The organism is Pseudonocardia sp. ICBG1142, assembly GCF_020496255.1.
Taxonomy (GTDB): domain Bacteria; phylum Actinomycetota; class Actinomycetes; order Mycobacteriales; family Pseudonocardiaceae; genus Pseudonocardia.
Genome location: NZ_JAHLJC010000030.1, coordinates 1,633,061 through 1,689,378, shown reverse-complemented (window position 1 = coordinate 1,689,378; position 56,318 = coordinate 1,633,061). Strand labels below are relative to the sequence as shown.

Annotated in this window: 65 protein-coding genes and 3 pseudogenes (2 of these 68 running past the window's edge); 21 read left to right on the top strand and 47 right to left on the bottom strand. The window is 68.1% G+C overall.

Annotated elements, in window-relative coordinates:
• The 4 genes from KPL59_RS22420 to KPL59_RS22405 form a co-directional block, all read right to left on the bottom strand.
• A protein-coding gene (locus KPL59_RS22420) for a hydroxymethylglutaryl-CoA lyase (protein ID WP_226361870.1) crosses the window boundary here: on the bottom strand, nt 1–156 show its 5' portion. The gene continues 774 nt to the left of window position 1, outside the view; only the first 156 of its 930 coding nucleotides appear in the window; the start codon lies at nt 154–156; the stop codon falls past the left edge of the window.
• A complete protein-coding gene (locus KPL59_RS22415) occupies nt 153–1,370 on the bottom strand; it encodes a CaiB/BaiF CoA-transferase family protein (RefSeq protein ID WP_226352478.1) in 1,218 nt (405 codons plus the stop codon). The genes KPL59_RS22420 and KPL59_RS22415 overlap by 4 nt, the downstream gene beginning before the upstream one ends.
• Before the next feature lie 8 nt (nt 1,371–1,378).
• Entirely contained in the window at nt 1,379–2,923 is a 1,545-nt protein-coding gene (locus KPL59_RS22410) for a GntP family permease (RefSeq protein WP_226361869.1), read from the bottom strand.
• Between the two features lie 78 nt (nt 2,924–3,001).
• Nucleotides 3,002–3,625 carry a LysE family translocator gene (locus KPL59_RS22405; protein ID WP_226361868.1) on the bottom strand — a complete coding sequence of 208 codons (624 nt, stop codon included), beginning with the start codon at nt 3,623–3,625 and terminating at the stop codon, nt 3,002–3,004.
• A gap of 26 nt (nt 3,626–3,651) precedes the next feature.
• Here KPL59_RS22405 and KPL59_RS22400 point away from each other — a divergent pair, with 26 nt between their 5' ends.
• Nucleotides 3,652–4,614, top strand: coding sequence for a pseudouridine synthase (locus KPL59_RS22400; RefSeq protein WP_226361867.1), 963 nt, complete (start codon nt 3,652–3,654; stop codon nt 4,612–4,614).
• Here the strand turns inward: KPL59_RS22400 and KPL59_RS22395 are convergent, their stop codons facing one another.
• Together KPL59_RS22395 and KPL59_RS22390 are read right to left on the bottom strand one after the other, a co-directional pair.
• On the bottom strand, nt 4,615–6,429 hold the full coding sequence (locus tag KPL59_RS22395) for a hypothetical protein (RefSeq protein ID WP_226361866.1): 1,815 nt from the start codon (nt 6,427–6,429) through the stop codon (nt 4,615–4,617). It lies immediately after the preceding gene.
• A 230-nt stretch (nt 6,430–6,659) separates the two neighbouring features.
• Complete coding sequence (locus KPL59_RS22390; protein ID WP_020623429.1) at nt 6,660–7,280, bottom strand: L-threonylcarbamoyladenylate synthase; 621 nt, start codon at nt 7,278–7,280, stop codon at nt 6,660–6,662.
• 112 nt (nt 7,281–7,392) lie between these two features.
• Here KPL59_RS22390 and KPL59_RS22385 point away from each other — a divergent pair, with 112 nt between their 5' ends.
• A complete protein-coding gene (locus tag KPL59_RS22385) occupies nt 7,393–8,394 on the top strand; it encodes an acetamidase/formamidase family protein (RefSeq protein ID WP_226361865.1) in 1,002 nt (333 codons plus the stop codon).
• Between the two features lie 15 nt (nt 8,395–8,409).
• The gene (locus tag KPL59_RS22380; protein ID WP_075306927.1) at nt 8,410–9,174 is read left to right on the top strand and encodes an SDR family NAD(P)-dependent oxidoreductase; all 765 of its coding nucleotides are present in this window, start codon (nt 8,410–8,412) and stop codon (nt 9,172–9,174) included.
• A gap of 4 nt (nt 9,175–9,178) precedes the next feature.
• Here KPL59_RS22380 and KPL59_RS22375 read toward each other — a convergent pair whose 3' ends face one another.
• Complete coding sequence (locus KPL59_RS22375) at nt 9,179–9,541, bottom strand: hypothetical protein (protein ID WP_226361864.1); 363 nt, start codon at nt 9,539–9,541, stop codon at nt 9,179–9,181.
• A 180-nt stretch (nt 9,542–9,721) separates the two neighbouring features.
• Here KPL59_RS22375 and KPL59_RS22370 point away from each other — a divergent pair, with 180 nt between their 5' ends.
• Both KPL59_RS22370 and ppk2 read left to right on the top strand, forming a co-directional pair.
• The gene (locus tag KPL59_RS22370; RefSeq protein WP_226361863.1) at nt 9,722–11,464 is read left to right on the top strand and encodes a siderophore-interacting protein; all 1,743 of its coding nucleotides are present in this window, start codon (nt 9,722–9,724) and stop codon (nt 11,462–11,464) included.
• A gap of 61 nt (nt 11,465–11,525) precedes the next feature.
• The gene (gene ppk2 / locus KPL59_RS22365; RefSeq protein ID WP_020624198.1) at nt 11,526–12,494 is read left to right on the top strand and encodes a polyphosphate kinase 2; all 969 of its coding nucleotides are present in this window, start codon (nt 11,526–11,528) and stop codon (nt 12,492–12,494) included.
• A 15-nt stretch (nt 12,495–12,509) separates the two neighbouring features.
• Here the strand turns inward: ppk2 and KPL59_RS22360 are convergent, their stop codons facing one another.
• From KPL59_RS22360 to KPL59_RS22350, 3 genes are all read right to left on the bottom strand, one after another.
• On the bottom strand, nt 12,510–13,556 hold the full coding sequence (locus tag KPL59_RS22360; protein WP_226361862.1) for a class I SAM-dependent methyltransferase: 1,047 nt from the start codon (nt 13,554–13,556) through the stop codon (nt 12,510–12,512).
• A gap of 87 nt (nt 13,557–13,643) precedes the next feature.
• Nucleotides 13,644–13,886: a DUF397 domain-containing protein gene (locus KPL59_RS22355; RefSeq protein WP_226361861.1), complete on the bottom strand. Its 243-nt coding sequence runs from the start codon at nt 13,884–13,886 to the stop codon at nt 13,644–13,646.
• Between the two features lie 205 nt (nt 13,887–14,091).
• Nucleotides 14,092–14,985, bottom strand: a complete 894-nt coding sequence (locus KPL59_RS22350) for a helix-turn-helix transcriptional regulator (RefSeq protein ID WP_020624195.1) — start codon at nt 14,983–14,985, stop codon at nt 14,092–14,094.
• Nucleotides 14,986–15,223: 238 nt separating this feature from the next.
• Here KPL59_RS22350 and KPL59_RS22345 point away from each other — a divergent pair, with 238 nt between their 5' ends.
• From KPL59_RS22345 to KPL59_RS22330, 4 genes are all read left to right on the top strand, one after another.
• Entirely contained in the window at nt 15,224–16,048 is an 825-nt protein-coding gene (locus tag KPL59_RS22345; RefSeq protein ID WP_226352643.1) for an SAM-dependent methyltransferase, read from the top strand.
• A 57-nt stretch (nt 16,049–16,105) separates the two neighbouring features.
• Entirely contained in the window at nt 16,106–17,233 is a 1,128-nt protein-coding gene (locus KPL59_RS22340) for a serine hydrolase (RefSeq protein WP_226361860.1), read from the top strand.
• Between the two features lie 11 nt (nt 17,234–17,244).
• Nucleotides 17,245–17,673 carry a VOC family protein gene (locus KPL59_RS22335; protein ID WP_060712157.1) on the top strand — a complete coding sequence of 143 codons (429 nt, stop codon included), beginning with the start codon at nt 17,245–17,247 and terminating at the stop codon, nt 17,671–17,673.
• Nucleotides 17,674–17,758: 85 nt separating this feature from the next.
• Nucleotides 17,759–19,021 carry an FAD-dependent oxidoreductase gene (locus tag KPL59_RS22330; protein ID WP_226362129.1) on the top strand — a complete coding sequence of 421 codons (1,263 nt, stop codon included), beginning with the start codon at nt 17,759–17,761 and terminating at the stop codon, nt 19,019–19,021.
• Between the two features lie 40 nt (nt 19,022–19,061).
• Here KPL59_RS22330 and KPL59_RS22325 read toward each other — a convergent pair whose 3' ends face one another.
• Complete coding sequence (locus tag KPL59_RS22325) at nt 19,062–20,288, bottom strand: MFS transporter (protein WP_226361859.1); 1,227 nt, start codon at nt 20,286–20,288, stop codon at nt 19,062–19,064.
• On the opposite strand from KPL59_RS22325, the gene KPL59_RS22320 reads away from it, so the two are divergent.
• Nucleotides 20,260–21,762 (top strand): recombinase family protein, encoded by a 1,503-nt coding sequence (locus KPL59_RS22320; RefSeq protein ID WP_226361858.1) that lies wholly within the window; start codon nt 20,260–20,262, stop codon nt 21,760–21,762. The genes KPL59_RS22325 and KPL59_RS22320 overlap by 29 nt on opposite strands.
• 2 nt (nt 21,763–21,764) lie before the next feature.
• On the opposite strand, the gene KPL59_RS22315 is transcribed toward KPL59_RS22320, so the two are convergent.
• From KPL59_RS22315 to KPL59_RS22290, 6 genes and pseudogenes are all read right to left on the bottom strand, one after another.
• Nucleotides 21,765–22,181, bottom strand: a complete 417-nt coding sequence (locus KPL59_RS22315) for a hypothetical protein (RefSeq protein ID WP_226351346.1) — start codon at nt 22,179–22,181, stop codon at nt 21,765–21,767.
• 27 nt (nt 22,182–22,208) lie between these two features.
• A pseudogene (locus tag KPL59_RS22310) lies at nt 22,209–23,021 on the bottom strand (N-acetylmuramoyl-L-alanine amidase); the annotation flags it as partial.
• Between the two features lie 113 nt (nt 23,022–23,134).
• Nucleotides 23,135–23,338, bottom strand: coding sequence for a hypothetical protein (locus KPL59_RS22305; RefSeq protein WP_226360658.1), 204 nt, complete (start codon nt 23,336–23,338; stop codon nt 23,135–23,137).
• A gap of 356 nt (nt 23,339–23,694) precedes the next feature.
• Entirely contained in the window at nt 23,695–23,889 is a 195-nt protein-coding gene (locus KPL59_RS37785; protein WP_226351344.1) for an HNH endonuclease, read from the bottom strand.
• 1,001 nt (nt 23,890–24,890) lie between these two features.
• Nucleotides 24,891–26,621, bottom strand: coding sequence for a DNA polymerase (locus tag KPL59_RS22295; RefSeq protein ID WP_226360659.1), 1,731 nt, complete (start codon nt 26,619–26,621; stop codon nt 24,891–24,893).
• 191 nt (nt 26,622–26,812) lie between these two features.
• A complete protein-coding gene (locus KPL59_RS22290; protein ID WP_226360729.1) occupies nt 26,813–29,734 on the bottom strand; it encodes a phage/plasmid primase, P4 family in 2,922 nt (973 codons plus the stop codon).
• 323 nt (nt 29,735–30,057) lie between these two features.
• Here KPL59_RS22290 and KPL59_RS22285 point away from each other — a divergent pair, with 323 nt between their 5' ends.
• The 6 genes from KPL59_RS22285 (at nt 30,058) to KPL59_RS22260 (ending at nt 34,128) form a co-directional block, all read left to right on the top strand.
• Nucleotides 30,058–30,384 (top strand): hypothetical protein, encoded by a 327-nt coding sequence (locus KPL59_RS22285; RefSeq protein ID WP_226360730.1) that lies wholly within the window; start codon nt 30,058–30,060, stop codon nt 30,382–30,384.
• Nucleotides 30,385–30,479: 95 nt separating this feature from the next.
• The gene (locus KPL59_RS22280) at nt 30,480–31,262 is read left to right on the top strand and encodes a hypothetical protein (RefSeq protein ID WP_226351340.1); all 783 of its coding nucleotides are present in this window, start codon (nt 30,480–30,482) and stop codon (nt 31,260–31,262) included.
• A 110-nt stretch (nt 31,263–31,372) separates the two neighbouring features.
• Nucleotides 31,373–31,669: a hypothetical protein gene (locus KPL59_RS22275; RefSeq protein WP_226351339.1), complete on the top strand. Its 297-nt coding sequence runs from the start codon at nt 31,373–31,375 to the stop codon at nt 31,667–31,669.
• A 200-nt stretch (nt 31,670–31,869) separates the two neighbouring features.
• Entirely contained in the window at nt 31,870–32,148 is a 279-nt protein-coding gene (locus KPL59_RS22270; protein ID WP_226361857.1) for a hypothetical protein, read from the top strand.
• Nucleotides 32,148–33,233 (top strand): hypothetical protein, encoded by a 1,086-nt coding sequence (locus KPL59_RS22265; protein WP_226361856.1) that lies wholly within the window; start codon nt 32,148–32,150, stop codon nt 33,231–33,233. Before KPL59_RS22270 ends, KPL59_RS22265 begins: the two co-directional genes overlap by 1 nt.
• 310 nt (nt 33,234–33,543) lie before the next feature.
• A complete protein-coding gene (locus KPL59_RS22260) occupies nt 33,544–34,128 on the top strand; it encodes a hypothetical protein (protein ID WP_226361855.1) in 585 nt (194 codons plus the stop codon).
• On the opposite strand, the pseudogene KPL59_RS22255 reads toward KPL59_RS22260, so the two are convergent.
• Nucleotides 34,125–34,400, bottom strand: a pseudogene (locus KPL59_RS22255) (type II toxin-antitoxin system death-on-curing family toxin); the annotation flags it as partial. The gene KPL59_RS22260 and the pseudogene KPL59_RS22255 overlap by 4 nt on opposite strands.
• Before the next feature lie 502 nt (nt 34,401–34,902).
• Between KPL59_RS22255 and KPL59_RS37095 the strand changes: the two are divergent.
• The 4 genes from KPL59_RS37095 to KPL59_RS22235 all read left to right on the top strand — a co-directional run bounded on the left by KPL59_RS37095 (nt 34,903) and on the right by KPL59_RS22235 (nt 37,654).
• A complete protein-coding gene (locus KPL59_RS37095; RefSeq protein ID WP_226361854.1) occupies nt 34,903–35,535 on the top strand; it encodes a phage antirepressor KilAC domain-containing protein in 633 nt (210 codons plus the stop codon).
• Between the two features lie 80 nt (nt 35,536–35,615).
• A complete protein-coding gene (locus KPL59_RS22245; RefSeq protein WP_226361853.1) occupies nt 35,616–36,503 on the top strand; it encodes a BRO family protein in 888 nt (295 codons plus the stop codon).
• Nucleotides 36,500–37,132: a hypothetical protein gene (locus tag KPL59_RS22240; RefSeq protein ID WP_226361852.1), complete on the top strand. Its 633-nt coding sequence runs from the start codon at nt 36,500–36,502 to the stop codon at nt 37,130–37,132. The genes KPL59_RS22245 and KPL59_RS22240 overlap by 4 nt, the downstream gene beginning before the upstream one ends.
• A 177-nt stretch (nt 37,133–37,309) precedes the next feature.
• Nucleotides 37,310–37,654 carry a transglycosylase family protein gene (locus KPL59_RS22235; protein ID WP_226351328.1) on the top strand — a complete coding sequence of 115 codons (345 nt, stop codon included), beginning with the start codon at nt 37,310–37,312 and terminating at the stop codon, nt 37,652–37,654.
• 80 nt (nt 37,655–37,734) lie between these two features.
• Here the strand turns inward: KPL59_RS22235 and KPL59_RS22230 are convergent, their stop codons facing one another.
• The 27 genes and pseudogenes from KPL59_RS22230 to KPL59_RS22105 all read right to left on the bottom strand — a co-directional run bounded on the left by KPL59_RS22230 (nt 37,735) and on the right by KPL59_RS22105 (nt 54,826).
• Nucleotides 37,735–37,971, bottom strand: coding sequence for a hypothetical protein (locus KPL59_RS22230; RefSeq protein WP_226361851.1), 237 nt, complete (start codon nt 37,969–37,971; stop codon nt 37,735–37,737).
• A 109-nt stretch (nt 37,972–38,080) separates the two neighbouring features.
• Entirely contained in the window at nt 38,081–38,263 is a 183-nt protein-coding gene (locus KPL59_RS22225; protein WP_226351326.1) for a hypothetical protein, read from the bottom strand.
• The gene (locus KPL59_RS22220; RefSeq protein WP_226361850.1) at nt 38,260–38,769 is read right to left on the bottom strand and encodes a phage tail protein; all 510 of its coding nucleotides are present in this window, start codon (nt 38,767–38,769) and stop codon (nt 38,260–38,262) included. Before KPL59_RS22220 ends, KPL59_RS22225 begins: the two co-directional genes overlap by 4 nt.
• 24 nt (nt 38,770–38,793) lie before the next feature.
• Entirely contained in the window at nt 38,794–39,402 is a 609-nt protein-coding gene (locus tag KPL59_RS22215) for a hypothetical protein (RefSeq protein WP_226361849.1), read from the bottom strand.
• A 110-nt stretch (nt 39,403–39,512) separates the two neighbouring features.
• The gene (locus KPL59_RS22210) at nt 39,513–40,196 is read right to left on the bottom strand and encodes a hypothetical protein (RefSeq protein WP_226361848.1); all 684 of its coding nucleotides are present in this window, start codon (nt 40,194–40,196) and stop codon (nt 39,513–39,515) included.
• 58 nt (nt 40,197–40,254) lie between these two features.
• On the bottom strand, nt 40,255–40,983 hold the full coding sequence (locus KPL59_RS22205) for a hypothetical protein (RefSeq protein WP_226361847.1): 729 nt from the start codon (nt 40,981–40,983) through the stop codon (nt 40,255–40,257).
• Between the two features lie 194 nt (nt 40,984–41,177).
• A complete protein-coding gene (locus tag KPL59_RS22200; protein WP_374111652.1) occupies nt 41,178–41,771 on the bottom strand; it encodes a hypothetical protein in 594 nt (197 codons plus the stop codon).
• 298 nt (nt 41,772–42,069) lie between these two features.
• Entirely contained in the window at nt 42,070–42,564 is a 495-nt protein-coding gene (locus KPL59_RS22195) for a transglycosylase SLT domain-containing protein (protein WP_226358483.1), read from the bottom strand.
• 54 nt (nt 42,565–42,618) lie between these two features.
• Nucleotides 42,619–44,238, bottom strand: coding sequence for a hypothetical protein (locus KPL59_RS22190; protein ID WP_226359522.1), 1,620 nt, complete (start codon nt 44,236–44,238; stop codon nt 42,619–42,621).
• 195 nt (nt 44,239–44,433) lie between these two features.
• A complete protein-coding gene (locus tag KPL59_RS22185) occupies nt 44,434–45,015 on the bottom strand; it encodes a hypothetical protein (RefSeq protein ID WP_226358481.1) in 582 nt (193 codons plus the stop codon).
• 36 nt (nt 45,016–45,051) lie between these two features.
• On the bottom strand, nt 45,052–45,339 hold the full coding sequence (locus tag KPL59_RS22180; protein WP_226351487.1) for a tape measure protein: 288 nt from the start codon (nt 45,337–45,339) through the stop codon (nt 45,052–45,054).
• A 15-nt stretch (nt 45,340–45,354) separates the two neighbouring features.
• Nucleotides 45,355–46,125: a hypothetical protein gene (locus KPL59_RS22175; RefSeq protein ID WP_226351485.1), complete on the bottom strand. Its 771-nt coding sequence runs from the start codon at nt 46,123–46,125 to the stop codon at nt 45,355–45,357.
• A gap of 6 nt (nt 46,126–46,131) precedes the next feature.
• Nucleotides 46,132–46,470, bottom strand: a complete 339-nt coding sequence (locus KPL59_RS22170; protein ID WP_226359521.1) for a hypothetical protein — start codon at nt 46,468–46,470, stop codon at nt 46,132–46,134.
• 116 nt (nt 46,471–46,586) lie between these two features.
• Nucleotides 46,587–46,886 carry a hypothetical protein gene (locus KPL59_RS22165; RefSeq protein ID WP_226351483.1) on the bottom strand — a complete coding sequence of 100 codons (300 nt, stop codon included), beginning with the start codon at nt 46,884–46,886 and terminating at the stop codon, nt 46,587–46,589.
• Nucleotides 46,886–47,644 carry a hypothetical protein gene (locus KPL59_RS22160; RefSeq protein WP_226351482.1) on the bottom strand — a complete coding sequence of 253 codons (759 nt, stop codon included), beginning with the start codon at nt 47,642–47,644 and terminating at the stop codon, nt 46,886–46,888. Before KPL59_RS22160 ends, KPL59_RS22165 begins: the two co-directional genes overlap by 1 nt.
• Nucleotides 47,637–48,041, bottom strand: a complete 405-nt coding sequence (locus KPL59_RS22155; protein ID WP_226359520.1) for a hypothetical protein — start codon at nt 48,039–48,041, stop codon at nt 47,637–47,639. The genes KPL59_RS22160 and KPL59_RS22155 overlap by 8 nt, the downstream gene beginning before the upstream one ends.
• Nucleotides 48,038–48,313, bottom strand: coding sequence for an HK97 gp10 family phage protein (locus KPL59_RS22150; protein ID WP_226359519.1), 276 nt, complete (start codon nt 48,311–48,313; stop codon nt 48,038–48,040). The genes KPL59_RS22155 and KPL59_RS22150 overlap by 4 nt, the downstream gene beginning before the upstream one ends.
• 24 nt (nt 48,314–48,337) lie before the next feature.
• Nucleotides 48,338–48,646, bottom strand: coding sequence for a hypothetical protein (locus KPL59_RS22145; protein WP_226351479.1), 309 nt, complete (start codon nt 48,644–48,646; stop codon nt 48,338–48,340).
• Between the two features lie 8 nt (nt 48,647–48,654).
• Nucleotides 48,655–49,074 carry a Gp19/Gp15/Gp42 family protein gene (locus KPL59_RS22140; RefSeq protein ID WP_226351478.1) on the bottom strand — a complete coding sequence of 140 codons (420 nt, stop codon included), beginning with the start codon at nt 49,072–49,074 and terminating at the stop codon, nt 48,655–48,657.
• Nucleotides 49,075–49,348: 274 nt separating this feature from the next.
• A complete protein-coding gene (locus tag KPL59_RS22135; RefSeq protein ID WP_226351477.1) occupies nt 49,349–50,263 on the bottom strand; it encodes a phage major capsid protein in 915 nt (304 codons plus the stop codon).
• A 9-nt stretch (nt 50,264–50,272) separates the two neighbouring features.
• Nucleotides 50,273–50,443 carry a hypothetical protein gene (locus KPL59_RS22130; protein ID WP_226359518.1) on the bottom strand — a complete coding sequence of 57 codons (171 nt, stop codon included), beginning with the start codon at nt 50,441–50,443 and terminating at the stop codon, nt 50,273–50,275.
• Between the two features lie 32 nt (nt 50,444–50,475).
• Nucleotides 50,476–50,778 carry a hypothetical protein gene (locus tag KPL59_RS22125; protein WP_226351475.1) on the bottom strand — a complete coding sequence of 101 codons (303 nt, stop codon included), beginning with the start codon at nt 50,776–50,778 and terminating at the stop codon, nt 50,476–50,478.
• A gap of 33 nt (nt 50,779–50,811) precedes the next feature.
• Nucleotides 50,812–50,946: a hypothetical protein gene (locus KPL59_RS35915; RefSeq protein ID WP_255676110.1), complete on the bottom strand. Its 135-nt coding sequence runs from the start codon at nt 50,944–50,946 to the stop codon at nt 50,812–50,814.
• Nucleotides 50,947–51,421: 475 nt separating this feature from the next.
• Entirely contained in the window at nt 51,422–51,613 is a 192-nt protein-coding gene (locus KPL59_RS22120; RefSeq protein ID WP_226359517.1) for a hypothetical protein, read from the bottom strand.
• A gap of 40 nt (nt 51,614–51,653) precedes the next feature.
• Nucleotides 51,654–52,907, bottom strand: a pseudogene (locus tag KPL59_RS22115) (phage portal protein); the annotation flags it as partial.
• Nucleotides 52,908–52,984: 77 nt separating this feature from the next.
• Nucleotides 52,985–53,983, bottom strand: a complete 999-nt coding sequence (locus tag KPL59_RS22110; protein ID WP_226359516.1) for a hypothetical protein — start codon at nt 53,981–53,983, stop codon at nt 52,985–52,987.
• A 474-nt stretch (nt 53,984–54,457) separates the two neighbouring features.
• A complete protein-coding gene (locus tag KPL59_RS22105) occupies nt 54,458–54,826 on the bottom strand; it encodes a hypothetical protein (protein WP_226362142.1) in 369 nt (122 codons plus the stop codon).
• 150 nt (nt 54,827–54,976) lie between these two features.
• Here KPL59_RS22105 and KPL59_RS22100 point away from each other — a divergent pair, with 150 nt between their 5' ends.
• The gene (locus KPL59_RS22100; RefSeq protein ID WP_226361845.1) at nt 54,977–55,765 is read left to right on the top strand and encodes an IclR family transcriptional regulator C-terminal domain-containing protein; all 789 of its coding nucleotides are present in this window, start codon (nt 54,977–54,979) and stop codon (nt 55,763–55,765) included.
• A gap of 15 nt (nt 55,766–55,780) precedes the next feature.
• Here the strand turns inward: KPL59_RS22100 and KPL59_RS22095 are convergent, their stop codons facing one another.
• A complete protein-coding gene (locus tag KPL59_RS22095) occupies nt 55,781–56,110 on the bottom strand; it encodes a hypothetical protein (RefSeq protein WP_075333887.1) in 330 nt (109 codons plus the stop codon).
• On the bottom strand, nt 56,104–56,318 hold the 3' portion of the coding sequence (locus tag KPL59_RS22090; protein WP_226351469.1) for a hypothetical protein. 61 nt of this gene lie beyond the right edge of the window; 215 of the gene's 276 nt are visible here — the last part of the coding sequence; its start codon lies beyond the right edge, outside the window — the gene reads right to left on this strand; the stop codon is at nt 56,104–56,106. The genes KPL59_RS22095 and KPL59_RS22090 overlap by 7 nt, the downstream gene beginning before the upstream one ends.

Sequence of the window (56,318 nt, the reverse complement as noted above, 5' to 3'; positions counted from 1 at the left end):
ACCGCGGGCCAGCGACCCGATCTCCAGCTCCGGCACGCCCGCACCGAGCAGCGCGCGGACCAGCTCGACCTTGCGGTCGGTGGGCAGCGGCTTGCCGGTGAGCTGCAGCCCGTCGCGCAGCGTGACGTCCCGCAGGACGATCCCGTCGGTGCTCATGCGTCCTCCCCCGATGCGGCCCGGATCGTGTCCGGGGTGTACCCGAGCAGACCCCCGAGCACGTCGTGTGTGTCGGCGCCCAGGTCGGGCCCGACCGAGCGGACCGGGACCGAGCGGTCGCCCAGCACCGGCACGATGCCGGGGAACCCGACGCGGGCGGGCTCGTCACCGCCGGTGTCGACGTCGAAGTACTGGACCATGTCGCGGGCGCGGAACTGCTCGTCGGCGACGATGTCGGCGGCGGAGTGGATCGGCCCGGCCGGGACCCCGGCCTCCTCCAGCTTCGCGAGGACCTCGTCGCGGGGCAGCGAGCGGGTCCAGGCCTCGATGGCGCCGTCGAGCTCGTCGCGGCGCGCCCAGCGGCCGGCGTTGGTGGCCAGCTCCGGGTCCGTCCCGAGGTCGGCGCGGCCGATGACGGTCATGAGCCGGCCGAAGATGGAGTCGCCGTTGCCGGCGACGACGACGCTGCCGCCGCAGGCGCAGACGTAGGCGTTGGACGGGGCGATGCCCTCCATCCGCCCGCCGACCCGACGCCGCTCGACGCCGTAGGCGAGGTGGTCGGGGACGAGCGACTCCATCATCGAGAACACGGCCTCGTTGAGCGCGACGTCCATGCAGCGCCGGTCCAGGCCGGGCCGGTCGGCGCGGCTCTCGCGCTGGTAGAGGCCCATCATCGCGGAGAACGCACCGTAGAGCCCGGCGATCGAGTCCCCGATCGACACCCCCGTCCGCGACGGCGGCCGGTCGGCCTCCCCGACCAGCGCGCGCAGCCCGCCCATCGCCTCGGCGACGGCGGCGAACCCCGGCCGCGACGACAGCGGTCCGGTCTGCCCGAACGCGGAGATCCGCACGAGCACGACGTCGGGGTTGACGGCGTCGAGCTCGGCCGGGCCCAGTCCCCAGCGCTCCAGCGTGCCGGGCCGGAAGTTCTCCAGCACCACGTCGGAGCGGGCGGCCAGGTCCAGTACCGCCTGCTTCCCCGCGGCCGAGCGCATGTCGAGGGTGACCGAGCGCTTGTTGCGGTTCAGCGTCCGGTACAGCATCGAGGTGTCCCCGGCGTAGAGCCGCCAGTTGCGGACCTCGTCGCCCGTCCCGGGGCGCTCGACCTTGATCACCTCGGCGCCGAAGTCGGCGAGCAGGCGACCGGCGGTGGGGGCGGCGATGTAGTTGCCGAGCTCGAGCACCCGGACCCCGGACAGCGGAAGTTGCGACACGACTCTCCCTAGACGACGAGCGACAGCGGCAGGATCACGATGATCGCCACGACCGAGGCGATCGAGACCCCGACCGAGCAGGTCTTGAGCGTCCCCCGCACGGACTGCCCGAGCAGCGACTGCAGCAGCCAGAACGTGTTCGACGTGACGTGCACGGCGAACAACGCGCCGGCTCCGGCCGCGAGCGCGATCAACACGGGGGCCAGGCCGATCACCGGGGCGACCGGGGCGAGCACGCCGGCCGCGGTGATCGCCGAGATCGTCACCGACCCGATCGCGACGTGCAGCACGGCGGCGATCAGCCACACCATCAGCAGCGGGGCGGCGGTGCTCGCGGAGAAGAAGCGACCGAGGATCTCGCCCAGCCCGGCCTCGCCGATCGTGGTGGCGAGCGAGCCGCCGACCCCGGTGAGGATGAGGATCTGCCCGCTCTCGCGGAACCCGTCGGTCACGGCGGACTCCACCATCTCGCGCCCGTGGGCGACCCCGACGACGGCGGTGGTCCCGATCAGCGCGAGCAGCAGCGCGATCACCGGCTCACCCAGGAACGCGAGCACCGGGTGGGTCACCCCGGCGGCGTCGAGGACGGCGCCCGCGGCGATGAGCAGCAGGCCCACCAGCAGCGGCCCGAACAGCAGGGCCAGCGGGAGCTCGCGACGCGCGGTGCCGGACACCGCGGTGCCGGCGGCCGCCCCGCCCGCCCGACCGGCGCCGCCGGCACCACCACCCGGGGCCCCCTGCCCGGCCCCGGGGCCCGGAACAGCTCCCCCCGACGGCGGGAGGTCCCCGCTGGGACCGTCACCGGGTGGGGCGGCGTCGGCCGGAGAGGGGACGGCCGCGGCGGCGTCGGTCGCGGCGGCGTGCGGGGCGACGGCCCCCGGTCCGCCGGGTACGCCCGCGGCGACCGGTTCCTGCTCGTCGCGCGCCGGGTCCCACCAGCCGCGACGCAGCAGCACGGACATGATCGCGGTGGCGATGAGCACCGTCGGCACGACGACGACCAGGCCCAGGATCAGCATCTGGCCCAGCGGCACCCCGAGCACACCGGCGAGCGCGACCGCGCCGACCCCGGGGACCATGAACACGATCCCGCACTCCAGGCCGATCGCGAGCGCGGTCGCCATCCGTGGCAGTCCCCGGTCCCCGATGCGCGGGGCGATCCGGCGGGCCAGCGGCGCGGAGATGACGAGCAGCACGTCGACGAAGATCGACTGGAGTGCGGTGGAGACGGTGACGGCCGTGGCGTAGGGCATCCCGCGCGGACCGCAGGCCGCCAGCAGCGCCGAGACCAGCCGTTCGATGGCGCCCGCGTGGTGCAGCATCGCCCCGGTCAGGACGCCGAAGGCGATGAGCAGCCCGACGTCGGCCAGGATGTCGCCGAACCCGCCGGTGACCGCGTCGACCGTCCCCGTCACCCCCAGGCCGGCGGTCAGACCCAGGTAGACGGCGCCGATCACGAGCGAGATCACCGGGTTGAGCCGGAACCTCACGATCAGCACGACGACGGCGAGCACGGCGACAGCCGTGTTCACCACGATGACGGTGTCCGACACGATGGTCCCCCTGGGCGTCGACGACGATGTCGTACCCACATCATGAACACAGACCCACCATGCGAGCAAGCCTGGCGGTCAGGTCACGGCCAGCGCCCCGCCGAACCCGATCAACGCGGCGCCGGCGACGACGTCACCGGCGCGGCGCACGCGGCGCCGGGTGAAGAAGCCCCGCGCCCGGTGCACGGCGAGGACCAGGCCGACCCCGTAGACGCCGCCGAGCACCGCCACCGACAGCGCCAGCAGCAGCGCGTCGGCGATGGTCGTCACGCCGGGGACGAGGAACTGCGGCAGCACCGACAGGTACATGACCAGCACCTTCGGGTTGGTGATGTTCGAGCCGAAGCCGACCAGGAACGACCGCCGCACCGGCACCCGCGGACCGCCGTCGTCGTCGACGGCGGGGTAGTCCCCGCGGCGGGCGGCCCGCAGCGCCTGCACACCGAGCACACAGAGGTAGACCACCCCGGCCCAGCGGATCACGGTGAACACGGTGTGCGAGCCGGCGACGAGCACGCCGAGCCCGAACGCCGCGGCGCAGCCCTGCAGGACGTTGCCGGTGAACACCCCGGCCAGCGTCGACAGCCCGCCCGCGCGCCCGCAGACCAGCGAGGCGCGCAGCATCACGAAGGTGTCCGGGCCGGGCATCAGCACGAGCCCGACGACGATCAACAGGTAGGCACCGTAGGACGTCCAGCTCACGAGAGGCCATCGTAGGCTGCTGCCCCGTGAGATCCCGCCGGCGCCGCACCTCCCGGGAGGCGTCCCCGCTCCCGACGGTCGACGGCCTCGCGCCGGCCCGCGTCCGGACCCCGGCGACCCAGGGGTGGGCGACGATGCGCGACCACCTCGTCGACCGGTTCCCGCACGTCGCGGACCGGATCGACGCGCGCCTGGCCGCCGGGGAGATCGTGACCGCGGCCGGTCCGGTCACCCCGGCCACGCCGTACGCGCCCTCGACGACGCTGTGGCTCTACCGCGACGAGCCCGACGAGGTGCCGGTGCCGTTCGGCCTGCCGGTGCTGTACGCCGACGACGACGTGGTCGTCGTCGACAAGCCGCACCTGCTCGCGACGATCCCGCGCGGCAGCCACGTCCGCCAGACCGTGCTGGTGCGGCTGCGTCACGAGCTCGGGCTGCCCGCGCTCAGCCCGGCGCACCGGCTCGACCGCGCCACCGCGGGGGTGCTGCTGCTGGTGGTGCGGCCCGAGCTGCGCGGTGCCTACCAGACGTTGTTCGCCCGCGGCCGCGTCACCAAGACCTACGAGGCCCTCGCCCGGTTCGACCCGGACCTGGAGCTGCCGCGCACCGAGGTGTCGCGGATCGTGAAACGCCCCGGGGTGTTCGCCGCCGTCACCGAGGAGGGCGAGCCGAACGCCGAGACCCGCATCGAGCTCGACGGGCGGCGCGGGGACCTGGCCCGCTACCGACTGACCCCGCGCACCGGGCGGACCCACCAGCTGCGGGTGCACCTGAACGGACTGGGCGTGCCGATCCTCGGCGACGACGTCTATCCCGAGCTGCGCCGGCGGGCGCCCGAGGACTTCACCCGCCCGCTCCAGCTGCTCTCCCGCGCGCTGGAGTTCGACGACCCGCTGACCGGGGTGCGGCGGCGCTTCGTGAGCGGCCGCACGCTGCAGGCGTGGGACGACCCGGACGGCTGGGCCGCCGGGACGCCGCACGAGTGGTGATCAGCCGACGCTGCGGTCGCCGTCGTCGTCGAGGTGGTGACCGTTGTGGCGGCCGCCGGGGACCGGCACCCCGTTGGCAGCGCCGTTGACCGCACCGTTGGCAGCGCCGTCGGCCGGTCCGTGCTCCTCCGCTGCGCGGTGGCGGCCCTCGCGCAGCCCCCGCTGGTAGCTGGACAGCCGGTTGCGTACGCGGTCGGGCTGGCGCTCGCGGGACCCGGCCGGCGCGACGCCGTTCGGGGTGTCCCGCCACGACGGCGGCACCATCGCCTGCCCGGGCAGCCGCTGCGGCAGACCCTGCGCCGTGGTCGGCAGGTCGACGACCCGGTCGGCCCGGATGCGGGCGGCGTCGAACTCGGCGTCACCCGCGGTGCGCCAGTTGTTCCCGGTGACCGGGAGCGCCGTCGTCTCGGTCGATCCCGGCTCACGGAACCAGGCCGAGGCGACCGCCGCGAAGATCGGCGTGTCGTCCGCGTCGTCCACGGGCACCGGAACCTCCGAGTCGAACGGTCCGAACAGCTCCACCGGCGGGGTCGTCCCCGGGGCGCCGGTGACGGGCAGTGCCTCGGTGGCCGGGGCCTCCTGCGGCGCGGGCGGCGGGCCCCCGTTGCGCGACGGCCCCGCGCCCGGCGACGGCGGCCCGTACGGCGGACGGGACCCTGGTCCGGGCCCACCGGGGCCGGAGCCGGCCGGACCGCGCCCGGTCGAGCCGGAGCCGTTCGGGCCGACGCCGTTCGGACCGGAGCCGTACGGGCCGTTGCCGTTCGGGCTGTTGCCGTTCGGGCCGGAGCCGGCGAAGGGGGCCGCGGCCGCGATGCCGCCGGCCGGACGAGGCGCACGGCGGGGCAGCCCGGCGGATGCCGCCGGCTCGTCCCGCTCGGGCGCGACCGGCGGCCAGCTCCGCTCGGGCTCCGCCGCCGGGGCGTCCCGCGGCGGCCAGGGCACGTCCGCCGCCGCAGCGGGGTCGGGGGTGCCGGCCACGTCGGGGGCACCGTCCGGCGCCGGGCGGCGCAGCGATGCCGTCGTCCCGGTGCCGACCTGCTCGTCCGGCTGCGGCTCCGCGGTGGGGCCGGCGGGCGCGGGCGGCTCGGAGCGGCCACCGCCGACGACCGACGACGGCAGGTGCAGCACGGCGATCGGGGCGACCGCGGAGTTCCCCGCGGGGCCACGGACGCCGAGCCGGGCGCCGATGGCGCGGGCCAGCCGCGCGGCCACGTGCAGGCCGATCTCCTGCGGGGCGACCGGACCGCCGGGCGTCGCCGAGCCCAGCGCCCGGTCCAGCTCCTCGACCGGGGTGCGGTGCCGCGGCGGCTGGGTGCCCTGGAGCTCGACGACGATCCCGCCCTCGGGACCCCACCGGGTCAGCAGCTCGATGCGCTCCCCCGCCGGCGTGACGCTCGCGGCGTGGGCCAGCAGCTCCGCCAGGATCTGGCCCAGCACGGGCTCGGCGGCCGCGTCGACCGAGACGCTCGGCGTCGGCGGGACGATCGTGCGCGAGGCCGCCTCGCTCGCCGAGACGACGGTGTTGAGCGCCTGCCCGAGCGGGGTCGGCGGGGCGGCGAGCCGGGGACCGCGGGGGGCACCGGCGAGGACGAGGATGTGGTCGCCGTCGCGGGCGCCGCGGCGGGCGGCCGCGGCCAGCTCGGCGAGGTCGGCCAGCGCACCCGGGCGCAGCTCGCCGGCACGCAGCCGCTCGGTCAGCAGCTGCTGACGCTCCGAACGGGCCCGCAGCCGGTGCGCGATCGCGGCCAGCACGGCGTCCCCGGCCGAGGCCCCCGCCGGGCCGGACGGGTGGGGCGGCGGGTCGTCTCGCGCCACGCGATCGTCCTCCGAACCGTTCGGACGGCGCCCGGGTCGGACGCCACGTCAGTACCCGCTCGGGTAGCGGGCGGGACGGTTGCGAAGCCTACTCGTCGGTCCGCCCAGCGCTTGTTCTGATGCGGTGGGCGGTGGATCGTGGACGGGCGGGCGGCGCAACTCCGCCGACGGGTCACCGGGAGTGCCCGGACGGGCACGACGGGCGGCCGGGCGGCCGCGCCGGAGGGGTCTCACTCGAACCGCGACGGGTCCCCCGCACCGTGCCGCACGATCTCCGGCTCGTCGCCGGACAGGTCGACGACGGTGGTCGGCTCGGTGCCGCAGTCCCCGGAGTCGATGACCGCGTCGACCTGGTTCTCCAGCTCCTCCTTGATCTCCCAGCCCTGCGTCATCGGCTCGTCGTGGCCCGGCAGCAGCAGCGTCGAGGACAGCAGCGGCTCCCCCAGCTCGGCCAGCAGCGCCTGGGTGGTGGCGTGGTCGGGGATGCGCACGCCGACGGTCTTCTTCTTCGGGTGCAGCAGCTGCTTGGGCACCTCCTTGGTGGCCGGGAGGATGAAGGTGTAGCTGCCCGGGGTGGACGCCTTCACCGCGCGGAACACCGCGTTGGAGATCTGGACGAACTGCCCGAGCTGTGCGAACTCCGCGCACACGAGGGTGAAGTGGTGTCGGTCGTCGAGCTTGCGGATCTGCCGGATCCGGTCCAGGCCGTCGCGGTTGCCCAGCGAGCAGCCCAGCGCGAAGCACGAGTCGGTCGGGTAGGCGATCAGGCCGCCGGAGCGCACGAGGTCCACGACCTGTCCGATGCTGCGCGGCTGCGGGTTCTGCGGGTGCACGTCGAAGTACCGGGCCATCGCGCGAACGTACCGGCTCGGCGGCCCACCCGGGGACCTCGACGACCGGGCGGTCGCGGTGCGGCCGGGAAACCGTTGCCCGCGACGCGCGGAGGGGACCAGGATGCGATCCATGCACGTCGTGGAATACCGGCCGGAACGGCACGAGTTCGCCTGGACCTTCGGGGGCGTGCCGCCGGTGCGCCGGGTCGCGCCCGGGACCTGCCTGCGGCTGTGGACCGAGGACGCGTTCTCCGGGCGGCTCACGTCCACCTCGGACCGTCCGAGCGCGGTGCTCGACATGAGCGAGGTGAACCCGCAGACCGGGCCGTTCCACGTGGAGGGCGCCGAGCCCGGCGACACCCTGGCCGTCCACCTCGTGGAGCTGACCCCGGCCCGGGACTGGGGCGCCTCCACGCTGATCCCGCTGTTCGGGGCGCTGTCGACGACCGAGCGCACCGCGCTGCTGCACGAGCCGCTGCCCGAGCGGACCTGGATCTACCAGCTCGACCGGGCCGCGGGGACGGTGCTGTTCGAGGCGACGAGCGCGGACCTGCGTCTGGAGCTGCCGTGCAACCCGACGCTCGGCACCGTCGGTGTCGCCCCGCCCGGGCGGGAGGTGCGCAGCTCGCTGGTCCCCGACGTGTTCGGCGGGAACATGGACACCCCGGAGATGCGCGCCGGGGCCACCTGCTACCTGCAGGTCAACGTGCCCGGCGCGCTCTTCTCGGTCGGCGACGGCCACTACCGTCAGGGCGAGGGCGAGAGCTGCGGCACGGCGGTCGAGGGCGCGATGGACGTCGTGCTGATCGTCGAGCTGATCAAGAACTCCCCGGCCCCGGCCTGGCCGCGGATCGAGACCGACACCCACTACGTCGTCGTCGGGTCCGCCCGCCCGCTGGAGGACGCCTGGCGGGCCAGCCAGGTCGGGATGATCGCCTGGCTGGGCGAGCTCTACGGGCTGGACCGGCTGGACGCCTACCAGCTGCTCACCCAGGCCGCCGAGTCGCCGCTGGCCAACGTCGTCGACACCAACTACAGCGCCGTCACCAAGATCGCGAAGGCGCTGCTGCCCACGGCCGCGGCCTACGGCGGCGTCCACCGTCACCTGCGCGAGCAGGCCCGCTCCCTGTAGAGGAAGGCCCCTGTCATGGACATGCTGTTGAACGGCCGCGTCGTGCTCGTGACCGGAGGGTCGCGCGGGATCGGGCGCGCGGTCGTCGCCGGGCTGGCGGCGGAGGGCGCGCGGGTCGCGTTCTGCGCCCGCGACGCCGACGGGGTCGCCGCCGCCGAGCAGGAGCTGCGCGCCGCCGGCGCCGGTGAGGTGGCCGGGACCGCGGTGGACGTCGCCGACGGCGATGCGCTGGCCGGCTGGGTCGCTGCCGCCGCCGACCGCTTCGGTGCCGTCGACGCGGTCGTCGCGAACGTCTCGGCGCTCGCGATCGGCCCTGGCGAGCAGAACTGGCGCTCGAGCTTCGAGATCGACCTGCTGCACACGGTGCGTCTGGTGGACGCCGCGATGCCGCACCTGGAGCGCAGCGACGCCGCCTCGGTCACCGCGGTGTCGAGCGTCTCCGGTCGCGAGATCGACTTCGCCGACGGCTCCTACGGCGTCATGAAGGCCGCGCTGGTGCACTACGTCTCCGGCCTGGCCTTCGACCTCGCCCCGAAGGGCATCCGCGCCAACGCCGTCTCCCCCGGCAACGTCTACTTCCCCGGCGGGGTGTGGGCGAACGTCGAGCAGAACGACCCCGCGCTGTACGCGCACGCGATGGGGCTCAACCCGACGGGCCGGATGGGCACCCCGGAGGAGACCGCCTACGCGGTCGTCTCGCTGGTCAGCCCGCGGGCGAGCCGGATCAGCGGCACCAACCTGGTGGTCGACGGGGCGCTGACCCGCGGGGTGCAGCTCTGAGGCCTCACCCCAGCGCCTCGCGCACCACCCGCTCGACCGGGGCCGTCCCGGCCATCAGGTCGAACGCCGGCTCACGCGCGGGTTCCAGCGGAGGCTGGGCGATCACCCGTGGCCGCCGGGCGGCCGGGGACATCGCCTGGGCGCGGTGCACGACGAACGGGTGCACCAGGTGGACATCGCCGGCGCGGCCGGTCGCGGCGACCTCCCGGCATCGGGCGGTCGCGCGGACCGCCTCGCCGCAGAACGGCAGCCAGTCCGCGCCGGCGGATCCGTGCGGTGCGAGCAGCCGGGCGACCTCGTGGTGCGAGCCGGACCGCAGCAGCGTCGGGGCGTCGTCCGGTCCGACGTCGGTGTAGAGGAACAGCATCAGCAGGGACCGGCCCCGCCCGGGAGGTGCACCCAGCCGTCGCGGAGGAACTGGTCGATCATCGTCTGACAGGGTCCCCGGTCGTGTGCTCGTGGGCGACCGGATTTCCGTCGAACCGGACAGCCCATCCCCTACCGGTCTCGGGTTAGGGTCGCCTCACCTGACCGAAGGAGATCGTCCGTGACGCCGTCCCGGGCCGCGGTGGCCCTCGCCGCCCTGCTCACCCTGCTCCTCGCCGCGTGCTCCTCCACGCCCGGCGCCGACCCCACCGACGACGGGGGCACCCGCACGGTCGCCACCGCACGGGGCGAGGTCACGGTCCCGGCCGCGCCGCGGCGGGTCGTCGTGCTGGAGCCGGTGCAGCTCGACACCACCGTCGCCCTCGACTCCCCGCCGGTCGGGGCCGCGGTCCTGTCCGAGGGCACCGGGGTGCCCGCCTACCTCGGCGACGCCGGCGCGCGGGTGACGGTCGTCGGGACCGTCGCCGAGCCCGACCTGGAACGGATCGCGGCCCAGCGGCCCGACCTGATCCTGGGCACCGAGTCCCGGCACGCCGCGCTGTACGACCGCCTCGCCGCGATCGCGCCGACGGCGTTCATGGCCTCGCAGGCCGACCCGTGGCAGGACAACGTCCGCTTCGTCGGCCGGGTGCTCGGCCGGGAGGCCGACACCGACGAGCTGCTCACCCGCTACCGGGACCGGTGCGCCGAGGTCGCGCGCACGCACGACACGGCCGGGCGCACCGCGCAGATGATCCCGCCCCCGCGACGGCCTCCTGACCCTCTACGGGCCGACGTCGTTCGCGGGCGGCACCCTGGAGTGCGCCGGGTTCACCATCCCGCCCCGGGACTGGGAGAACTCGATCTCGGTGGACCTGTCCCCCGAGCTGGTCCAGCAGGCCCGCGCCGACGAGGTGTTCCTGACCGCGACCGACCCGGCGTCGCCGTCGGCGGTGCCGCCCGCCGTCGAGGCGGTGCGCGCGCAGGTCTTCCCGCGGCTGCACCCGGTCGACCAGTCGGTCTGGATCACCGGGGTCGGTCCGCTCGGCGGGCAGAAGGTGCTCGACGACATCGAGCGGACGCTGGGCCGGTGAGCCCGCTGGCGGGGTCGCCGAACGTCCTGTTCGCCGCCCGGGTGCTCGCCGTCGGCGTGCCCTCCCCCGGGTTCCGGCGGCTCGTCCTGGGCGGGCCGGAGCTGTCGCGGTTCGCCCCGCACGGCCGGGACCAGCGGATCAAGCTGCTGGTCCCGACGGAGGTCGGCTACCCCGCCTCGCTCGCGTCGGGCCTGCCCGAACGCGAGTGGCGGGCCCGGCTGCGGGAGCTGCCCGCCGACACGCGGCCGGTGCCGCGCAGCTACACCCCGGTGGCGGTCCGGCCGGGGCGCGGCGAGGTCGAGCTCGACGTGTTCTGCCACGCCCGGCCGGGTCCGGCGAGCGCGTGGGCGGCGGCCGCCCGGCCCGGCGCCGCCGTCCTGCTCTCCGGGCCGGACGTGCGGCGCGGCAACCCGGACCACGGCGTGCAGTGGGACCCGGGCCCCGCCACCGAGGTGCTGATCACCGGCGACGAGACGGCGCTGCCCGCCGTGCGCGGCATCCTCGCCGCGCTCCCGCCGCACCACCGGGCCCGGGTGCTGGTCGAGGTCGGCGACCCGGCCGACGCCGTCGGGCTCGCCGGCGCCCATCCGGGCGTGACCGTGGAGGTCTGCCGGCGGCCGGGGCGATCGCTGCTCGAGGCCGTCACCGACTGGGTCGGGACCCACGGTGCCGCGGCCGCCCGCCTGGGCGACCGCTTCTACACCTGGAACGCCACCGAGAGCACCCGGGTGGCGCGGGTGCGCGGCCTGCTGCACGAGGCGGGCGTCGCCCCGGACCGGGTCCACGCGCAGGGCTACTGGCACGACCGGCCCCGTCCCGCTGCCCGCTGATCACCCGGACGTCATCCGGGTGTGGCCCGGTCGCCATGCCCGGCGCGCAGCGTTGCCAGACGTGGACGAGACCCCGGTCGAGCCTCAGGCCGACGCCCCCGCTCCCCTCATCCCGCACCCCGGTGCGGTCGACCCCGGGCACTTCCGGGTCGACGACTCCGACGACGACGACCCGACCCTCGTCGACCCCGAGGGCAGCCCGGTCGACACCTGGCGCCAGGGCTACCCCTACGACGACCGCCTGTCGCGCCAGGAGTACGAGCACCAGAAGCGGCTGCTGCAGATCGAGCTGCTGAAGCTGCAGAACTGGGTCAAGGACACCGGCAACCGGATCGTCGTCCTGTTCGAGGGGCGCGACGCCGCCGGCAAGGGTGGCACGATCAAGCGGTTCACCGAGCACCTCAACCCCCGCGGCTGCCGGGTGGTGGCGCTGGAGAAGCCGACCGAGCGCGAGGCCGGCCAGTGGTACTTCCAGCGCTACGTGGCGCACCTGCCCTCGGCCGGGGAGATCGTGCTGTTCGACCGGTCCTGGTACAACCGGGCCGGCGTCGAGCGGGTCATGGGCTTCACCGACCCCCGCTCCTACATGGAGTTCCTGCGGGCCACCCCGGAGCTGGAGCGGATGCTCGTCCGGTCCGGGATCCATCTGGTGAAGCTGTGGTTCTCGGTCTCGCGCGACGAGCAGCGCACCCGCTTCCTCATCCGCCAGGTCGACCCGGTGCGCCAGTGGAAGCTGTCCCCGATGGACCTGGCCTCGCTGGACAAATGGGAGGCCTACACCGAGGCGAAGGAGGCGATGTTCTTCTACACCGACACCAAGGACGCCCCGTGGACGGTGATCAAGAGCAACGACAAGAAGCGCGCGCGGCTCGAGGCGATGCGCCACGTCCTGGGCCTGTTCGACTACCCCGGCAAGGACACCGGGGTGGCCTCCCCGCCGGACCGGCTGATCGTCGGGCCCGCCGCGGAGATGTTCGAGCAGGACGAGGGCCCGAACCGCTTCCCGCCCCTGACCGACCGGCACCACTGAGCGGCGGGGCCGTGCTCAGGCGGGCTCGGCCACCAGCGTCATGGTCAGCGAGTGACCCACGCCCAGGCCGGGGCCCGCGGCCCGTTCGAGTCCGAGCAGGGTCCCGGCGAGCCGGGCGGCCTCGGCCCCGGCGAGGGGGCCGGCCCCCCGGTACGGCTCCAGGACGCCGTTCCACCGGTCGGCGAACCCGCGCAGCCAGGCCAACGCCTCCTCCGGTGCTCCCTCGGTCGCCGGGGTGAACCGGAGGTCGTCGGGGTCGACCCGGGACGGGTCGCGGACCAGGTCGTTCAGCAGGGTCCGGAACCGCGGCACCGACGGGTGGAAGGTGCCGGTGGCGGTGTGCCGCCCGACCAGGACCGACCGGTCGACGGCGGTGCGCGACACCAGCCGCGCGCCGCTGCCGGCCAGCGCCGCGTCGACGGTGGCGTCCAGCTCGGCACGGCCGTAGAACGTCATCGGCTCGGAGATCGCCTCGCCGCCGCCGGCGAAGAAGCTCATCGCGTAGTCCCAGCGCTCGGTGTCCCAGCGGGGCTGCCACTCCACCGAGTACCGGCCGAGGACGTCGACGACGACCGCCGCCCGTCGGCCCCGGGCCGCCACGGCGGCCAGCACCGACCCCAGCGCGGCGACGAGCTCGTCGCGGGTGAGGTGGGAGTAGGGGACGCCGCAGGACAGGTACAGGTCGAACGCACCGTCGGGCAGCGCGTCGCGCACGTCGCCGAGCACGAACGACGCCGACGGCGAGCCGACGGTGTCCCGTGCGGTGGCGACCATCTCCGGGTCGACGTCGAGGCCGACGTAGCGCAGCCGGTCCTCCGCGACGATCGGCGCGGCGCCCGGTTCCGGGCGGGTGAGGAGGGCGAACCCGTCGGCGGTGCCGGACCCGACGTCGAGCACGGCGACGGGGGCGCCGGGCCGCAGGTGCAACGCGGCCAGCGCGTTCGCGATGACCCGCCGGGTGACCGGCTCCTCGGAACCGGCCTTGACCGGGTCCCGTCGCGCCGGGGACAGGTAGTGGGCGCTGGCCCCGCGGTAGGACGGGGCCTGATCGGAACGGCTCACCGTTCCTTCCTACACCGAGAAGATCATTCTCGGCTCACCGCGGGCGGCCGGGGTCGGGCCGGCCGCCCGCGGGAGGTCGGCGGACGCTCAGGCGAGGTCGTCCAGCTCGCCGTTCCTGATCGAGGTCAGGAAGGCGGCCATCTCGGTGGCCGGGAAGGCGAGCACGGTGCCGTGCGGGTCCCGCGAGTTGCGGACGGCCACGGTCCCTCCGGTCACGACGGCGAGCTCGACGCAGTTGCCCTGGTAGCCGCTGCGCACGCTCTTGCGCCACGTCAGCGAATCGATCGCCGCGGCGCCGCTCAGGTGCATCTGGTCCATGCGAATGCTCACCTCATCTGCATATGCATTCTCCGTTGCGTCAAACGCTAGCAGTGGGCAAGCGGCTCGGTCGTGCAAAACAGGACGGAACGCGCCCGACGGTCGCCCGTCCGCGCCCGACTGCGGTGCACGGGCCGTGGGCGGTCGACGTCGGAGCGTGGTGCCCGGGGCCCGAAGACGGGCGCCGCTCGTCGCCCGGGAGCGACGTCGGTGCAGGTCAGAGCTCGGCGCGCAGCTTGCTCAGTGCCTGCTTGGTCTCGGCCGGGCTGAGCGCGTCGATGGTGAGCCGGTCCATCGAACGGCCGTAGCGCTCGACGTCGGCCCGCTTGTCCAGATAGGAGGCCCCGGTCATCTCCTCGAGGTAGACCAGGTCGGGCAGCTCGGGCTCGGCGAAGCGCAGCATGGTGAAGGCGTGCTCGGCGCCGTAGCCGGACAGGTCCCAGGGCAGCAGCTGGACGACGACGTTCGGCAGCGACGACAGCTCGATGAGGTGGTCGAGCTGGGCACGGAAGACTCCCTCCCCGCCGACCGGTCGGTGCAGCACGGCCTCGTCGAGCACGGTCCAGAAGGTCGGTGCGTCCTTGCGGTGCAGCACGCGCTGGCGTCGCAGCCGCACCTCCAGGCGCTTCTCGACGTCGGCCCGCTCGACGGGCGGCAGGTCGGTGTGTCCGCCGCTGACGACCGCGCGAGCGTACTCCTCGGTCTGCAGCAGCCCCGGGACGAACAGCAGCTCGTAGGACGAGATGCGCGACGCCGAGGCCTCCAGACCCACGAAGTCCTCGAACCAGCCGGGGACGACGTCGTTGTAGCGGGCCCACCAGCCGCTGGAGTTGCTCTCCTCGGCCATCGACAGGACCTGGTCGCGCTCGGGGCCCTCGGCGACGCCGTACATCGTCAGCAGGTCGGCGACGTCGCGCTGCTTGAACCCGACCTTGCCCGACTCCAGCCTGCTCATCTTCGAGTCCGAGCCGCGGATCGCGTACGCCGCGTCGGTCCGGGAGATGCCCGCGCGCTCCCGCAGCCGGCGCAGGTGTGATCCGAGCACGATGCGCCGCGCGGTCGGGCCGCGGTCGGCACCGGGCGGGGTGGGGCTGTTCGGGCTGGGGACCACCGGGACGGGCTCCTGCGGTTGCGGGGGACTGCCGATCGGGTGACCGAGCCTACACAACGGTTCCGCAGGTCGTCAGCGGTCTCGATCACGGGACACGTCCGGACGGTGACGGTGCGTGCCCGATCGGGTCGGTCCGCTACGGTGACCGCACCGGTGATCGGCGCCACGACGGGCGTCGTCCGGGCACCGACCGACGCACCGGCGCGACGCCGCCGACGACGCAGTGAGGACTCCGCCGATGGCCCAGCCGACCGAGGGTCGCGCTCCCGCGTACATCGACACGACCAAGGCCAGCATCGCCCGGGTCTACGACTACGCCCTCGGCGGCAAGGACAACTACGAGGTCGACCGGGAGACCATCGAGCGGGTCCGCAAGATCGCCCCCGAGGTCAACCTGCTCGCCGTCGACAACCGGGCGTTCCTGATCCGGGCGGCGCGCTTCGTCGCCACCCAGACCTCCATCACCCAGTACCTGGACTGCGGCTCCGGCCTGCCGACCGCGGAGAACACCCACCAGGTGGTCCAGCGGCTCCAGCCCGAGGCCCGGGTCGCCTACGTCGACAACGACCCGACCGTCATCGCGCACGGCCGGGCGCTGCTGGAGGACAACGAGTTCACCCGCTTCTCCGCCGCCGACATCCGCGAGCCGGAGTCGGTGCTGGCCGACCCGTCGGTGCAGGGCTTCCTGGACCTCGACCAGCCGGTCGCGCTGTTCCAGATCGGCACCATCCACCACTTCGACGACGCCGTGGACCCGCAGGCGATCATGGCCCGCTACGTCGAGCGGCTCGCCCCGGGCAGCGTCGTCGCGATCGCGCACTTCTTCGACCCGGAGAACGCCGACAGCGAGCTGGCCCGGCGGATGGAGCAGGTCTTCGTGCACAGCCCGATGGGCAGCGGCCGGTTCCGCACCCTCGCCGAGATCACCGGGCTGTTCCCCGGCCTCGATCTGGTCGACCCGGGCATCGTCCCCTGCTACCGGTGGTGGCCCGACGGTCCGCAGCTGCGCGGCGAGGACCCGGTGCAGCGGTGCATCGTGGGCGGGGTCGGCATCAAGCGATGAGTTCGCGGGGCCACCGCGGTCGAGAGGGGTGAGACCCACCGACCCCGGGAGGCCCCCGTGCCCGTCACCCTGGACCCCACCGCCCAGATCCTGCGCGACGCCGTCGCCACCGGGTGCGTCCCCGGACTCGTCGCGGCCGTCGACCATCCCCGGCACGGCACCGGGGTGCACGTCCTCGGCGACGACGGCGCCGGACACCCGCTGCGCCGCGACACGATCGTGCGGATCGCCTCGGTCACCAAGCCGGTCGTCGCGGTCGCCGCGCTCGCACTCGTCGAGGACGGGATGCTCGACCTCGACGAGCCGGTCGCGGCGTGGCTGCCGGAGTTCGCCGCGCCGCGGGTGCTGCGTCACGAGGCCGCCGGGCTCGACGACACCGTCCCCGCGCGCCGGCCGATCACCCTGTACGACCTGCTGACCTACCGCTGCGGGATCGGGATGCTCCCCCGGCCCCCGGCCGAGCTGCCGGTGCAGCGCGCGACCGCAGGGCTCGGCAGCGACGGACCACCCGGGTTCTACCCGCTCCCCGACCCCGACACCTGGACCGCGCGGCTCGCCGCGGTGCCGCTCGTCGCACAGCCCGGGTCGCGCTGGCTGTACCACACCTCCGGTGACCTGCTCGGTGTCCTGCTGGCCCGCCGCTGCGGCACCGACCTCGCGACGGTGCTCGCCGAGCGGGTGTTCGCCCCGCTCGGCATGCGCGACACCGGCTTCTCGGTGCCCGCCGCCGACCGGGACCGGTTCGTCCCGCTGCTGGCCGCCGCACCCGGCGGCGGCTTCACCGTGACCGACCCGGTCGACGGCGCGTGGTCGACCCCGCCGGTGTTCCCCTCCGGAGGCGGTGGCCTGGTCTCCACCCTGGACGACCTGCTCGCGTTCACCCGGGCCCTGCGCGCGGGCGGCAGCCCGGTCCTGTCCCCCGGCGCGGTGGCCGAGCTGACCTCCGACCGGCTGAGCACCGCGCAGCGGGCCGGTGCCGCCCCGTTCCTCGACGACGGCTGCGGCTGGGGCCTGGGCCTGGCCGTCGAGGACGGCGGACGCTACGGCTGGGACGGCGGCCTGGGCACCGGCTGGCGCTCCGACCCGTCGAGCGGTGTGATCTCCCTGCTGCTGACCCAGGTGATGTGGGACGGGCCCGAGGGTCCCGCGCTCCTGCACTCCTTCCGCGCCGCGGCGCACTCCTGAGAGGACCCACCATGGACTGGACACTCGAGGTCGTCGTGCTGCCGGTGTCGGACCTCGACGCCGCGGTCGCCTTCTACCGCGACCGGGTCGGCTTCGACCTGGACCACGACACCCGCACCGAGCACATGCACATCGCCCAGCTGACGCCGCGGGGCTCGGGTTGCTCGATCGTCGTCGGCTCGCTGCCGGCGCAGAACGAGATGGCGCCGGGCTCGATGCGCGGGCTGCAGCTCTGCGTCGCCGACGCCCGGGCCGCGCGCGACGAGCTCGTCGGACGCGGGGTGGAGTGCAGCGAGGTGACGGTGCTCGACGAGCGCGACGGCGGCACCTTCTTCGGCTTCGCGGACCCCGACGGCAACACCTGGGCGGTGCAGGAGCTGCGGGTCCGGGGCGAGCGGCCGCTGATCCCGGAGTCGGCCCGGGGCCGCTTCGGCGGCTGAGCACGGCAGGTCACACCGATTGCGCGACGGTCCCCGCAGGCGCATACTCGCCTTAATTCAACGCCAGTTGAAATGAGGGGGCATGATGTCGGAGCGGACGACGTGCTGTGTGGTCGGGGGCGGCCCGGCCGGGATGATGCTGGGCCTGCTGCTGTCCCGGGCCGGGGTCGAGGTGACCGTGCTGGAGAAGCACGGCGACTTCCTGCGGGACTTCCGCGGGGACACCGTGCACCCCACCACCCTGGACCTGCTCGACGACCTGGGGCTGGGCGAGCGGTTCGCCGCGCTGCCGCAGAGCCGGGTCGAGGAGGTCGTGATCCCCGAGGGGCGGGGCGGCGCGCAGCGGATCGGGAACCTGTCGCTGCTGCGCCGGATCGGGGTCCGCCACCCCTACATCGCGCTCGTCCCGCAGTGGGACCTGCTGAACCTGCTCGCCGACGCCGCCGCCGACGAACCCACCTTCGATCTCCGGCTCGACACCCGCGCCACCTCGCTGCTCCGGGAGAACGGGCGGGTCGCCGGCGTCCGGTACGCGACGACGACCGCGCCCGGCGAGGAGACCACCGGCGAGATCCGGGCCGACCTCACGGTCGCCTGCGACGGCAGGCACTCGATCCTGCGGGACGGTTCCGGCCTGCCCGTGACCGAGTACGACGTCCCGTTCGACACCTGGTGGTTCCGGCTGCCGCGCCGCCCCGAGGAGATGCACGCCTCCCTCCGCCCGCGGATCGGGAACGGGCGCTTCGCGGTCGTCATCCCGCGCGAGGGCTACTACCAGATCGGCTACATGGCACCCAAGGGCGCCGACGCGCGGCTGCGCGCCGCGGGGATCGAGGCGTTCCGGGCCGACCTCGCCGAGCTGATGCCGGAGTACGCCGACCGGGTCAGCGACATCGCCTCGATGGACGAGGTGAAGCACCTCGACGTGAAGCTCAACCGGCTGCGCCGCTGGCACGTCGACGGGCTGCTCTGCATCGGCGACGCCGCGCACGCGATGTCCCCGATCGGCGGCGGCGGGATCAACCTCGCGATCCAGGACGCGGTGGCCACCGCGACCCTGCTCGCCGCCCCGTTGCAGCGGGGCACCCTCACCGAGCGGGACCTCGGCCGGGTCCGCAACCGCAGACTGCTCCCGACGGTGCTGGTCCAGGGCCTCCAGCGGATCATGCACCGCACCATGGCCGGCCCGGCGCTGACGGGGCGGCGCGACGGTCCCCCGGTTCCGCTGCTGCGGCTGATGCATCGCGTCCCGGCGCTGCAGATCGTGCCCGCCTACCTCGTCGGCGTGGGGTTCCGTCCGGAGCGGGCCCCGGACTTCGCCCGCCGCGGCCCGGTGCCGGCGGCCTGAGACCCGGTGCCCGCCCGCCGCGAGGGGCGGGCACCGTCGCTCAGCGGACCGGCGCGCCGTCGGCCGGGACGACCGCGCCCGCATCCTGCGGCACGGTCAGGTCCCGGTCGACCGTCTCCGGCGCCATCCGGGCCGCGACCAGGCTGATGACCGCCATGCCCGACATGTAGACCGCCACCGGGATCCACGACCCGGCGAACGCCCCGATCAGGGCGGCGCAGATCAGCGGCGCCACCCCACCCCCGAGCGCGGAGGAGAACTCCCGGCCCAGGGTGACACCGGCGTAGCGGTAGCGGTTGCCGAACAGCTCGGGGAACCAGCTCATCTGGACCCCGACGGCGCCGTTCACCGCCAGGACGAAGCTCACGATCATGGTCACGACGATCGCGGCCCGGTTCCCGGTGCCGAACGCGATGAACGCGGGTCCCGGCAGGAGGACCATGGCGGCGAGGATCGTCGAGTAGACCGGACGGCGCCCGAACCGGTCCGACAGCGCCCCGAACCCGAAGGCCGCGATGCCCCCGCAGATCGCCCCGACCAGGAGCACCTGCGGCACGAACGACGCGTCCACACCGATCGAGGACACCAGGTAGGACGCGACGAACACCTGGAAGGTGTAGGACTGCGCGCTGGCGCCGACGTTCATGAACAGGACCAGCAGCATCGGCCGCCGCCCGTGCCGGAACACCTCGCCCGCCGGTCGGCGCGGCGCGACGTGGGTCTCCTTCAGCTCGGTGAAGACCGGGCTCTCGTCGAGCCTGCGCCGGATGATCATGGCGACGACGGTGACGACCAGGCTGGACGCGAACACCAGCCGCCAGCCCCACGCGAGCAGCGCCTCCTGGCCGAGCTGCTGGACCGCGACCCAGACCACCGCGCCCAGCGCGGTACCCAGCGCCGCACCCACCATGACCAGCGAGGCGTAGCGGCCCCGGCGGCCACGACCGACCGTCTCGGTGAGCAGGGTCGCGGCGCCGGCCTGCTCGGCGCCGGCCCCGAACCCCTGCAGGAACCGGCAGAGCACCAGCAGCACCGGGGCGAGCACCCCGATCGTCCCGTAGGTCGGGAGCAACCCGATCAGCAACGTCGAGCCGCCCATCAGCATCAGGGTGACGACGAGGATCCACTTGCGGCCGAGCCGGTCGCCGTAGCGGGAGAAGAACAGCCCGCCCAGTGGCCGGGCGAGGAACCCGACGGCGTAGGCGGAGAAGCTGGCCAGGATGCCGGCCGCCGGGGAGATGTTGGGGAAGAACAGGGTGGAGAACACCAGGGTGATCGCCGGTTATGATGGTTCTATGGTCACAGCGATCTACTGCCGGGCGTCCAGCGCAAAACAGCAGGTCAGAGAAGATGGCGTCAAAGGTTCTATAGACCAACAGCTGGCCCTGTGCTTTGAGAGAGCCGAGGCGCTCGGCATCTCTGACGAGGTGCTGGTGCTCGCCGAAGTCAAGAGCGCCACCAAGAAGGACAAGAAGACCGGGCGCGTCCACCGAGCCAAGTTCGACGAACTGTGCGCAGGCATCACCTCCGGCGCCATCACCCACGTCATCGCGTACGACTCTGACCGGATCATGCGCGACCCACACGACGGTGAAACCTTCATCGACGCCTGCGACGGTCGCAACGTCCACATCGATACGTTGCAGTCCGGCAAATACAAGATCGCGACACCCGACGACCGGCTCATGACCCGCATGGTCGTAGCCATGAACGCCCGCGAGATTGAAAAACTTAGAGAACGCACCAAACGGGGCCTCGCAGCCCGCGCAGACGCAGGGCTACCCCACGGCGGCCCACGCAGCTTCGGATTCCAAGCTGGGAACATCCACCACGACGCCGTCGAAGCCGACGCAATCCGGAGCGCGACTCGACAGGTCCTCGCGGGTAGCTCACTGAGATCGATAGCGATCGAGTGGAACAAGGCCGGTCTCAGAACCGCTGGAGCCGCGCCCAGGAGCTGGACGCCGGGCACCCTTAGGGGGGTGCTGCTGAACCCCCGCAATGCAGGGCTCATGACCCGCGACGGCTCAATTAGCGCAGTCAAGCCTCAATGGGAGCCAATCATCACTTACGAGGACTGGAGCTCCATGCACGCGATCCTTAACGAGCCCAGCCGAAAAACCAACGTGGGCGCACCGCCCCGATGGCTTCTAAGTAATATTGCGCACTGCGCGTGTGGGGGTCGACTCAGAGTCAAAGGTTCCGGCTGCAACAGGTCCAAAACAACTTGCCCTCGGTATGAGTGCAGCCGATACACCCACGAATACCCGGCAGACGGTCACAGGGCCCCGGGCCCCCATTCAAGCACGCGAGCAGAAGCTCTCGACGAGTTCGTCTCCGGCAAGCTTGTTCGGGCGTACCACGAAGCAGGCGTGGGTTTTCCGCAACCTCGGGCTGTGTTCAACGCGGAGTCGCTCACCGAGCGCCGCGCAGAAATCCAGAACAAGCGTGAAGAGCTTAAGAGTCTTTGGAGGACTAGCGTCATCACGGCCGATGAACTCACAGTAGAACTGGCGATGCTCGACCGCCGCCTGGAACAGGAACCCGCGACCATGATCCATGAGACTCCCGAACGGAACGCGACACTCGATGAACTCTTCACGGAGTGGTCCGAACTCCCGCTCGATCAGCGGCGACAAATCGTCAAGGACTCCGCGTCTGTGAAGGTACTCGCAACAGGTCGCGGCCGACGAGTAGCCCTGAAGGACCGAGTCATCCTTGAGATTCAGATCCCACAGTGATCTCAGCCGCCGGAGACCTGCGCATGCTGATGTGACAACTCAGCAATAGCTGCGTCCACTTCGCTCGTGTCGTCAGCGTCGTCGCGTTGGAGTTCCAGCTTCACGCGACGGCGCGCGCCTTCGGACATCGCGAGATCGTTCATCGCGGACATGACCGAGTGGAACAACTGACCGGAGAACCGGTTATCTCGCAGAGACCGCGTCAACGCGTCGCACACGTAGCAGAGGATCGCGATGTCGGACTGCTCGTAGAATCGGGCCTGACCGGATTCACGTGCGGCTCGATACAGTTCGCGCGCACGCGGGTGCCACGCGGGGTCCGGCTTGTGCCACACGGGCTCAGCACCGGCGGGAGCCTTCTGCACGAGCTTGTCTTCGGCGGTGTGATGGCCGTGCTTCTGTTCGGTGCGCTTGGGCACGGGAGCCATGATGGTAAAGACCTCTCGTCAGCGTGGTTCGAACTCGATCGCGACTGAGCCGTTGCGGCCCTTGAGATCGATGTCGATGTCAAGAAACTCGGTGCCGTCGGGGATTTCACGCCACACGCGGCTTGCATTACGGAACACGGTGGGACCCCAGATAGGGCCTGTGCCCGGCGGCGGTCCGTCGTTGGGTGCGTTCTTTTGGAACGCGACCTGCATGGTTCCACCGAGTTCACCGGTGATCGAGACGAATGCTCGCTTGAACAGCGCTGATGTGGAGCCGACCATCGCAGGCACCCGCAGATAATTCTTGCCGTGTGTCAGTTCTCGTTCGATCATCACGGGTTTGACCTTCTTTGACGTCGGTGTCGATGCTGCCGAGGCATCAGCGCCCCGCATCAGTGCGAGTACATCGGCGCGCATGCGGGCCATGTCGTAGCTTCTACCGGGTCCGCAACCGGGGTCCCATTTGCCGGTGATACTGGATTCCAGGTGGCCCCGGCACCACTCGGCGTTCGGCCGGTGAAGCAGTTGCGAGATGACGGTGCCGAGTTCAATCGCGGACCTATATTGCGCGTCGGACATCGGCGTGTTGCCGGGGTACACGATTTCGTGGCCCCACACGAACTTGTTGAACGCGCGCGTCACCGGCAGCGGGCCCATGGCTCTACCGCCGGAGGCACCTGCGTGGTTCGCCGGATGCGCCGCGATCACGGTGACGGAGCCGTCAGCGTTGCCGGACGTGTTGCACAAGGGCCCCGGGAGTCCCGGTCGGCCGTTCCAGAGCACCTGAGGCGGTGTCACGGATGCTGGCGTCGCCGTGTGGTGCCAGATGAGTCCCTGGTAGTCGCTCGTCTGGCCGTTGCCACGGCGCTCGTAGCCCGGCTACACGTGCACCGTGACGGCTCGCGCACGGAGGGCCGCTATGACGCGGTTGGCGAAGTCGACGCTCATGCGTCGTACCCACGCGGCGAAGCGTCGACGGCGCCGATGACCATGACGCCGTCGTCGTGCTCGTCGTGATGAATGTGGACGTGCGCGTCATCGTCGCCGACGCAGTCGCGCAAGTGTTCGCGGACGTGGGCCTCGGTCGCCTCAAGCGCAGTGTCGAGACCGTCGACGCCATCGGGCACGAAGCGCTCGTAGCGGATCACGAGCAATCAGCTCCTCATCGAGGCTTATTCAGGGTGATCATGAAGTGCGGTGTTTCTCCAGGTCGGGACCGCAGCGAGGTAGCCCGCCAGGCGGCCCTGAATAAGCCTCATCGTGGGCTGGAGTGCCAGGATTCGAACCTGGACTATCCGTTTTAGAGACGGAGGAGCTGCCGGTTACTCAACACTCCACCAGTATGCTACGCACAGTAACAATCGGTAACAGTAAGCGACTTTTCACATGGGTGCGAAATGAGAGCCTATGCACACCGTTTTATGTTTATACTTAAAGGGGTTAACCCCCCCCAGTCACTAGTAAATAGGAATACAACTAAACACGCGCGCGGGCGCGTAATTCACTATGGAGCGCGCGACGGATGCGCAACAGAATCGCGATACTTGCGGCGTTGACGGCCCGCGAAAGCCTCACGTTGCGTCTTCTCCGTATGACACGTATCACAGATCGCGCCGAGGTTCGACGGCGCATCGGTGCCGCCGGAACGCCGGTTGACGATGTGGTCCACGGAGCGCACGCGGCGTGTCGTCGCGCACACATAGCACGTGTACGCGTCGCGACGAAGTATCTACGCGCGCACACGCTACGGAAGCGGAGCGCCGTATCTGCGACGTGCGTCGAGCCAGGTCATAAGCTGAAAGGGGCCGAAGTGTGAGACATAGAACGTGGTGCGCGCCCGTCATTGAGACCATCAATCAGCAGGGAGCAAGAGGGCTCGACCGGAAACTGATTGCCCTGAACATGGTCCCGGAGCCGCGAGCGCGCACCACGTAAGTTCATTTTAAGGGGCCCGAATCGACATGGTCGAATCACCCCCTCACTTAAGTATTCCTTGAATAAGAGAAGTCACCGGGCTCCACGGAAAGCAGCTCACGCAAGTACTTCCGAGCCGTGCGCCACAAAGTATGAATACGATTCCGATTAACACCGTACAAGTCTGCGATTGCTTGTTCCGACAATTGTGCACGGAATAGAAGGTCCACGACAGCCGCACACGGTTCGCCACAATCGGCCGCCACCGACGCGACGAGCTGACGCCAACGATCGGAACGCGTGACGACAGACTCCGGACACACGAGGTCCACCCGAGACCACATCGGCAGCCAGTCATCGTGGCCCGAGAGCTCTGTCGGCTCACCGCGATCGGCGACGAGTGCACGCACATCGGCCAACGCGAGCTTCGCAGCCCGCCGCGAGGCCTAGCCAACAGACACATTGTGAACGTCTGGATCGTACCAACGCGACATGCGTTCCAACGTCCGCGACAACACGTCCGGCTCGTCCATCGGCGCAAAGCGGCACACGTGGCGCACCGTCTTACGTATCGCACCGAACTCGTCGTGGCCAATATCCCGCCAGTACATGACGATGGGTTCCGCGTTCAGGTAGCAGTTCAGGTAACGACGAGCTCTAAGTGAAGACTACCACAGCGCGGCGCAAGGATCGAGCCCCCGGACGGCCTCGATGACCCCAGGACTACATCACGGCTCATGAGCTCAAGCTACTAAGTAGATCTGACAGATCCACTTAGCCGGTTCGTCAGTACAGCTCCGACCACCGGTGAGCTGGCCGGGAACATGCGGCTTCAAACCGAATCGGCTGGCCACGGTCGCCCGGTGGTGCCCACTCGAAACAGAACGCCCGCTCGATCTCCGCACACACGTCGGCAACGTCGGCTTCCGGTATTTCCCAGACGGCTTCATCGTGCACGAGCGCTCGTGTCATCCGTTGAATGTCCAACGGCATCCGGATCGCGGCGGCCTCGAACAGTACGTCCCGCGCGGTGCCTTGGCCATACAGCGCAGGTGCCTGTGTATGCGACCGGTCGACAACCGGTCGCATCCGACGACCGAAACCGTTGTCGAGTAGATTACCGGACTCGGCCTCTTCACGCACCTCGCGCTTCCATTGGGCAAGTCTCGGGAACTGAGTCGCGATCGTGTCCACGACACGTTGGGCTTCGTTTCTGCGAACACCCGCGCTGTCGGCGAGCTTCAGAACACCCATCGAGTAGTTGACGCCGTGAGAGATGATCTTCGCGGTCTTGCGATACCGCGCGGGGTCACTGTCATATGTGGCGTCGCCGTAGGCCATGCGGGCCACGACCTCGTGCGCGTCGACGCCGGGTTCAAACAGCTTCGCATACTCACGATCGCCACTGTGAGCTGCGACACATCGAGCATCTACTTGCGACAGGTCCGCAGACACCAACACGTGACCCGGTGACGCAACAAACACGTCCCGCTCGTGTTTGCCGAGCACCGTGAGTCCTGGACGCGTCACCGACGTACGACCGGACGCCTGGAACAACGTGATCCGTGGATGCACGCGACCGTCATCGTGCACGTACGTGTCCACCGTGTCATAGACACTGCGCACGCCGACAAGCGCACCGATCGCCTCACACAGGCCCGAAGACTGCGGATACTGCGACGCGATGTCGGCCAACGCGTCAGCTGAGAACGACGGTTCGCCGGTCGGCGTCAGCGGTAAATACTGCTCATGGACGCCCAGATTCTCGAACGCCGCGACCAGTGCACGTTTACCGGCCGCCGTCGCGTGTGGCGCCGCCGCAGGCTCGCCGGTGCTCGTCACCGTGGGCACATCGTGCTCACGGATGAGCCAGTTCACCAGTTGCGTGCGACGATGAGCAGCCTCTGCGACACGGTGACGCAAACGGTCCTGGTCCACGAGCAGACCCACGGACTGCACCTGCGAACACACGGCATGCACTCGGTGCTCCCGCCACAGATACTCGTCGTCGGGCACCAGCGGGACGAGTTTCCGATACAACGACTCCACGGCCAACACGTCGCCGCGCAGGTACTCCAGATACTCCGGATCATCGACCGGTATGCCGCCGAAACCACCGTGTAAAAGCGACAGCTCCAGCAAGTCACCGGTTTTACCTGCGAGCCCGTGCGCGCGTGTCGCCGCAGCCAGCGAATAGCGACTACGTGACGCGTGAGCGGCATCGGACGGGTCCACCAGGGACGCCGCGATCATCGTGTCAAAAACACGCCGGTCACGGGTCCATGACAGCACGTCGAAGCCGAGCGCTGGCACATCGAACGACACCACATTATGGCCAACGAGCAGCGACGACGTCGACACGAGACGCCGGAACGACTCATACGAGTTCGACACCGTGTACTGATGATCACGTGAGAGGCCGCCGAGTCGAAAGAACACGTCCGGCGGCATCGTGAACCGGCTGCGAGCGTCGTGACTCTCGATGTCCACGAACACGGGCGAACAGGTTCCGCTCACGTGTGAACCTTAGCACACGTGGCGGCCGACACGAAGTCTGAAGCAATGTCAGGACCAACTCGGCACAGGATGGTGGCGGCCATGAGCCGGGACCTCGCGGAGGTCATGACGGGTGTCGACGCAGATCGAACTGCCGCTGAACCGTACGTGTGGCGGACCCACGTGACATCACGTGGGTCCGCCACATGTGTTCACAGTTCGATGGTCTCCGTGTGCGTGAACGAGTGGTCACGCCAGGCACCTGCGAGCCTCATGCGTCGCTCGTACTCGTTGTACGTGACGCGTTCGGTACCGCGCTCGTCGTGCTGTGGCGTCACGCGGTAGTCCGGGTTCACGCGACCGTCGGCGAGCAAACCGATCGACACGGTCCTGTCGTCGGTGTCGACGTGGTGCGCATGGGCCGCGAGCACCTGAGCGCGCCACCGGCGCCCGTACACGTACCGGGTGCCGGTCCGCTTGTGCTCACGTGCGCCGATCGCGCGTGCGAACGACTTGTAGGCGCCCGTGCGCTGCTGTCGACCGTCCGCGTGGCACCACGTCAGCCACGCGGACCACACGTCGCGTGCGTGCACGTACACGTCGTCGTCGTCGACGCGCGTCAGCGTGTCGGCGGCGAACTCGGCGATCGCGTGCGCGATGGTGCCAGGTTTCGGCTTCACGTCGCTGTGTGTGACGACCGACCGTATCGGTTCCACGGCTGGCTGCGTGACCGGTTGCTGTGGTTGCTGCAGTTCGCTGCCATTATCAGCGCTGTAGCTGTTCTGTATAGCGTCGGCACTATACAACTCCTCTCTCTCTACGTTCTTGCTGATGCCGGTTTCAACTGCATCAACTGCAGCAACCTCCTCAATAGCTAGGTGACCAGCGGTTTCGTCTGCTGCAGTTGACTCCGTGGGAGTGTCGTCAACTGCAGCGCCAACTGCAGCACTCGGCTTGAGTCGACAGCCTCGGAGCAGCGAGACGCACGTCTGGCCGCCGTGACGGCCCCGAGCAAGCTCAAGTGCTGCAGTTGAACCTCCGCGTGCTGCAGTTGCCGCTCGGAGCTCCCGGCTGAATCTGGCGTACTTCGGGGACCGGATAATGTCACTCTGTGTAGCCAACCAGAGTTGCCACCGGTCCCAGACGAGCTTCGTCGGAAGCTCGTCGTTCGGGTCGCCGGTGATCTCCAGCGACTCGTCGGCGAACCGCAGCAGCGGCTCCGAGTCCTCGCGGGACTCACGTGTCGCCTCGCGCACGGCGTCCGGCGTACCAAGGCCCGTTCGCAGGTACTCGTGGAGCCCGCGCACGAGCCAGGCGAGCACTCCGGATGACTCCGTGTCGATGATCCGCTGAGCCAGCAGCGGGTCCTCGCGACCTTCAAACGACTGTTCGAACGGCACCTGATCGCATCGAGACCAGAACGCGTGCTCCCCGGAGCCCACGTTGGGCGCGTGGTTACTCGTCATCACCAATGTGTGCGACGGCTCGAAGTTCCACTCGTCTTCTCGCATGCGTCGCGCGGTGAGCCGGTCGCCGCCGGTGAGCTCCTTGACGCGCGACACGTCCCATCGAGCGTCTCGGTCGAGTTCCTGGGCCACCGCGAGCCGACGACCGTACAGCGATGCGACCGCCGTGAGATGGCCCTCGTGGCGGCTCAAGGTCAGCAGTTCCTTGTTGACGCCGGTGGCGTACTCGCCGAACACCGCACTGATGATCTTCACGAGCACCGATTTGCCGTTGCGTCCGGTGCCGGTGAGCACCGCGAACTTGTGCTCGCGCACGTCGCCGAGCAGCGCGCAACCGAACAGCCGCGCCAAGTACGACCTGATGTCGGCATCGGGTTGCACCTCACGCAGGAACCGGTCGAACTGCGGACACGTGGCATCCGGTCGATACTCCACGGGACTCTGTTGCGTGATCAGGTCCGCCGGATCGTGTGCGCGTAGCTGTCCCGTGGTCAGCTCGATCGTGCCGTTGGCGACGTTGAACAAGTTGCTGTCGCTGTTGAACTCGCCGCCGTGGACCTGCGTTGCGTCGGTGCGCCGCACGTGATCCAGCGCGCTGGACACACGCGAGGCCGCGTGGAGCCATGACGTGGCATCGGTCTTCGTGCCGTCGGCACGCTGTTGATACGCGTTCACGTCACGGATCGTCTGTTGCGTGAGCTTCTGGGCAATATCGTGTCCGCCCACGGAGTCCCATCGGCCGTCGGCGTAGCTGAACCAGCGCTGCTGATCAATCGCGTACCGGAGCCGGTCGCCGTGTCTACGGATGACTTCGTCGCAGAGCTCCAGATCAGTTGCGCGCAACTGAACGTGGTCGCCGTCGCGTTCGGTGCTGATTTTCGCCCGTGCGCCCGCGAGTGCTCTGTCGAACTCGTCGCAACCAGTGTCGCGGTCGATCACCGTCGCGTACGTGCGCTTGAGCTTCCGCAACGAGTCCGTCGACGCGTTGAGCGCGCACAGTCGCATCACCGACGAGACCATGGCGTCGTAGTGCGAACGTCCGTTCGTGTTGTGCTGTTCGCTGATCGCGTCCGCGAGGGCCTTGTCAGCCTTCGACGTGGGGTCCCCGGCCAGTCGCTGGAGCCACCGTGGCGGCAGCATCGGCAGCTCACACGTCGCAGGCGCCATGTCGCACGCGTTCGAGTGCGCGTCGTACCAGCGGTACTGGGACCCGCTCGGATGAGTGCTGGGCTCCGCGACCAGGTACCGGTGCTGGGGCCTGATCACGTCGATGGACGTGCTGAGCGCACCGGACACGTGGGACCAGTCGAACTCGTCGGGCACGCGGTACACGCGAATGCCACTGCGTGTGGGCTCCGATCGAGAGCTACTGATCCACGTGGGTGGCAGCCCGCCGAGCTCTGCTTGAAGCTTCTCCAGTTCGTCGGCGCCGTGCTTGTCGCCGTAGTCGTCGACGTCGATGCCGACCACGTTCGACGGGAGTCCCAGTGCGATGTTGTGCCAAGCCTCATCGCGGGTCCACGCGTCGACGTCGGCCTCAGTGACGGCCTTGCGCTGGTATCCGGTGAAGCCTTTCGGTGGCGGGAACTTCTTGTGCGGTGGCAGCGGCATCGGGTACCAGCCGCGCTTCAGGTACTCGCACGCGTACGAGCCCATGTCGGTGTCCACGGTATCGACTCCGTTAATGATAATAGTGTTCGATAACAGAAGACCCCGGGGGCCTCAAGTGGTCCACGGGGTCTCGACGCACGTGCGGGCAGCATTCATCGCCGCTGCACGTGAGCTGCGTAGATACAGCTCTCGTCTACGGGCCAGTGTGCCACAGACTCGCGGCTACCACAGGGGGCTAGACACGACGCAGGCACCTGGTTACAGTCGTCGTCATGGCGCGTGCTACGGGGCGCGCCTAGCCCTGACAGTGTCTTTGCCGACGGGCTTTCCCGTGTGTGTAACGCTTATATGGAGCCGCTGATATGTCGTTGCTTGCTGCCATGGACGACGGACCGGATGAGCCGGAGTTCACGTCGTTTCGACCCGAACAGCCCGGCGAATCGGTGGAAGGCACCGTCGTCACCGTGTCGTCGACGACGAGCGACTACACGTCGACGCCGGTGCCCGTGGTGACCGTGCGGACCGACGACGGTGAACTCCGTCAGATTCGCGGCTATCACTCGCATCTGAACGCGGAGCTATCGCGGCTGCCGCTGCTGACCGGCGACCGGCTCGCAGTGCGGTTCGACGGTCGCAAGAAGACCCGCGACGGTGCGCACAAGTTCTGCATGTACACGGTGCGGCACCGGTCGTCGAACGCTAGCTGAATCCTTCCGATACGAGCCGGGACCATACACGCGTATGGTCCCGGCTTTTGTTTATTCATACTGAGGTATCCATCGATATGGACACGCAACGTGCCATGACGGTCACAGACAGTGATGGCCTCCGCATCTATGTGCATCCCACGACCGGCGAGCGGTTCCGATCGGTGACGTCGGTGCTCGCTGCCGCCGCGAAACCGGCACTCGAACGGTGGAAGACCCGCACGATCGCCCAGTACGCAGCCGACAACAGGTCTATGCTGGCCACGAAGTCCGCAGTCGACGCGTTCGAACTCATACGATCGAGCCAGTACACGACGACCGGCGGCGCTGCTGCGACCGGCACCATGGTCCACACGCGCGTGGAATCGCTGCTGCGCGGTGACCCGGTGCCCGACGATCCGTCGCTGTCGTACGTCGACCGCGCGTACCAGGAACTCACCGACGAGTTCGACGTCGAGCCGCTGTTGATCGAGTCGACCTTGGTCAACCGCACGGTCGGTTACGCGGGCTCAGCGGACCTCGTCGCACGTATAAGACCCCGTGCGACACGCGCACGCGAGTGGTCCACGGCGGTCATCGATCTCAAGACCGGTAAATCGGTGTACGGGTCCATGGCGCTTCAGCTCACCGCGTACGCCGACGCAGAGCACGTGTTGACCGTCGACGGCGCCGAACGCGAGATGCCCCGCGTCGACGCGTGCTATGTGTGGCACCTGCGACCGCGTTCGTGGTCGCTGCGACCGATGCGCTACGACGCGCACACACGTCGCAGCTTCACAGCACTCGTCGACGTCGACCGGTGGCTGCGCACCGAACGCGACGCCGTCGGCGCGCCAGTGAACGCTGCGGCCATCGCACGACAGCGTGTGAGCGCGTGAGCGTCGCGGGCATCGATCCATCGCTGACGAGCACCGGTGTCGCGGTGATCTCGGGCTTGACTACACCGGTATCAACAACGGTGTAGTCAAGCCCGTCAGCGTGGCTCTCGGTGGAACCACCGTTGCGGGACCTCGCGCGAATCCGCGACATCGTGGACCGCGTCGATGCTCTCGTCGACGGCTGTGAGAGGGCCTGTATCGAGTCGCTGCCTTTTGCTCGCAAGACAGGTAAATACGTGGAACGGGCCCACTTGTTCTACGCGCTCATCGACAGGCTCACTGTTCGCGGTCTCCGCGTGGAGACCGCGACACCGTCCGAGCTGAAACGTTTTGCCACGGGTCGAGGTACCGCGTCGAAAAGCGACGTCATCAACGCGGTGCGTAAGCAATTCGGTGACGATGTGTAGCCATCACGCGACGACGATCGAGCCGACGCGTTGGCACTCGCGTGGCTCTCCACAGTCCGACATGGACAGAGAGTGTCCACAGTGCACGCTGCGTGACCTGCAGTAACCCAAACGTGCGATGCCCTTAAGGTTGCAACCCCCCCCCCTGAGGCCGGTTACGGTGATACTGTTCACAGGCGAGCATTGAAGGGATCAGAGCAGTGAAGACCTCGCTGTGTAGTGCGATTAGCAAGCTTGTTTCTCTGAGTTCTTACCGGGACGGCGCTATCTGCGAGTTACTGTGTTCAACAGGTTTTAAGGGTGCCACGCCACTGGATGACTGGCTCACGTATGAAACCGGTGCGATCCGCGTGCACGTCGACTTTTGGTCCATTGATGCCACGACTATTAACGGCACCGATTCTGAACTGACGCCTGCGGTGATTGCCGCGTATCTTGACCGATTTCATCACGGCGCGTATCCGGAGCTGACGTCCTGATGTCCACGACTTATGCTGAAAACGATCGCAACACCGATATTGACTGGCGGGCCCTTGACGAACTGACGCGTCAAGTCTTCGCTGACCTGTCCGCTATGGGTCGTGCGCCGAACTACCGCAACGGTCGCCGTGGCAACCGAGGTTTCGAGACTCCGCTGAACCTGAGGGCCCTTGAGCTCCACGAGCAGCTCAAGGACCATGTGCAGTCCGCTACCGGTGGTTCACGTGTGCCGCTGGCTATCGTGGCGTCTCGGCAGTCGGAGCACTGGCTCCTGCGGCTGCGACAGCTGATCCACCGTGCGCAGGTGCTCTGCGGCACCGCCGATGTGATGCCGCGCCGCAACGCGTTGTGCCCCCGGTGCCTCGACACGGGTCATCTGCTGGAGCACGTGGCCGACGGCGTCATGGAGTGTCCGCGCACGTCGACCGTGTGGACCCGCGACGTGTACATCTCGTGGGTGCTGCAAGGTTGTCTTGAGTCTGATGCGGTGCACTTGCGTCGTGTGACGCGTCGACCGAAGTCCCTGCGTGCGTGGCTTCTGGGTCTCGCGCGACTGGTGCCTGATCGCATGCGCACGGAGCCGCCCGCGCACACGGTGCCTCAGCACGTCGACGACTGTGTGACCCATGTACCGGGTGCCGGTGCACGGGCGGTCGACGACACGATCGACGGCTGCGGTGACATGTTCGACGGCGACACCGTCGTGCACGCGCGCCGCGACACTGGCACTGACACGGTGATCATGACCGCGTCGGACTACGTGGACGCCGACAGCGTCATGGTCGACGGCGTCGAACTGCTGATCCCGATCGTGGAACCGGAACCGGAACCGGATTTCAACACCGACATCGAGTCGCCCGACACGATCCCGTTTGATCCGGACGCCGGTGAGACCGCGCGACCGGCAACAATCGAGGACGCCACGCGGGGACACACACACGTCGAGACCGACGACGGCGTCGAATTGTGGGTGCCCGACACGTATGTGCCGGTCATGGACCGCACCTATACGCCGATAAATCCGACGGTCGACGCGCAACGTGAATCGTTGCTGAGATCATTTTTCAACCGACGAAAGAGGTGACAATGGCGCGAACCATCAGTACCGACGATTTACCGCCGGTTACAATGCTTTGGGACGGCACAACATTGTGGTGCCACGGACCCCAATTGTGCAAGTGGTTAGGCCTGGAGCCTGACACTGTTATCGATTTCCTGGATGGCTTTGGTACCGAGATCAGCACAAGCCATGGCCGCGACAGGTTCCGCGTTGATCAGCAGTGTGTACGGACGCTCCAAGATTTGCAAGCGCTCTACGCTCGATAAGTCTTAAACTTCTTACCTGAGGGAGTATTTTTCGCATGGCTACTGTTGTTTCCGCGCCCGTGGAGCCCGTGAAGATTCGCACGGAGCTCGTCGCGGGCACACCGGTGAGGTTCGGCGTCCGGTCCGTGGGCACACCGTTCGCGGTGACCCGTGATCTGGCGCCGCTCACGAGTGCTTCGTTCGCGCGCATCGAGCCGCAGCACAAGCGCTACTGTGTCGTCGAAGGCCGCGTGGTCTCGGTGCTGCTCGAATCCGGCCTTGATCAGCTGTTCGCACCGAACAGTCTGCTGCACCAGCGGCTCGCGACACTGATGCGCTCGCAGACATCGCGCGGCCGTCAGCGTGCGAGCGTCGACGTCACCACGCATCGGTACCAGCATTTTCCGCTGCGCTCGGTGCAGCTCGACGGCGCACCGTGGTTCCTGACCGCCGATGTCACACGGGTGCTCGGCTTCTCGCGCACGGCGCTGCACCGGTCGCCGCACACGAGGTTGTGGCACCATTCGGGCTTCACGGGGGCCCGTTCGCTCGTGCACGCCGACGGAGTCCGGGAGCTCGTCGGCAAGCGGATGCCGCTGTCGAACCAGTTCGCGATCTGGTTTGAGGCCGACGTGATGTCGTGCTCCGACGACACTGCGGTCCACGCGGCTTAACTACACGGGCGGCTTGCCTGTTTCAATAGCTCGGCGATCTCGGAAACATCAACGATGTGTCGGGTTGCCACTGCGACCGTGAGCTCGACCGCAGTGGCGACCGGCATGTCGAGTCTGTAGCCGTTGAGCGCGAGCATCCCGAAGGCCGCCCCGAGCGCGGTCCGCTTGTTCCCGTCCATGAGCGCATGGTTGGTGGCGAGCGACTGCAGCAACGCTGCGGTCTTCTGCCAGAGGTCCGGGTACGCGTCGGCGCCGAACGCAGAACTCTGGGGCTCGACCGGTCGCGCACTCCGCGAGCCTCAGTAACTCATCGCGTGTCAAGTACCGGGTCACAGCTCGGCGAGCTCCGCAAAGGCTCCGAGTAGCGCGCCGTCATATCCGCGAGAATCTCGGCGAAGTCCACATCGTTGTCGAGCATTTCGTGGACCGCCGTCACGACAAGTTCGTGCTGCGAGCACCCGTCACGTTCGGCTCGGACCCGGAGTCGGCGCGCGTCGGCCTCGCTCAGTCGTAGTGTCATCGCCATGAACCGATGATACCCGCCGGTATCAGGTCCACGGCGTGTTGATGCCACGGGCCCGCGCGAAGTGATCTTGAACGCGGAGTTTCCGCAGGTCGCCAAGCTTGTTGACGCCAACAAGCTGACCCCGTGGACTCGCACATCACGGTGCTCATCGCGGTCGACTCACCACGTCCACCGTCGCCGCTGCTGGCTACATCCGGTGGGAGGACTTCGCCCACGCGAAGCTCTCTGCCGAGAACGCTGCCGAGCCTGTGACCAGGCTTTTTGACGGCACCGGCAAAAAGTCCAAGGGCGGTCGACCTGGCGTCGACTACCGGCTCACGCGACGTGCGTGCTACTTCGTCGCGATGAACGGTGACCCGCGTAAGCCCGAGATCGCGGCCGCACAGTCGTACTTCGTGTCCAAGACCCGTGAGGCGGAGCTCGGCACGCAGTTCTCGATCCCAGCGCCGCGTACGTACACCGAGGCCGTGTCCTCGCTGGCAACGGCGTACACCGAGTTCGCAGGGCGCATGCTAGAGCTTGCCGCGACCTCCGAGCGTTGCGAGCAGTTGGAAGCCGCCGCCGTCGTCAACGAGCCCAAGGTCGACTTCTACGACCGGTTCATCGACTCCGACGGCTTCTATCCGATGTCGGAAGTGGCGAAGATGCTCGGCTTCGGACGTAACCGGCTGTATCGGCGGCTACGGGAGCTCAAGATCATCCAGCCGGACTCCACGGAGCCGTACCAGCGGTACATGCAGCATTTCGTGCTGGTGCCGGAGACGAAGAACCACCGCGTGTTCAAGGTCACGAAGCTGACACCGTCAGGGCTCACGTGGCTATCGCGACGGCTCGACGTGTGCGTGCCGCCGCCCAGCGGTCTTCGGCTGGTGACCGCGTGAACGACCTGTCGAGAGCTCGTGGGCCGCCGCACACGTGCACGGCTGACCTGACCTCACCCTGAACAAGGAGCCTGTTGATCATGTCTTCTGAACTGTCGACACCGGTCACGGTGTTCGATGCGCTACGACGTGTCGATGACGACGCGACCGAGTGGTGGTCCGCGCGGGACCTGATGCCACTGCTGGGCTACGACAAGTGGCAGAAGTTTGAGGACGCAATCGAGCGTGCGAAGTTGACCTTGAACGCGGAGTTTCCGCAGGTCGCCAAGCTTACCGGACCCGGTAAGCTTGAGGCCGAGAGCCCCCACATCGCGGCGTTCACCGCGACCGTCGACGCCGGTAACCTTGGTGCTCAGCAGCGCTCGGATTACCGGCTCTCACGGCATGGCTGCTACCTCGTGGCCATGAACGGCGATCCGCGTAAGCCCGAGATCAAGGCCGCACAGACGTACTTCGCGGTCAAGACCCGTGAGGCAGAACTCGGCGACCGGTCGCCGTCGGCGTCTCAGGTGCCGTCTACGTACCGGGACGCGCTGGCCGAGATCATCCGGCAGCTCGACCGTAATGCGGAGCTGTCGGCGCAACTCGGCGAGGCCCTACCGGCGATCGAGTTCCACCGAGAATACGTCAACACCGATGATGTGGTCACCGTGGGCGTCTGGGGCTCGCATTTCGGGCTCTCGGCTCCGAAGGCCCGGCAGCTGTTGCTCGACCGCTCGTTGATCTACCGGCTACCGGTGGGTTCCCGGTGGTCGACATCACGTGCTCAGCGGGTCACCGAGTACGAGTACCGAGCCTACGCGGGTCGCACAGCGGCCTGGTTCGAACTCAAGCCTCAGTACGACGTCCGACGGCACCACAACGGTCAACTGCGGCACACGCTGTACGTGCGGCACACACACGCGCTGTCGGTTGCTGCCGCGTGTGGTCTTACTACGAGTATCGAAACGGAGTTGTGTACGCGATGAGTGTTTTCAACGTGGGTGACCTGGTGGCGTCCACGGTGTCCGAAGACGCCGGTCACGTCGGTGAGATCACCGACCGGTCCGACACCGACGACGAACTGTTCACGGTCAACTTTGACCTCGATCGCTTCGTGGTCCGGCACGCGCGGGACCTCGTGTGGCTGCCGCAGCTGCACACGCGCTGGTGGGACCGCGTGTCTCTCCGCACGGTGACGGTGGCAGGTCTCTCAAGCCGCTTCGTGGCTCTGGACGCCGACGATGGGACACGCCTGGAGGTCGCCGTGGACCGGTTCGAGGACCACTGTGAGCCCGTGGAGTCCGACCAGTACGTGTTGGACCCGGATGATCCGTTTGAGTCCGCGCTGTTGACGATGGCGGCCATGAATCGCCGTAAGCGTGCGGACTACGCGCTCGATTCCAATCTGTGGAGTAACTTCACCGAGGTCGCGACCGCTATCGGTGTGGGACCGCTCGACGTGGTGAATATGAACATGGAGCAGAAGTCCTCGCGGCTGCGGGCGCTCAAGTCCAACGACCGCGAGCCCGCGAACGAGTCGGTGATCGATTCGTACCTGGACCGCGCGGTGTATGCTTGCATCGCGTATGTGATGGCACGCGATGATGTCGCGTGATGTCGCGATCAGACACATATTGGATGCGTATTCGCTAATTTTCGCCCGCACTATGAATAATGCCAGTGCTGCTACACTTAGTGCCGAAGTGTACGACTCGCTGGAAGCCCTCGGAGTGCACGCGGCAGAAATCGCTGCAGTGCTTCACCGCTAATGCTGATTAATACGAGGTGTATTGTGAGTTATCTCAAGAAAGCGGCCGTAATTGCTGCCTTATTTGCCCTGGTCGCGGCGCCGTCGCTCGTCGTGACACCGGCTGCGACCGCGAAGCCGTTTGCCGCCCGTGCGATCATTGCGTGCGAGTCCGGCGGCGATCCACGGGCCCAGAACAAGTACTCGTCCGCCAGCGGCCTGTATCAGTTCATCGACTCGACGTGGCGGGCCTACCGTGGTGATTCCACGGCGTCTCGGGCTGCGTACGCGTCGGTGCGCGAGCAGCACGCAGCCGCGTATCGACTGTTTGCCGATCAGGGCTATAAGCCGTGGTCGGCGTCAAAGTCCTGCTGGTCACAGCTCATCTGAAACTGATATAGCATAAAAGGAACCCCGCTCACATGCCCTGTGAGCGGGGTTCCCTTGTGTCTGTACATTTTGTACATTTGTCAGCCGAGGTCCGCGACGAGTTGCTCCAATTCGGCCCGGATCATGTCCGCATGCAGGCACATGGTCGAATCTCCGTCGAGATCACCCCGGTTGCACGCGGTCTCGATGAGATGTGCCACGGCGACCGCGTCATCGAGCGTCGCGTCGAGGTCAGCTCTGTCGGCGCTCGCGCTGCTCGTCAATACGAGCCCCAGTGTCGCGATGGCCGCAAGGGTGCCGGTGACGATCGTGGGCACCGGATCGCGCCGACGGTCGCTGTCGCTGGCGCGCTATGATCGTGTCGGCCACGGCTCACGGATCACGTTCGGGTCCTTCCGTGTCGACACCGCGTTGTGCGCAGAGCCGCTAGAGTTCAAACAGCTTCCGGTCGGCCGCGATCAACTCACGGCGCAACGCCACGTGTTCTTCGGCGTACCGGTCACGGTCGGCCTCGATGTGGGCCGTACGTCGCGACAACAGCGTCGTGAGCCCTGTCAGTACACCGGTCGCGGCCAGCATCAGGCCGCCTACGAGCTCCGGTGCGATCATCTGCGCTCCAGCCGCTCCAGCCGACGGTCGATCGACGCAAGACGTTCCCGGAAGTCCTTCCGTGGATAACCCAACGTGACGCTGATCTTCTCGTCGTCGTTCTCGTCGATGTCGACCTTGAGCTGTTGCACGCGTAACTGTGACTGCACGTCGAGCCGACCGGACTTGACCACGAGGGTCACGGTGTCGCCGAGCCAGAAATGCTGTGGACCCGACCAGAAGCCCGGCGCTAGCTCCACGGTGTACGACGGCCGGACCACGGTGCTCTGTGCGAGTGTCCAGTCCGCGCGTTGTTCCAGCGCGGCGAGCTGCACGATGTCTTCGGAGTATGATCTGTCCCAGCGTCCTTCTGCGGCGACGGTTGCCATACGTTCCACGACGTTCGCGCTGTCGCCGGTGGCTTCTGGGTCGCGACCCGTGAGCCGTACCGCGTTCGCGTAGTCCGCCGAGTCGACTTGACGCGATATGCTCTGCACCGTGGCGGCCGTGTCGGTGTACAGCAACACGGTCTCGACCTTCGTGGCGCCGCGCTACGGATGCCAGACGTCGAGCTGTAGCCCGAGGCTGTCGGTGTCGGTCGCGGTGATATCCCAGTCGAACCCGTTGATGACCTCGGAGAGTTCCTGAATCTTTTCGCCGATCGACGAGCCGAGCTCGTAGCTGCGGTCACGTCGGACACCGGTCGCCACGTGACCGGCGCGGATGCCCATGTCGCCGCCGGTGCGCTGTTGGGCCTGCTGTATCAGGTCCCACGCGATGTGTGCCTGATCGGTGTTGTCCCAGCGCTGTCGTGCGCCGTGCATCAGCAGCCGTCGACGAAGTAGACACCGGTAGTCCACCGAAGGCACCGTGACGCTGTGTCCGTCGGCGTCGAGTACATCGGAACTCTTGCCGATGCGGCCCCGATACAGCAGCGAGCCGCGCAGGTCCGCTCGCTGGCGCCGGTACACGTAGAGATCGGTGCTCAGTTCCACGATGTCGCGACACGACGGGTCCCGGCCGTCTATCGTGAACGAGGCCTCCGAGTTGTCCGTCAGATTGAACGTCACCGTGCGCGAGTGGGCCGCGTTGACGTCGCAGACGATCGCTGCCGGATTCCACGGACCCACCGCAAACGTCCACTGGGCTGCCGACGACATCAGTAGGCTTTCGCGCGATAGCAGATGCCGTCAAAGCTGAACCAGCTCGGATACTCGTCCGCGCGGAGTGTCGTGTCCCAGAGGAACCGCCACCAGATGGCGCCGGATGCCTAAATCGCGACGTGGTAGTCGCCGTTGCTGCTGAGCCCACACACGTCGCGGATGCCGGTCGGCCGGATTTCCGGCGGCAGCACCGGTCGTGCACGTTGGCCGCGACCGTCGAACGAGTAGAAGACGCCGTTTTTCAGCTCCGCCGATGTGCCGACGCGCCGCAGCCAACCCCCGAGCGTCACCCAGCCTTCGCGGTTCTTTGACCACGTGAGCGGTCGACTGGCGTCCGGTGCCTGGTAGTATCGGCTGTCGATGCCTGTCGCGCCGAACGTACCGACGATGTCAGCGGAACCGCTGCTGGCATGCCGTCGCGCGTCGACAACGGTGCCGTTGCTGTCGATGTGGGCCAGCGCGATCGCATCGGTCGGCATCTCCACGGCACTCGTGATGATCCATGTGCTGCGGTCCGTGGCGCCGTCTCGCTTGTCGTGGACCTGTGCAAACACGACCGTGTCTGGCGCGACATCGACGGTTTCTGCAGCCGTCGACGTGCACAGGTACATGCCGGGCCCGGAGAGTCGTTCGCCGCCGTCGATGACGCATCGGCCCGCTGCGACCACGACTGTCGAGTTGTCTCCGCGTGTCACTCGGAGCGCGCCGGAATCTCGGTCCACGACGCCTGCACGTGCGAACGCCGAGGGCATCACGGTCTGCCGGTCCTCGCCGAGCGGATACTCGATCACCGGCGCACCGGTGCGAGCCTGCATCCACAGCGGTGTCTAAAGCATCTGGGTCTCCTGGTCAGAAGCTGTTCGCGCGGAACATGCAGCCGTCGAAACTGAACCACGTCGCGTTCTGGGTCAACGTTGTCTCATACGGGAACCGGAACGACACACGACCTGATGGATGTACCGCGTAGTGCGCGGGACCGTTCGCTGTGAGCCCGATGAAGTCGCGGATACCGGTCGGTCGCGCGTCGACTGGCAGTAAAGCGGCGTTCGTGTTGCCGTCGAACCATGCGGTCTGGTTCGCGCGCATCGTGTAGTTGCCGCCGGTGCGCCGGACCCAGCCCGAGAGCACGACCCAGCCGTCCGGATTCTTCATCCACGTCAACGGTCGCGTGGAATCACGGCCGCCGTAGGCCGGGTGCATGCCGGAAGCGTACATGTCGCCGCTGAGTGCCGGTGTGCCGACCACGGACCTCTGACGCAGGTCACTGATGGCGGCTGCGGTCACCGACACCGCGTCGGCGCTCACGGTGACGGTTGCGAGCTCGATCGCGGAGCCCGGCAGCTCAGGTCGACCGGAGCCTGGGTCTTCCAGCAGCTCGATCGACCACTCGTACGCAGGCGCGTACACGCCGTTTGCCAGCGAGTCCCGCACACGTGCGACCAGCAGATGCTCCCGTTGACCTGACGCGGGCTTCGGCGGCACTGCGACGTTGATAGGCGTCGTTGACCGGCACAGATACGTGCCCTGGTCGCTGACGTCGTCGCCGACGATCGCGCAGCAGCCCGGTGCGACATCCACGGAGAAGTTCGCGCCCTGGGCACGCTAGGTTACCTACAGGTCTCCGGCATCATAGTCCAGGACGCCTTCGCGGGAGAAAATGCTCGCGATGAGCCCCCGGTCCTGTGCGGCCGTGTACGTGATCTCGGCGTCACCCTCGGCGGCTTCCATCCACAGCGGTGTCTACAGTGCCATCTGTTGGGCCTCTTCCTGTGTCAAATCCAGCTCGGACGGAACTCGATACTCGCACGAGCCCCAGTGTCCACGCCGGACGTCGGATTAAAGCGGATCGTGTTGGTGCCCGGCCTGATCTTCCACCAGCTCGACGACGCGAAGTCCAGCCGGTGCAGCCGCGACAGTGACGCGTTGCCTTGCGCGTACACGGTCGCGTGGGCCGAGTCGAGTTCCACGAACTCGCCTGCGGCCAGCCGAAACGACGAGTCGAACACGACCGCGTCACCGGTGTCGTCGCACGTGAGCCGTGGTCCCGTACAGGGTCCGTGGAGCCGCGCGGTCCACTCTGATGTGCTCGTGCCGGGATTGTCGAACGACACGACACCGGTCGCGCCGGTAGCCTCGTACACGCGTGGCGAACGCAGTCGATACACGCGGCCCTGTCGGCCGTCGGCGCCCAGGTCGATCTCGTAGCGCACCGTGTCGGCAGCGGTCCAGATGCCCTCAGGTGCTGTCCATTGCACCGAGACGTCCCGGAACCACGACGACGTGTGGATGAGTTCGCAGACCGCGTACTGGTCCACGCGTACGCGTAGCGCGCGCCGGGGCCACGGTTCCCAATCGGTGTCGGTCACGATGAGTCGTGGACGTGCGGCCGGTCCCAGCATGCGTGTCAGCGCGTCCACTTTCGCCGCTGGCGTGGCTGCGAGCCGACACTCCAGCGACACTGCGCGGGCACCGTGGAACCGTGTCCTGTCGATGACGCCGGAGCCCGCGACCCGCACAGTCGTGCTTGCGCGGACCTCCGGAGATGACACGACGAGTTTCGTCCACACGATGTCGTCGTTGTTGCCCCACGACGGGTCTTGGAACGTGAACTCGCGGTCGTTGTCGACGAGCTAGACGCTCGTGATCACCGGCTGCTCACCTCCGTTAGGCTCGGGCTGCGAGGAAACTCGCGCGGTTCAACATGTGGTCGATGTCGACGGTCTCCCGCACGTGGATGTCACCGAACTGGATCGTGCGGCGTACACTCTGTCGACCGTCGCGTGCGGTGGCGCGGTCCCGGTGGACCTGACGTAAGGCCGCTGATGCCGTCGACCACTGGTGCGGTGTCAGCACGGCTTCGGGCTCGCCGTGTGTGCGGATCGTCTGGTAGCCGTCGACAGCTGCCAGCCAGCCGCCGTTGCGGTAGCCGCCCTTCCGGTTGAAGCCAGCGGCCAGTGACCCGTAGCGCTTGATCGACCACCGCATGCCCGCGAGAATGTTCGACAGCGGGTCGCGCTGGCCGAAATTGTGCCGGGGATCAGCGTAGGCGCGGTACGTGGACCCGATGACCTGCATAAGCCCAATCGACGGGTCACCCCGGCGTGCGTTGGAGTCCCACAAGTTGATCGCGTTCGGATCGCCGGAGGACTCCTGGTTCATGCGACGCAGAACCACCGGCAGCAGCGACGCCGGTTGACCAAGCATGCCAAGCGCCTACAGCACCAACGGAGCCCACCGCTGAACACCGGTGCCCGGAACATCGCCGCCCGGTGCGCCGCCGGAGTCGCCCGCGATGCCGAACAGCTTGTCCCGTGTGCTGTCGAACAACGTGTCGACCTGGCCGCGCGCCATGAGATGCGGCAGCTCTCCACCGCCGAACAGCGACTTGACACTGTTGCGCAGTGGACCCGTCACCGCGTCGAACAGGGCCCTGACCTTGTCGAGCATCCAGTTGTAGCCGGACTCGACCCAGCCCGACACCGTGTCGGCGAGACCTCCGCCCGCGTTGGCCCAATGCACATGGTTCACGTGACCCGCGCGGGTCTGTGGATTATACGTGTGGGGCCGACCGGATTTCAGATTCACCGCGCCTGGCTGTGTGTGAATCAGCTCGTAACTGCTCGGATAATTGCTGGCGATCCACCGGTTGACCGACAGCATAAACGGCATGTCTAGTGGCCGTGGACCTGCAATGTCAATTGCTTTTCCTCTGCCGTGCATGTCGGCAGCGCCCGGCCGCATAGTGTCAGTGATGCGGGCCCGTGGGATTCCCTGCTTAATCGCCGCCGACAGTTCTTGCCACGTCACCGGCCCACCGGTGGCGAAAGCCGGTAATCCGCCGGTCAGCAACCGTTCACGCCATCGAGCAACAGCTCCGTGACCGCCCGCAGCACGTACTTCCCGCGCGGTCAGTACGTGCTCGCCGTGGGACAACCGGGCAATGATGGAATCGCTGGTCGCACTGCCGGGCCCCCGGACAGCACCGCCGACAGCAAACGTCGGCGCGGGCTTGAAGTCCGGTAACGGGATAATCGCTTTCGCCTGGTTCCAGAGGCCGCCGATGCCCTTGTTGTACACAGTGTCGACCACCCACACGACAGGCTTTTTGAAGCCGTCACGCAACCGATCCCACACGCCGACGATGCCGTCGACCAACAACGTGAATGTGTCTTTGAACCAGCGGACGCGGTCCGCGAACGCCTGAAACAACGGGTGCAGATGCGTGCCATACACCGACGTGAACATGTCCGACATCCGCTGCCAGCCAGCTTTGATCAGGTCGAACACCGGCGATAGGGCATTGTTCCACAGCCAGCTGCCGACAGCGGCAAACGCCCGAAACACAGGCGCCACAATCGTGTCGTAGCACCACTGGATCAGAGTACACATGAGCTGCCACGCCAACTTGATGCCGTTACATGCGGGTCTCAACGCGTTCTCGCTCAGCCAGCTAGCCATCTCGGCGAAAGCCTCGAACGTCGGCTTAATCAGCGTGTCGTAGCACCACTGGAACGCGACGCCGAGACCCTTCCAGGCAAGTACCAGCGGACCGATCGCCAGCGCAATGATCGCCTGGCCGACAAAGATGGCGATATCGTGGAATAGGTCGAGAACTGGTTTAATCAGCGTGTTCCAGGTCCACGAGATCGCATCTCCCAGGCCCGTCCAGGCCACAGTGAATACGCTGGATATCCAGTCGCCCACCGATTGCAGCTTCGCCCACAAATTGAGAATGCCTTCGCGGAACCAGTCCACATTGTTCCAAGCCCACACGATGGCTGCGACGAACGCCGCCAGCGCGATCACGACGAGCGCAATCGGATTTGCCGCCATGACCGCGTTGAACGCCGCCTACGTAACCGTGCAGATTTTCATCCACGTATTGACCAGCATTTGCTTCGCAACGGTCCACGCGAGCCCGTTGCGGAACGCTGCGTACGCATTCGTGCACAATTCCACGGACTTCTTGGCGCCGTCCCACGCAATTTTCGAACCCTGCACGACCGGCGTCAACGCAAGCTGCGCAGCCTATACGGATGCCACCGCGATCTTCTGACCGATGAACGCCGCAGACACCGCGCCGATCGCGATACCCAGAGCCGCCGCGACCGACTCGTGCGCCGAGAGCCAGTCGCCGAACTCGCCCAGCACGTTCATGAGCGGCCGTAACGCGACCATCGCGGCACCAAACGCGACGCCGAGCCCTACCATGATGCCCCGGAACACCGGAAGCGCGCCCTGGACGAGTCGCGCGACCGCTGACCGGAAGTCCTCGATCGCAGCCGTGACACCCCAGTCGTCAGCGGTCCTCTTGATCTCCCGGAACGTGCCGGGGATTTGCCGGAGCCCGTCACTGACTCTCGCGCCGAGCTGTGCGATCTGTGGCGCCCACCGGTCGGTCATGGGCTCCAGCATCTCGCCGAGCGTTATGCGCACGTTGTCAGTGGCGATCTTCCACTGGTTCTTCATCGATGTACTGGCGCTCTCGGAGCCAGCAATCGTCATCTGGAATGCTTTACTGCTTCCGCTGCCGATCGTGGTCAGCACGTCGTCGATCTTCACGACGCCTTCGGTGACCATCTTCTTGAGCTGTTCGGTCGTGACGCCCATGTGCTCGGCAAGCGAGGCATAGATCGGGACGCCGGTCTAGGACAGCTGCTGAAGGTCCGAGGCGTACACGCGGCCGGAGTTGACCATCCGCAGCAGCGCGTCGTTGGCGCGTTCCATCGCGGACGAGTCGCCGCCAGCATTCGTGATCGAGGCGCCCACATTGCGGAGGACATCTTCGGCCTGCTGGCCCTTGACGCCCATGTAGGCGAGCTGCTGGCTCGCTTTCGCGTAGGCCTGGTACTCGATCGGTGAGTTCGACGAGAGCCGCTTCAACCGCTCCATCATGTCCCCGGCGTCCTGCGCGGACCCGTAGAGTCCCGTCAGCGTCAGCCGCGTGTTCTAGATGTCCTGTGCGGCCTGTAGTGCGCTGGAGCCGAGGCTTCCGAGTCCCACGGCGGCTGCGAGCCCACCGGCCCTCCGTGCGACACCTCGCAGTGGAGTGTCGATGCCGTTCTGGATCGATGCACCAATCGACTGGGCCGTTGCACGGATAGAGGTTCCCACGCGGGCGAACGTGGAGCCGAGTCCGCCAATCGCGCGGCGACTGACACCGCCGAGTGTGCCCATGCGCCCGGAGAACGCCGATGACGCCGCGCCGAGCTGTGTGAACCCGGCATGGAAGTTCCGCAACGGTTGCGCTGCGGCCTCGAACGCGCGGCGACTGAGCCCACCCAACGAGCCCATGCGACCGGTCAACGCCGATGCGGCACCATCGGCGCTACGGAAGCCCGCGTGGAAGTTCCGTAGCGGCGCCGACGTGCTGTCGAGTGCCCGGCGCGTCGTCGCACCGAACTGGTGCATGCGCGCCGCGACACCGTTCGCCGTCGACTCCACGCGTTGAAAGCCCGCCGCGAACTGCGCTACGGCTGCCGACGCACGTGGCATCTGCGCTGCGAACGCCTGCGCCACGCGCACGGACGCACGCGCCGCATGGCTCTGCACGCTGTCGAACGCGCGACGCATGCCGACGACCATGCGATCGGTCGCGACCCGCATGGGTACACGCACCGGCTGGAGCTTCGCAGCGGTCAGATCACGGCGGACCTGACGTTGGAAGCCGCGCACATCGGGTACCACGCGGACACTGACCTGGGCGGTCGTGAGCGCCACTGTCGTTCACCTTCCTGGTGTAAGCACTGCTGAGAGCGCATCGAGCTGTTGACGTGACCGACGCCGCTCAAGCCGGTCGAACGCGGTCTCCGGTCTCGGCATGAATCGGGTCGACGGCGCCCGACCGCTCTCGGAGTTCACCGCGACCACCGTCGTGCGCAGCGACAGCAACAGGTCCGCGATGTCGGTCAACCGCGCAAGCACCGGGTCATAGCCCCGGTAGCTCGGCGCCACGCGATCAGCACCGGCGTCGCCCTGAACGCCCATGCGTTCGGCGTACTCGTCGTCATCGAGCATCGCGGCTTTGAACGAGCCGTGCTCCGGCAGCCGCGCGCTGAGCCGCACGAGTTTGCTCCACCGGTGTTCGCCGCGGAACCAGTCCAGAAGATCGAGCCCCAGCTCATGGTGCAGGTCGTATTCCAGCTCGGGTCCGTAGCGGTCGATGAGCTCCCAGCAGCGGATCAGTTTCCCATGTCGTCGAGACCCAGATCGCGCATCACGTCGGTGACGAGAGCTTGTAGCGCGGTGATCGGCTCATCCCCGGCGACCCGGCGCAGCTTCGCACCGTTCTCGTCGCCGAAGAGCACGTCGATCTGGGACCACTGGTCGTTCGCGTCCAGCGTCGACAACCGCTCCATCGCCGTCGACGACGGCACATACACGCGCACGACGCCCTCAGCGCCGAGATCGACCTCGGAGTACTTCTCGCGGGACTCGCGGACATAGGCGTCCCACGACCTGCGCTCAGACCTGCTGCTCATCACTTCGTCGGCCCGGGCTTGGCAGCGTCATCATCGGAACCGGAACCGGAACCGTTGCCACCTCGCGGCGGCTTCGGCGCAGGCTCAGGCGACGGCGACGGCGACGGCGAGTCTCCGCTGAAGTCCATGTCGGCGGCCCTCGACTCAAAGCCGGGCCCCGCGAGCACCTGCCGGAAGCTGTACTTGAGGTCCTGGTCCACGGTGGCAGACCACGTCAGTGGATACGTCAGCGCGTCCTCATCCGACCAGGTCAGCTCGCCGTACTCGGAGATCGTCGCGCGCGGCAGCACGTTGATCACGTAGAACGCGTCGCTCCCGGAGCCGTCGATGCCGATCGCGATCAGGCGCCAGTAACGCGTCGACGGCGCGACCTGACGCGTGTAGCTCAGCTCCCCGTCGACAAGTCGGGCCTCCGACAGGTCCACGTTGTTCGACAGCTCCAGCGTCAGCCGCGAGGTCTCCTGCGCGGTCATCGCGAGCCCGGTGACGTCCTTGGTGATGTCACGGCGCGTGGGCTCCACCGAGCCGTGGGACTCGATGTCGCTGCTGTCGGTGTCACGGGACCACTTGTAGCCGTCCTTCTTCGACACCCAGCCGATCGTGCGGTACTCCGGCGGCAGCTCCTGCAGCGCGCCAGCCACGGTGAACGTCTCCGGCACCGGTGCGCTCATCGGCGCCACCGCGACCACCGCGTCGAGAACCTTGCGAATGTTGCCTGCCTTCGCACGCTTGAGCGTGAGAAGGTCCGTGTCAGCCATGTGAGCTGTCCTCCATGTAGGGACTGCGTCTGCGCAGTCCGAATCGGTAGCTGGAACTCACCGCGCGGATGTCCAGCCGTGGGTCCGAGAGCTGCTGAGCGGGCGTGACGGTCGACGCGGTGTCGATCAACACCGTGTCGACGACGGTCGCGGCACACGCGAGTACCCGCTGCCGTACGAGACCGTCGAGCGCCCATGACTCCACGCGCGTGGCGCCGTAGCACGTGGTCTCCACGATCGGAGAATCGGTGAGGCCATCGTCGGAGCCGCCGGTCCGGCTCACGCGCACCATCGGCGGTGTGAATCCCTCCGGTGCCTCGGTCACCGTCGGCGCGATGTCGGCGAACAGTGTCACGAGCACCTGTTCGATGTCCGGGAACGGCTCCATGTCGCTCATGCCGACTGCGCTGTACGCCGGAGCCAGAACGAGCCGCGCATACGGCTCGTGCCGAACTCGACTGATGCCGCGTACGGCGCGCTCACCGTGACGTGTGCGACCACGCGGTCGCGCGTGGTGCCGCTGTTGCGCTCGGTGAAGACGTCTACAGAGCCCGCGAGAGCCCCGGTGCGTCGCGGTGCGCTGGCTTGCGCCGATCGCGCGATTCGCCGAGCGACCGCAGCAAGCTCCCGTTCGAGCCTGTCGCTGTTGAGCACCTGCGACAGGTCCACGGAACCTTCATAACGCACGACCTGTCACCCTTCGTATCGTTTTAGCTGCACTACGTAACCGCCGAGTCGTGACGTGAACGGGGACTCCGCACGGGCCGGAACACCGTCCACGTCGAACCAGCTGCCGTCGATGTTGACTTGATCGCCTGCACGGGCCTCCGTGCTCTGTGCGGGCACATAGCACTCGATCCGAGTGCTCGTGCGGTTCTGGCGGCCGTCGGAGTCGTCATGGCTCGACGCGATCCCGATCACCCACGGACTCGTGTCCCAGAACTCGGCGGCCTCCGCGCGGTCGCCGAACGCATCCGGTGGACCCGGTCGACGAAGTTTCACCCGGCGCCTCATGCGAAGTCCCACCACCAGTCAGGTTTCGAGCCACGGCGAACACCGTCGTCGGCTGCACTGATCACCGGCCGGATCGTGAACGCCCCGGTCGCGAGCCCCAGCAGCGCCCACTCGTCTGCGGTGAGCCAGTCGCCGGAGCCCGTCGACGACTGGTCCCGGATCGAGAACGGCCCGATGACCTCGAAACTGCTGGTACCGCCGGTCGGATTACTGATCCGCCGCGCGACGACACTCGCGATCACGTAGTTGACTCGGTCGGCGAAACCGGCCTCACGCGCCACGCGGTCGTCGAGGTCCGGTATCCGCGCCCGCAAGCGTGCTTCGGTCATGGCGATCATGCGCGCGGCGAACTCGCGCTCGGTGTCGGCGAGCTCCCGCATGAGCAGCGTCTCGACGTCAGCGACCGTCGCGTGCATTCCGTCGGCCTCCCGCAGGTCGATGGCCCCAGATGGAATCCGGGGGTCGTACCGGTCGCGACTCCGGTGGAGTCGACTCCGCTGGTTCCGGGGATTCGGTCACCGGGTCCGACTCGGGCTCCGGTGGGTTCGACTCCACGGGGTCCGTAGCTGATCCCGGTGGAGTCGGCTCCGGCCCGGGCGACCCGGTAGCTGGTCCCGGCTCCGGTGCCGGAGGAGTCGACTCCGCTGGTTCCGGTGTCGGCTCCACCGGGACCGCGATCAGCTCCGGTGTTTAGGCCTGCTCCGGGTCCTTGGCGGGCTTACGACCGCCGCTGGCAGCAGCAGGCTTTGCCTTGTCGCCGCTGGTCGCGAGTTCCCACGCGACGAATGCGGTCGGGTCGTTGACGTACCAGCCGAAGGTGCACTCGGCGAGCACCGCGACCTGGTTCGTCTCCCACATCGAGACTCCGCGCACGACCGCCTGGTCCGAGACCTTGATCCGGATCGCGTCGGCGAAGCCGTAGGCGAACTGGGAGAAGTCCCCGCCGATCAGCTTCACGTCGGTACCGGCGTTGTTCCCGATACGACCGGAGACCGCCTTGCCGAACGCCACCGGTAGGCCCAGGAAGCTTCCGACCTGCGCGGTCAGGTTCACCGGGCCCTTGGACTCGACCCCGGTGGCATATGCCAGGTTCCCGAGCCGGTCGCGTGCTGTGGCGAGCTTCGCACGGAACTGCGGGTGCGCGGCAAAGCCGGTGAAGTCGAAATTCTTCTGCTCCGCCGACACGATCAGGTCGTAGCCGGTGAGAATCTGCTCCACGAGACTGTCGGTCGCGTTGACCTGCAGCTTATGGTCGTCGGGGATCGAGCCGATCACGGAGCCGTTGGCGTCGGTGCCCTGGATCGGCTCACCGGTCAGCGAGTTACGGTTGTGGAACGCCGCGAGCTCCACCGCGCGGGAGATCGCGCCGGACAGCTTACCCGCAAGCTCGCTGTAGAGCCCGTCCGGATTCGCCCGCAGGAACTCCTCCGACACGGGCACGATCGTCGCGAACTTCACCGGCGAGAACGTACGCTCCTCACCGTAGGCGAAACCCGACAGCGGCTTGAGGTGACCCTCACGCTCGACGAGCTTCGTGCCGACGCCGACCTGACCGGCCTCGGGATTCGTCGACGCCCGCCGGATCACGTTCTCTCGGATCGACACCGGGATCTGCTATCCCAGGGACAGCAGCGACGAGTTCTCCGCGACCTTGGTGAAGATGTCGCCCGAGACCTCCTTCGGCAGTAGATGCTCTGGCGTGTCCGGGCGCCCGAGGCGTCCCTGACCGTGCGCGATGTCGTCGGTGAACCGGGGATCGATGGGCGCGCCAGAGGCGACATTCACCGGGGCCATAGTCTTCGTCCTTCGTGTAGTGGTCAGTCCCGCCCTAGCTGCGCCTGAATCAAGTCGCGGAGCTGGTTCGCGGGATCAAGTGGTGCAGCATCGCGACGGTTACCGCGACCCTGCGAGTGGTCGACACCGTGCGCGGTGGACCCAGTCGGCGCCGGACGTGTCTGTGTGAACATCCGTGCGAGTTCCACCGCGTCGGCCGTGATCTCGGCGGCATCGGTGCCGCGCAGTCTCGACGCGAAGTCCTCCACGTTCTCCAGCGGCACGCCTGCGTTCACCGTGGCCCGGTAGCGCAGATGCTCCAGTTGGGCCGTGTTCAGCGCCTCCACGTGCTGCGCGTTCTGCTCGGTGAGCTGCTGGTTCTACGCGGTCAGCGCGTTCTCGGAGCTTCGCCGTCGGGCGCACTCGTCGCGCACCGCGCGGAGCTCCTTACGCCAGTGCTCGGGAAGTTCCTCGAACTTGAGCTCGGCCGTGGCGCCAGTGTCGGTGTCTGTCATGGGTCCTCCTGGGGCCTCATGCGGCTCGCCGGGAGCCGTCGGTAGCCAGTGAGCGCCGGAACGCGGTCACTGCTGAGGCACCCGTGGTGCCTCGTGTGGAATCGATCCACTGCTGCTCTGCGCGCATGAACTCTGCGCGACCTGGAAATGAATGTTTTGTGAACACCGGTACGACGACGCAATCACAGTGATTGTGGAAACTCGTCATGGCTCCCGCGCTGACAGCCGACCGGTACACGGGCCCACGGCTGATCAACATCAGGCAAAACGCACACGACGACGTGCCGCCGCTGGTGCGCGCGAACCCGAGCGCGGACCGATCTGTGTGCGTCAGGTCCATGACTCGCAACCGTGGCGCAGCACGTGTGTGTCGAGTCACGGTCGCTACCGCGTGTGGCAACGACGTGAACCGGTGCCCCGGCCGCAGACCCACACGCGCGAGACCCGACGCGAGCGCCGAAGAGCCATAGCGCCGCTACGGTAAGCTGACATGCGACCGCGCGCCGACGTGAACGTCACGTTGACTCTGGTAGAACTCGTCCGCCAGGTGCTCCAGCACCCGACGGGCGCCGAGCACCGTGGACTCCAACGCCCCCGCGACCGCGACGACATCAGACTCGACCGGCTCCGCATCCAACAGCGGCGTCAACACCGACGCTGCTGCCACACTCACACGAGCCGCGACGACGTTCTGGGACCGCTTGAACTCACTCAACCGCACCGCGTGGAGCTTCCTCGCGCGGTGGCGGCACCAACGACTCAAGTACCTGCTGCAACGGATCACCCGACATTAGCGACCGGTACAAGGCCCGCTTGTCCGCGTCATAGCCGAGTTCCAGCCACGCGCCTTCCACCGGCAGAATCCGCGACTGCACGAGCTTCACGACCGCATCAGCTTTCGCCGCCACCGTGGGCGTCGACGCATCCGACCACGTCGTCGACACCGGTAACTGTGCACCCGCGACCAGCCGCAACGCGATGTCACTGACCTGCGACCACGCGGAGCCGAACCCAGACTGCTTACGTTCAGCACGCTTGACATGCCGCGACTCGCCCGAGCGGATCGCATCGGCAGAACTCGGATTCCCGTTCGGCGAAATCCCCAGATAGTGCACCGGTAGGCCCGTCAACGACGACACGACCTTGCCGTACAGCTCAATCGTCTTCGTGAAGTTCTCAAGGCTTGCCCCGTCGAGCTGCACCACGCGGGCCTCAGCGTTGCTCAGCGCGTTCAACCGGCCGAGATAGCCCTCCCACACCGGGATCGGCTCGCCGGTTTCCGCGTCCACGAAGTCATCGCGCGATGCACCGATCACGTACCTCGACGGCACCGCCAGTGTCTCCGACGCCGCCGACAGATTAGTCGCCGTCCGACACACCGCGTCCACGATGGTCATCACGTCTTTCATCTCGGTCTCACCGAACCAGTCGGTGACCCGAGACCTGTTGACCACCGGCACGACCGGCACGACACCCAACCGGTGTTCGTCCTCGTCCACGAGATGCCAGCGCGCATGACGCTGCTGGTAGCTTCTCGTGACGTTCGGCCCATACAACGTCACGAACAGCTCGCCGGTCTCCGGCTCAATGTAACGGCGCAGAGCCGCCCGCAAGTGACGCCCGAACTGGTCGAACTCCACCGTAAGCGCCTCGGAAGACTCCACCGTATAACGCGGCACCGACGGCTCGTCCGGATCACGGCCGACGACCACAAACGCGATGCCTTGCACGAGAGCTTCCGTGTGCGCCGCATCGGAGGCAACCACCATGTCGTTGCGCTTCCACCACGACCACAGCAGCTCATCGGCGCCCGGATCACCCGTGCGGAAACCGCTGACATCGAGTCGTTCGGCTAACGCGTCCACCGTGGTCCGGCACCAGTTCACCACCGTCTGAAGCGACTGCATTTCCGGCGGCGTCGCAAGACCCAACATCGCCAGGCGCTGCGAGCCTCGATAATAGCGGTCCCGCGTCCGCCGCTTCCACTAGAGGCTGCTGCCCGTCGCGAGCAACCGCTCGATCAGCTCCACATCCGGCATCACCGAAACACCACTACCTTTGAGCCCTGAGATCGCCGTGTGTACGCGTCGGACTCCAACACCGATCGGCGCATGAGTCGTGCGAGTACCAACGACACCGCACCATCGATCTTACGGTCCCGGTGACCGCGCCCCAGCGACACGTATTCTCGATACGGGCGGCGCTGAGCGTTGACCACATGCGTCGTCAACAGCGGGTCCCCGACATGCGGGCACGACTTGTTCGCGATGTCGTCTGCGACGAGTTCTGCGGCCCGCGCGACATCGAGCTTCAACGCGCGCATGTCGAAACCAATCAGGTGCTTCGCCGACGCATCAAGCCACAGCCGATCGCCGTACGCGGTCGGCCAGTCCACCAACACGCGACCTTCCAACGGATGTACGTCCGCAGCGAACGCGCGGACCTGAAACCGATCGAATGCGTCCGCGACAGCCGCGTCGAGCGCCGCCACGTCCAGGTCCCGATGCATCGTCGCTGGGTCCCACGTGAATAGCGGCTGTGCGAGCCCGTCCGACAGTCGACAGCCGATAAGGACCGTGGCGTCTTCGGTGAGCGCCGGGTCTAGAGCCAGCACGATCTCGTCGCCATCGACGATTCGATCGTCACACGCGTTGGCGTCCCAGTCCTGTTTCGAAACCCATGAACTCAGGTCCGACACGATCAGATTCCCGAATTCGCGCATGGAACTCGCCACGGGTTTCATCGGCGCCATGATCTTTGACAGAACCTGCGACTGGTTCACCCACGGACACTCATCGTAAATGTATGCCAGTGTCCGTTCGATCGACGCCGGGTCCGACCAATCGGTGTCTGCGGATGCCTCCCGCGACCAATACAACAGCGGACGCTCGTTCACTGTAGCACCAGTGCGTTCGTTAAGCCAGCTATCGTAGATGTCTTCCGCGACGGAGCCCGAGCCCGGTGACCATGTGTTCATGAGTGCGAGCACCCGGGAACCGTCGACCTTCGTCGCGTTGTCGTCAATGGTCTCCCACAAGCGTCGACCACCGTTGGACACTGTCCACTCGGAACACTCGTCCGCGATGACCAATGTCGGGCGAGAGCCGCGAATCGTGGCAGCCCGCGAGGAGACCACGGTGATTTTGCCACCGGCTACGTTACGGGCCCCCGGCGAGAAGATGTGCTTCTTGCCGGGGTCCAGATCGTAGTTCTTGACGAGTTCTGTGCCGCGCGCGTTCCAGCCCGCAACATAGTTGAACGTGTTCTAAGTCTGGCTCTCCGAGACCGCCGCGATCTGAATCAGTGGCATCGACTGCCGTCGACCCAGGAGCTCACCGCAGCGGTTCCGAGACTGGAACCCATTGAATCGCACGGGCCCCGTGAGTTCCACGGTCGCGAGCCAGGCTCCCAGCGGAGACTTCAGCGAGCCGCGCGCGAGCCTAATCGCGCCGCCACGGTAGTAGAACTCTCCGTCGTCGCGTAGCCGGTACCAGTGGCAAATGAACGCGTACTACGACCGCGTGGGTACGAACAAAGCGCCCGCAGACTTGCCGTCGAGGACCCGGAGACCGTTCTCCAGGGACCACCTCACGATCGCGGGACCCAGTGTCGCAAACATGTCAGGTTCGTACGGTGGCAGCGTGTCGGTTCCGACGAGGGGCTCGGTCATCAGGGTCTCTCCGGTGCGGTAGGGTGCTCTGACCTGGGACTTTGGCAGACGTGTGTGATGACCATCATGATTCGGGAACACGAGTGCGGCGACGACCCCGTAGAGGAGGAAGTCGTACCACTCGACGACGGCGCCGACGAACGAGCCGGCAGCGGCACGCCGCGCTCCGGCCGGTGCGCCCGGCAGCTGGGCTGATGACACCTGTGTCATGACCTTCTCCTGTACGCGTCCTTGCGTTGTGCGCTGTAAGCACACTCGTGCGCTGTGCGCACAACCGTACGGCGCGCCGAGCACTGGTCGCAAGACCGGGGCGCTTCCGGCCCGCCGGTAGGGTCGGGCGTCCGACGGGAGAGGGGTCCGATGACGGCGGAGCCGGCCGGCCAGGAACGCCACTTCGTGCGGGCGGTGGAGCGGGCGTTCCGGGTGGTCCGCGCGTTCGGGCCGGACACGCCGTCGATGACGCTGAGCGAGGTCGCGTCCCGCACCGACCTGGACCGGGCGACGGCCCGGCGACTGCTGCTGACGCTCGTCGACCTCGGCTACGCGCGCCGCTCCGGGCGGGACCGCTTCGAGCTGACGCCGCGGGTGCTGGAGCTCGGCTACGCCTACCTGTCCGGGCTGTCGCTGGTCGACGTCGCGCTGCCGCACCTGCAGGCGATGTCCTACGAGCTGCGGGAGACCGCGTCGCTCACCGAGCTCGACGGACCGGACGTCGTGTACCTGGCCCTGGCGCAGAGCTCCCGGCTGAGCGGGCTGCGCATCACCGTCGGCACCCGGTACGAGGCGTGGGCGACGTCGATGGGCCGGGTGCTGCTGGCCGGCCTGCCCGACGACGAGCTCGACGCGCACCTGGCGTCGGTGACGGTGCAGCGGCGCACCGACCACACGGTGCGCGACGTGGCGGCCCTGCGCGAGGCGGTCGTCGCCGCGCGGGAGCAGGGCTGGGCGCTGGTGGAACAGGAGCTCGAGGACGGCCTGCGGGGGATCGCCGCGCCGGTGCGGAACCGGTCGGGGCGGGTGATCGCCGCGGTCAACGTGTCCACCCACGTCGGCGTGGCCTCACGGGAGGAGCTGACCGGGCGGCACCTGCCGCGCCTGCTGGAGGCCGCCGCGGGGATCGAGGCGGACCTGGTGGCCTCGGACCTCTGAGGCCGTTCCGCCTGCTCAGCGCTCGTACGGGCCGGCGAGCGAGGGGGCCACGGGACCGCGGCGGTCGGTGACGCGCGTCCCGGTGAGACCGGGCAGCCGCATGCCGGGGACGGCGTCCTCCGCCCGGGTCGCGTCGCGCGCGGCCTCGTCGGCCAGCCGGCCCACCTCGCGCCCGACGAGGTCGAGCCGGGCCGTCACCGCCTCGCCGGCCGGGTCGTCCCACGCGGCGGCGACGGCGGCGCGGATCCCGGCGAGCAGACCGGCGGTGTCGTCGAGCCGGTCCACCAGCGCCCGCAGGGCTGTCGCCTGGTCCGCGGCGCCGGCGTCCGGGCCGCCGGTCAGCACGGTCCCGCCCCGCCGGGGCCGGGCCGGGGGTCGGGAACGTCCCGGAACGCGGTGGCCGCGGCGGTGTCCACCACCCGGGCGGTGGCCGCGGCGCGCCGGGCCGCGTCGGCCAGCGACGCCAGCTCGTCCGCGACCCGCCGCAGCCGGACCGCGCGGTCCCCGTCACCGGGGCCGGTCGCGGGGGCCTCGGTCAGCCCGGCAGCCAGGT

What these genes read in the sequence shown, in the direction of transcription:
- KPL59_RS22385 (WP_226361865.1), top strand. Translation starts at nt 7,393, where the DNA reads ATGCACGTCGTGGAATACCGGCCGGAACGGCACGAGTTCGCCTGGACC.
- KPL59_RS22100 (WP_226361845.1), top strand. Translation starts at nt 54,977, where the DNA reads ATGACGGCGGAGCCGGCCGGCCAGGAACGCCACTTCGTGCGGGCGGTG.
- KPL59_RS22240 (WP_226361852.1), top strand. Translation starts at nt 36,500, where the DNA reads ATGAGTGTTTTCAACGTGGGTGACCTGGTGGCGTCCACGGTGTCCGAA.
- KPL59_RS22375 (WP_226361864.1), bottom strand. Translation starts at nt 9,541, where the DNA reads ATGCTGTTCCTCTACACCGACGTCGGACCGGACGACGCCCCGACGCTG.
- KPL59_RS22380 (WP_075306927.1), top strand. Translation starts at nt 8,410, where the DNA reads ATGGACATGCTGTTGAACGGCCGCGTCGTGCTCGTGACCGGAGGGTCG.
- KPL59_RS22265 (WP_226361856.1), top strand. Translation starts at nt 32,148, where the DNA reads ATGTCCACGACTTATGCTGAAAACGATCGCAACACCGATATTGACTGG.
- KPL59_RS22140 (WP_226351478.1), bottom strand. Translation starts at nt 49,074, where the DNA reads ATGCACGCGACGGTCGCTGACGTCGAGACGCTGCTCATGCGGGAGCTC.
- KPL59_RS22215 (WP_226361849.1), bottom strand. Translation starts at nt 39,402, where the DNA reads ATGTCGTCGGCAGCCCAGTGGACGTTTGCGGTGGGTCCGTGGAATCCG.
- KPL59_RS22225 (WP_226351326.1), bottom strand. Translation starts at nt 38,263, where the DNA reads ATGATCGCACCGGAGCTCGTAGGCGGCCTGATGCTGGCCGCGACCGGT.
- KPL59_RS22160 (WP_226351482.1), bottom strand. Translation starts at nt 47,644, where the DNA reads ATGGCTGACACGGACCTTCTCACGCTCAAGCGTGCGAAGGCAGGCAAC.
- KPL59_RS22105 (WP_226362142.1), bottom strand. Translation starts at nt 54,826, where the DNA reads ATGACACAGGTGTCATCAGCCCAGCTGCCGGGCGCACCGGCCGGAGCG.
- KPL59_RS22285 (WP_226360730.1), top strand. Translation starts at nt 30,058, where the DNA reads ATGGACGACGGACCGGATGAGCCGGAGTTCACGTCGTTTCGACCCGAA.
- KPL59_RS22330 (WP_226362129.1), top strand. Translation starts at nt 17,759, where the DNA reads ATGTCGGAGCGGACGACGTGCTGTGTGGTCGGGGGCGGCCCGGCCGGG.
- KPL59_RS22335 (WP_060712157.1), top strand. Translation starts at nt 17,245, where the DNA reads ATGGACTGGACACTCGAGGTCGTCGTGCTGCCGGTGTCGGACCTCGAC.
- KPL59_RS22320 (WP_226361858.1), top strand. Translation starts at nt 20,260, where the DNA reads ATGTTGGGGAAGAACAGGGTGGAGAACACCAGGGTGATCGCCGGTTAT.
- KPL59_RS22195 (WP_226358483.1), bottom strand. Translation starts at nt 42,564, where the DNA reads ATGAACCAGGAGTCCTCCGGCGATCCGAACGCGATCAACTTGTGGGAC.
- KPL59_RS22245 (WP_226361853.1), top strand. Translation starts at nt 35,616, where the DNA reads ATGTCTTCTGAACTGTCGACACCGGTCACGGTGTTCGATGCGCTACGA.
- KPL59_RS22155 (WP_226359520.1), bottom strand. Translation starts at nt 48,041, where the DNA reads ATGAGCGACATGGAGCCGTTCCCGGACATCGAACAGGTGCTCGTGACA.
- KPL59_RS22390 (WP_020623429.1), bottom strand. Translation starts at nt 7,280, where the DNA reads ATGGCCCGGTACTTCGACGTGCACCCGCAGAACCCGCAGCCGCGCAGC.
- KPL59_RS22345 (WP_226352643.1), top strand. Translation starts at nt 15,224, where the DNA reads ATGGCCCAGCCGACCGAGGGTCGCGCTCCCGCGTACATCGACACGACC.
- KPL59_RS35915 (WP_255676110.1), bottom strand. Translation starts at nt 50,946, where the DNA reads ATGACAGACACCGACACTGGCGCCACGGCCGAGCTCAAGTTCGAGGAA.
- KPL59_RS22185 (WP_226358481.1), bottom strand. Translation starts at nt 45,015, where the DNA reads ATGGGCGTCACGACCGAACAGCTCAAGAAGATGGTCACCGAAGGCGTC.
- KPL59_RS22190 (WP_226359522.1), bottom strand. Translation starts at nt 44,238, where the DNA reads ATGGCGGCAAATCCGATTGCGCTCGTCGTGATCGCGCTGGCGGCGTTC.
- KPL59_RS22280 (WP_226351340.1), top strand. Translation starts at nt 30,480, where the DNA reads ATGACGGTCACAGACAGTGATGGCCTCCGCATCTATGTGCATCCCACG.
- KPL59_RS22165 (WP_226351483.1), bottom strand. Translation starts at nt 46,886, where the DNA reads ATGAGCAGCAGGTCTGAGCGCAGGTCGTGGGACGCCTATGTCCGCGAG.